The sequence below is a fragment of the Actinoplanes sp. NPDC051470 genome (assembly GCF_040682035.1).
Classification (GTDB): Bacteria; Actinomycetota; Actinomycetes; order Mycobacteriales; family Micromonosporaceae; genus Actinoplanes.
In genome coordinates this window covers 112,310-167,821 of record NZ_JBFBAA010000021.1, presented here as the reverse complement: position 1 = coordinate 167,821, position 55,512 = coordinate 112,310, and the positions used below count along the sequence as shown (strand labels likewise).

The window sequence follows — 55,512 nt, the reverse complement described above, 5'->3', positions numbered from 1 at the left end:
TCGCTCAGGCTCGGCCGATCGCTCAGGCTCGGCCGATCGCTCAGGCTCGGCCGATCGCTCAGGCTCGGCCGATCGCTCAGGCTCGGCCGATCGCTCAGGCTCGGCCGATCGCTCACGCCCAGCCGATCGCTCAGGCCCGCCTCATCGCTCACGCCCAGCCGATCGTTCAGCCCGGCTTATCGTTCAGGCCCGGCTCATCGCTCAGGCCCGGCTGATTGTCCCGGCCCGGCCGTCGCCTAGGGCCAGCCCATCGCCTAGGGCCGCCCGGCCCGTCGCAGCTATCGGTATGTGACCAGACGAGCGGCTGCTCGACCACGGTTCCTGCGGAGAAGTCGCGGGGTGTTCTGGTTGGCTCTTCGATCACGCCGCCGGGGCTCTTCGACGTTGGCCGAGATCAGCGCTTCTCGGCATCGGTCTTGCCAGACGTGGCCAGCTGATCTTGGTTGGGCTGGCGGGTCGGAGCCGGTGGCCTGCGGCGTGGCTTGAGGCCCGATCGAGCTAGAGACATGTATCGAAATAGTCGTGGTCGTGGTGGTGGATGCCAGGTGACAAGGGCTTGAACGAGGGATTGAAAGAGGTTGCCTGATGCATCGGAGAAGGACGTTATCCACAGGCTGTGAGTTGGGTTGTTGAGGAGCGTGGTTAGGGGGCCGTTTCACGTGAAACGGGGGCGTGGGTAGGGGTTGTCCACGTGGGTATCCACAGGGTGCGCAAGCGTTCTACGTCGCGTTTCACGTGAAACGGCGTGGCCTGTGGATAACTTCTGTGGATAACTTTGGGCGTGGTTTGGTGCCCACGGATAGTGATCGACTTGCACGTGTCGGCGGGCTTCACGGGGTCAAGGCGGTGAGCGCGGGGGTTGCTGAGAAATTGACCCGGGACAGTGCCCCGTGGCCTGCACTAAGGTCAGGCTCGTGCCCGAGAATGCCGCCCCCCTGCCGGACTTCACCCGCTGGCCGTCGTTCCCCTTCGAGGGCGACATGCGCATCAAGCCGCTCGCCACGCCCGTGGCGGTGGAGCCTCCGCGGAGCGGTGAGGACGCCGCCGAGTGCGTGGCCTGCAATACGCCTGACGATGCGTACATCTGGTTCAGCGAACGCTGGCGTGTCCGGGCGATGGACCGGCCCACCGGGCTGCCGATGGTTCTGATTCTGGAATGCCGCTCGCATCTTGACCTCGGCGATCTACCGAACCTGCTGGCCGCCGAGCTTGGCGTCATGACCGTCCGGCTCGAGCGCGCGGTTCGCTCGCTCGACGGGGTGGCGCGGGTTCACGTGAATCGGTGGGGCGACGGCTCGGCGCACCTGCACATGTGGTTCCTGGCGCGGCCGTACGGCCAGCTGCAGCTCCGCGGCACCTTCCTCTCGCTGTGGGACGACATCCTGCCGACGATCCCCGAGCACCAGTGGCGCGAAAACCTGGCCATGGTGGCGGCCTGGCTCGCCGAGTTCGGGGGCGAGGCCAACGCCGAACCGCCGCACATCCAGTGGGAATCGCCGGGAACTTTCAGCACCTCCCCGACGGCCGAGTCGCAGACCACGGCGGCCGCGAGCGCGTCGGTGGGTGGCCCGACCGCGGGCACCACGTCGGTGGCTGGTGAAGGTGTGCCGGCTCCGGCCGGCCCCTGGGGTACGCAGACAGAGGAATCAAACGCGGACAGCTCGGCGGGCATGTTTCCCGTGAAACCAGCAGCCGGCTCACCCGAGGCCGAGCCGGCCGACGGCGACGACCACTCGCCCTCAGCAGACGACAGTCACGACGCGTCGAACACGCCGAACGGACCCAAGGTCCCGCGCCAGGCCGCAGGGGAAACGTCCAGCCGGGTGTAGCCGCGCGGAGCGGAAGCGCCGTGGGCAACCATCGCGCGGGCGCGGAAGCGTCGGCCTAGCGTCGTCGGCAACCACCGCCGAGTACACACGCGACCTGACTACCGGGCCGCTCTGGACGCGGCTCGCACGACCAATGACTTCAGGATGACGCCGAAGTTCAGGGAGGCGGCCTGCACGGCCAGGGGAAGCAGGGACGTCTCCGTCATGCCAGGGGAGACGTTGACGCCCAGGACCTGTGGGTTGTTGTCCGAGTCGACCACGAGGTCTACGCGGGAGAGGTCTCGCAGGCTCAGGGCCCGGTAGGTCGACAGCGCGGTTTCCGCTACCAGGGCGGCCACCTCTTCATCCAGGCGGGCGGGGGCGTGCCATGTTGTCAGGCCGGCGGTATAGCGGGCGGCGTAGTCGTAGACGCCGTTGCGCGGGACGATTTCTACCGCGGGTAGGGCCTGCGGGCCGTCGCCCAGGTCGACGATCGAGACGGCGACGGCGGTGCCCGGGATGAAGCGTTCGACGAGTGCCGTCGAGTCGTACCCGAAACAGCCCACCATCGCGGCGGGCAGCGCCGACGCCTCACGGACCACCGTCGCGCCGAGCCCTGAGCCGCCCTGGGCCGGCTTGATCATCAGCGGCAAGCCCAGGCGCGAGGCAAGGCGGTCGAGGACGGCAGCGGCGCCCAACTCCGAGAAGCGGTCCTGCGGCAGCGCCACCCAGTCCGGGGTCGGGATGCCCGCTTCGCGCAGCAGCGACTTCGCCGAGGGCTTGTCCCAGGCCAGGCGGGCGGCGTGGGCGTCACAGCCGACGTACGGCACGCCGCACAGGTCGAGCACCCCGCGCAGCGAGCCGTCCTCCCCGGTGGCCCCGTGCAGCGCGATGACGACGGCGTGCGGTGGGTCCGCCTCGAGGTAAGGCAGCAGCGCGGCGTCGGCGTCGCGGATCTCGGCGGACACACCGGCGCCGCGAAGAGCGTCGAGCACCCGCCGGCCGGACCGCAGGGAGACGTCGCGCTCATAGGACAGGCCACCGGCCAGTACGAGCACCTGGAGGTCGGCGGGGTCGAAATGGCCGGCGCGGTCCGCGGTGGGCAACCTGCGCGCGTCGGTGATGCCGGTGGTCGCTGACTGACCGGTCGGTGCGGCGGCGCTCGGGGCGGACGGATCAGGGGCGCTGGTCATCGAGAATCCTTCGGCGCGCTGCTGGCGATGAGGTGAGTAGAGCCTCTGACGTGAGAGGTGCGCCGCGTCTGGTTACAGCAGCGTTGGCAGGGCGGTAGCCGCACGCCACTGGGGGATCGTCGGTGACCAGCCGCACGACACGCGGGTCGTGCGGCCGGTCCGGGGTCGGCCCCCTCCACCAGATCGGTCCGAGTCGGTAGGTGACGCACGGAGGGCCGCCCGGACGTATAGAGGGGACGACGGCCGGAGGACGCCCAAGGCCGCTGGTTGCCTGCAGTGCCGGATGTGTGTCGAGAGATGGCGCCGCCATGATGCGGCTTGACGTCGCTCTCGTCGGCAGGGGGATCAGGGCGGAACCTGGACTGGCAGGCGACGTGCGTCCTCGGTTGCGTAGTTGCCCTGGCTCGGTGGCAAGCTCTCGACGACCCGTTGCAGGAGTTGCCTGTGGGAAACGAGACGACGTTCGGGCGTCTCGCCGACCAGGCCGGCACCGTCGTAGCCAGAGGGGCCGGGCATCAACGGTCGATTCCGACTTGGAGGGACGCCTCCCTAAGGGCAAAGGCGCCAAATCAATTCGTCCTATTTGTCCAAACGGTACTTGCTCGTACGACAAGAGATCGGCGCCCGCGAGGAAGATCCACCATGGACGCGGAGGCCCGAAACAGCCCAGGCGCGAACCGTGCAGCGCCCCTTCTGTCGGCGAAAGGGGCTGTCCCGCTATCAGCTGCCTGGCGCATGAGGGCCCATGCCGAGACTGCTTGCGGTCAGCGCGCAGATGGACCCGAGACCGCTGCTCGTGACGGCGGCGACGCGCCACCCGCCCAACAAACATGAGCGGGAGCGCATCGCCACGCAACACCGGTCGCGCCCAAACCAACCCGGCGCCTGTTTCACGTGAAACCGAATCACATGAAGGCCAGGGCATGCCCATGATCATGCCAAGTCAGGGCCAGGAGTATCCGCTGCCGCAGCGCCTCGGCGGCCGCGCCGGGCATGGGACTCGTCCAGCGTGCCGAACATCGACCGCATCGCGAGATCCTGTTCCATCACGCCGGCCAGCCGGCGGACACCCTCGCGGAGGCGGCCCGGCGACGAGAACGAGAAGTTCAAGCGCATGTTCTGCCTGCCCGTGCCGTCCGCGTAGAAGCCGGTGCCAGGAACGTAGGCCACCCGCGCGGCGATGGCCCGGGGCATCATCGCCTTCGAGTCCAGGCCCTCGGGCAGGGTTGCCCAGACGAACAGGCCGCCGGCCGGGTTCGTCCAGGAGGTGCCCGCCGGCATCAGGTCGGACAGCGCCATCAGCAGGGCGTCGCGGCGCTCGCGGTACACCTCGCGGTAGACCTTGATCTGCTGCCGCCACGGCATGGTCGCCAGGTATTGCGTCACGGCGCCCTGGGCGAACGCGCTGGGACACAGGATCGACGCCTCGGAGATCATCACCAGCTTCTCGCGTACCGCATGGGGTGCCAACAACCACCCCACCCGCAGCCCGGGCGCGAAGGTCTTGGAGAACGTGCTCAGGTAGATGACCCCGTCGCGCCGGCGCGCGCGTAGTGGGAGCGGCGCGTCCTCCTCGAACGAGAGCATCCCGTAGGGATCGTCCTCGACCACGAGCAGGTTGTGCTCCGCGCAGATGTTCAGGATCTCCTCGCGGCGGGCCTCGGAGAGGGTCACGCCGGCCGGGTTCTGGTACGTCGGGATCGTGTAGAGGAACTTCGCGCGGCCGCCCGAGGCAGCGAGCGCCTCGACCAGTGCGGCGGGGATCAGGCCGTCTGCGTCCATTGCCACGTGCCGCACCTGTGCCTGGGCGGCCTGGAACGCGCCGAGTGCGCCGACGTAGGTCGGCCCCTCGGCGAGCACCACGTCGCCCGGGTCGAGGAACAGCCGCGAGATCAGGTCGAGCGCCTGCTGTCCGCCGACCGTCACCACCACGTCGTCCGGCGACGCGTCGTTGATGCCCGACAGGGCCATCACCTCGCAGATGTGTTCGCGAAGCTCGACCGTGCCCTGGCCGATGCCGTACTGGAGCGCTGTCGTCCCGTGCTCGGTCGCGAGCCGGCCGAGCATCTCGCCCACCGCGTCGAGCGGGAGCGCGGCGATGTACGGCGACCCGCCGGCCAGCGACACCACCTCGGGCCGGCTGGCCACGGCGAACAACGCGCGGATCTCGGAAGTGGACATCCCCCGGACCCGCCGCGCATAGCGGTCGGTGTAATCGTCCTGTGTGGTGCCGGTCATGCGTGTCACCCCTCAGCAAAGAAACGGAGCAGGAATCGAGCCACAAAGGCCCCATGCTAACCACGGATATCACTCGCAAGCCTGGTCATTCTCGGGCCGATCAAGGAGTGAGAAGCGTAGGATCCCGTTCCGGGGGCGCGGAGGGCGTCCGCATGTCCGCCGATGATGAGGGGTCTCGCCCATGTCGCGACGCCTGGTCAGCCTGACTCTCGACACGCTCGAGGATCTGCCACGACCATGCAGACAGTGCGTCTACTGGGAGCTCGACCCGGTGTCGGCCGAGCGGGCGTGCGCGTCCGGCGACCCGGGGCTGGAGAAGGAAGCCTGGGTCTCCCAGACGCTGCTCGAGTGGGGCTCCTGCGGCAAGCTGGCCTACGTCGACGGCATGCCGGCCGGATTCGTGATGTACGCGCCGCCGGCCTACGTGCCGCGAGCGATGGCGTTCCCGACCAGCCCGGTCAGCGCCGATGCCGTCCTGCTGATGACCTCACACGTGGTGGCCGCGTTCGCCGGCGGCGGGCTCGGCCGGATGCTCGTCCAGGGCGTCGCGCGCGACCTCACCAAGCGCGGGGTCAAGGCGATCGAAGCGTTCGGCGACGCCAAGTTCGGCGAGGCGGGCGAGGGCGAAGAGGGCTGCGTCGCGCCGGTCGATTTCTTCCTCTCGGTGGGATTCAAGACGGTACGCCCGCATCCGCGCTATCCGCGTCTACGCCTCGAGCTGCGCACCGCTCTGTCCTGGAAGTCGGACGTCGAGTACGCGTTGGAGAAGCTGCTCGGCTCGATGAGCCCGGAGACGCTGCTGCGCCCCGTGCGCCCGGCCACCGCCACGCGCAGCGGCCAGAGCTGACACGCGCAGCGGTAGAGCTGACACGCGCAGCGGCCAGAGCTGAACGGGCCGCGACGCCGAAATGTGAAATCGCGCCCGCCACCCGCCCCCCACCCGATCACAGGGTGGGGTGTCACCGTAGCCGCCGGATTTTACGAAGTTGTTAGCTGTCCACAGGGCTACGAGCGGCGGGACGCGATTGCCATCCGCAGCTGGCGGACGTCGATCGAGCCGGTCGGCACGTCGTTCTCGACCGGGTAGTACATCCGCTGCACCGCCGCCAGGATCGCCTCGACGACCTGCTCGCGGAACAGCGGGTTCACCAGCCGGTCGCGGTCCTTCGGCGACGTCAGATAACCCAGATCCACGCGTACGGCGGGCATCCGCGTCAGCCGCAGCAACTCCCACGTCTTCGCGTGCACCCGGCAGCTCTCCAGGCCGGTCCGGACCACGATCTCCCGTTGCACCAGGTTGGCGAGCCGCTCCCCCACGGTCGACGTGAGCCCGTTGCCCGTACCGAAGTGGTAGGTGGCAACGCCTTCCGCGTCGGCGTTGGTGTTCTCGTCCAGGTGCAGCGAGATCAGCAGGTCGGCGCCCAGCCCGTTGGCCAGTTCGGCGCGCTGTGCCCCGCTCATCGGCTGGGCCGGCTTCGGACCACGGGTCAGGTGGACCCGCATCCCGGCCGCGGCCAGCCGGCCCTCGAGGCGCGACGCCACGTCGTACACCAGGTCGGCCTCGGTCCAGCGCAGCGGACCGTCGGGCACCACCACGCCGGAATCGTCCCCGCCGCCGTGACCGGGGTCGATCACGATCGTCTTGCCGACCAGGTTGGGGCCGGACTGCCGGAACGCCTCGGCCTCGCGCAGCCACTGCGGGCGGCCGCCGACCACCTTGCGGCCGAGCCGGCGCAGCGCCTTCATGGTCTGCGGGCCGCACGAGCCGTCGCCGGTGAGACCGACCTCACGCTGGAACTGGGCCACCGCCCGGGCCGTCCGCGCGCCGTAGATGCCGTCCGCCCGGCCGGTGTCGAAGCCCATCTCCAGCAGCCGCTCCTGCAACGCGCTGACGTCTTCACCGACGAGAGCGTTGGGTACGGAGTGGAAGAGCGTCCGCGATCCGAGCTTCCACCGGGCGCCGTCGAGGGCGGCCCAGGTCTCTACCCCGACGAGGCCGTCCGCCCCGATGCCCCGGCTCTGCTGAAAGGCCCGGACCGCGGTCTCGGTTTCGGCGTCGAAGTCATCCAGAGCCGAGGAAGCCGCCGAAGCGGGAGCCGACGAAGCCCCGGAAGCAGGAGCCCCGGAAGCGGGAGCCGCGGAAGCAGGAGCCGACGAAGACCCGGAATCAGGAGCCGAGGAGGACGCGGAAGCAGAAGAAGCGGCGCCCGGCAGGAAATCGAGCTGAACCAGGATCGAACGGATCTCCGCGACCGCCGGTCCGGTGTCTCCACGTCGGATCGCACGCACGAGGGCGACTCCTCTAGCTCGAAGGGGGCAACCGTCCGGAGCGTACTACCCAATCGCAGCCGCCCCGATCACCCCACAGGGCACCAAAACAACACCCCGCGCTCGATCAGAGCGCGGGGTGCGTAGAACAACAATCAGAGAGCCGACTCGATCAGGTTGATCAGCGCGCCCTTGGGCTTGGCGCCGGCCACGGAGTTGACCGCTTCGCCGCCCTTGAACATGGTCAGCGTGGGCACCGACATCACCCGGTAGGCGCGAGCCGTCTCGGGGTTCTCATCGATGTTGACCTTGACGATCTCGACCTTGTCGCCCATCTCCGTGGCGATCTCCGCCAGCAGTGGCTCGACCTTGCGGCACGGCGCGCACCACTCGGCCCAGAAGTCGACAAGCACCGGCTTGTCGGACTGAAGTACGTCACTGGCGAACGTAGCGTCGGTGACCGCCTTGGTTGCTCCCACGGGATGGACCTCCTGATTTACAGCTCGACGAATGAAGCGATGAAGCGCTCGGCGTCCAGCGCGGCGGCACAGCCCGTGCCGGACGCGGTGATGGCCTGCCGGTACGTGTGGTCGACCAGGTCACCCGCGGCGAACACGCCGGGGATGTTGGTTCGGGTGCTCGGGGCGTCGACCTTGACGTACCCCTCGTCATCCAGCTCGATCTGGCCCTTGAACAGCTCGCTGCGCGGGTCGTGGCCGATCGCGACGAACACGCCGGTCACGTCGAGGACCTTGGTCTCGTCGGTCGACGTGTTGCGGACCCGGGCGCCGACGACCTTGCCGTCGTCACCGAGGATCTCTTCGACGACCGAGTTCCACTCGACCTTGATCTTCGGGTTGTTCAGCGCGCGGGCGGCCATCACCTTGCTGGCCCGGAACGAGTCGCGGCGGTGCACGATCGTCACGGTCTCGGCGAAGCGGGTGAGGAAGGTCGCCTCTTCCATCGCGGAGTCGCCGCCGCCCACCACGACGATGTACTGGTTGCGGAAGAAGAAGCCGTCACAGGTCGCACACGACGACACGCCGTGGCCGAGCAGCTCCTGCTCGCCGGGGATGCCCAGCGGCCGCCACGCGGAACCGGTGGCCAGGATCACCGCCCGGGCGAAATATTCGGTCTCGCCCACATACACGGTCTTGAGGCCCTCGGCCCCCGGCTCGGTGACCTTCTCGCCGAGCTCGACCCGGGTCGCGTCGTCGGTGAGGAACTCCGCACCGAAGCGCTCGGCCTGCTTGCGCATGTTGTCCATGAGCTCGGGGCCCATGACACCGTCGGGGTGCCCGGGGAAGTTCTCCACCTCGGTGGTGGTCATCAGCGCGCCACCGGACTGGACGCCCTCGATGACCAGCGGCTTGAGGTTGGCACGAGCCGCGTACAACGCCGCGGTGTAGCCGGACGGCCCCGATCCGATGATGATCAGGTTCCGGATCTCGTCCACAGCCGACTCCTAAAGTCTGTCGCCGCCGGGGCACTCGCTCCGGCGATTCCGCACCCTAGAACGTCAGAGTAGAGACGCGCCATTCCCGTACGGAACACGCCCGTGTCGGGCGTCACGAACTGGGAAATCCAGGGTCTCTCAGCCTACCTGCACGGCCTTGCGCACCTGCGCGCCGCGACCGGACGCGCCGCAGTCGGGGCCGGTCGCCCACGACTGCGTGACCCCCTCGGCGGTGAACCGCACGATGAGGGCGGGAGCGGCGTTGAATCGGGCGTAGTCGATCGACTGCACGGTGATGCGGCCGGCGCCGTTCTGGTTGGCGATCGCCTCGAGACAGGCCCTCAGCGCGTCACTCGAGCCGAGCCGGCTCAGCCCGGGATCGGCCGGCAGCACGGGCATCGCCCCGCCGGTCCGGGCCTGTTCCTGCGCCGGGGGCGCCGACAGCGGACCGTCGTCGGCGGTCTTCGGGGCCGCGTTGTTGAACGGGACGGTGTTGCGCAGCGACCGCTCCGAGTAGTTGGTTCCGGTGGCGTTGACCTGGCCGGCGAACGGCCCGTCGACCAGCCCGGACGCGCCGCCGGCGGAGGCGATCTCGGGGGCGTTCTGCGGCATGTCGGCCGCACCGGCCGCACTCGACGTGGCGTTGTCCTGGGAGCTCTTGCTGTTGCTCAGGTAGGCGGCGCCGAAACCGGCGAAGGCGACGACCCCCGCGGCCGCGGCGATGGGTGCGGCCCAGCGAAGGCGGCGCCGGCGCGACGTGTTCTTGCGCTCAGACCGTTCGGTGGGTACGGAAACTTCGGTGGGTACGGAAGCTCCGGTGGGCGCGGAAACTTCGGTGGGTACGGAAACCAGGTGGCGGTCGGCGCGAACCGGCTCGAGATGGGGCTCGGCGGGCGTGGCGAGGTCGGCCGGAATCGTCGAGGGGTCGGCGATGGGCGATCGGAACGCGTCGTCCAGGCGTACCCAAAGATCGTCGGGCATTTGCTCGGGAGCGGAACCCATCGCACTCAGCTCGGCCGAGACCGAGTCCATTCCCGGGGACAGCAGGGCGTAAGCCGAACGCCACTCGGGGTCGTCGGCGACCAGGCGCGCGACACGCTCGTGATCGGGCCCGTCGAGGGCGTCACCGATGTAGTCGGCCAGCAGGTCGACATCGACCGTGCCGAACTCGTCCGCGGTCATCGGCTTTTCCTCCCCTCGGACCTCGCCTGCACCGACCCGGATGGGACGCTGCCGGTCGGCTGGTGGTTCCCGTGACCATCGTCTCCCTTGCGGAGATGGCCGAGCCGCAGAGCCATCCGTGCCCGGCCGCGCGCGCATCTGCTCTTGATCGTGCCCTCGGCCACCCCGAGGATCTCGGCGGCCTCGGCCACCGGGTAGCCCTGGACGTCGACCAGCACCAGCGCGGCCCGCTGCTCGGCCGGCAGCTCGGCCAGCGCCTGCCGGACCACCAGCGCGGTCTCGTGGTCGCGGACCGGTGCGGCCGGCTCGGGACCGGTCGCGGCGGCGCCGTCGTCGGTGTGCCGGCCGTCCGGCAGCGGCACGGTCGGGTGGGCCTGGCGCTTGCGGACGCGGTCGAGGCAGGCGTTCACCACGATGCGGTGCAGCCAGGTCGTGACCTGGGCGTCGCCCCGGAACCGGGCGGCCGCGCGGTGGGCCGACAGCAGCGCGTCCTGCACCGCGTCGGCGGCCTCTTCCCGGTCGCCGACCGTTCGCAGGGCCACCGCCCACAGCCGGTCGCGGTGGCGCCGGACCAGCTCGGCGAACGCCTCGGGGTCACCCTCGACATGGGCGTGCAACAGCTCGGCGTCGGTCACGCCCTCGGTTGCACCGCCGGTGGTCACGCTGAGAATCTAGTCGACACCGGCGAGTCGCCGGGACCCGGTCAGTAGCCCCACAGCTCGAGGTTGTTCATCGTCAGCTTGTACTTGCCGCTGCCGTCGTCGGCCTTCGGCAGGTCGGTGATGAACACCAGGATGTACTGGTATTTCTGGTCGGGGTCGAAGACCGGGAAGATCTCCTTGGTCCCGTCGGTCTTGCTGGTGTCGGCCTCGCCGAGCTTCTTGTAGCTCTCGACGATCTTCTTGTCGCCCTGCGAGCTGTCGCCCGGGTCGCTCGTGCCGACCCGGATGTCCATGGCCACACCGGCCGTGGTGGTCTCGACCCGGACATCGGCGATCGATCGCGGCGACGGGAGGTGGATCAGCACGCCCATGCCCGGCTTGTTGTTGCCGAAGTTGGACTGGTTGTAGCGCTGGGTCTCCCAGCCGGATTCCTTGTCGTCGTCGACCGTGAACTCGGACTCGCCCTTGTCGCTCCGGCTGCCCTTGGGCGGGTCGACGATGCGGACCATGTCGGCGGTCAGCGGGATCTTCGCCGGCGGCGGCGCTTCGGCCTGGCCGCCCGGGGTCTGCTCGCCGCCGTCCTGCCCGGCCGGCGCGGTGCCGGCCTGGTTGGTCTGCGTCGGGTCGGGCTTGCCCGAGTTGCTGATCGCCCGGATGCCGAAGATCAGGCCGACCAGCGCGATCACGACCAGCGCGCCGACCCCGAAGACGATCTTGCGGGTGCTGCGGACCGGTTCGGTCGCCGTGCTGTTCTGGGCGAACCGCAGCGGGCCGACATCTTCGTAGTCGTCGTCGGCCGCGTCGAGCCGGTCGAGTTCGGCCGCCAGGGCGTCGGCATCGGGCGCCGCGACCCGCTTGTCGAGCAGGTCCATGGTCAGGTCGTCGAGGTAGGCCGGCACGCCCGCGCGGATGGTCCGCGGCGAGGGCAGCACACCGCTCGCGTCACGGTCGGCGTCGGGCAGCGCGGACTGGCCGAGCTCGGCATGGGGCCACGTGCCGGTGAGCGCGTAGTAGAGAAGGCCACCGACCGCCCGCACGTCGCCCTCGGTGGAATCGGCCGAGTCGGCGCGCGCGTCGGCCAGCACGACCCGGCCGTCGTCGCCGATCAGGGTCGTTCCCGGGTGCACGTTGCCGTGCACCATGCCGGTGGCATGCACCGCGGCCAGGGCGTCGGCGATCGAATGAGCGATCGCGGTGGCCCGGGCCGGCTCGAGCGGGCCGTTGGCGGCGATCAGGTCACGCAATGCCTCGCCGTCGACCCACTCGCGCACCACATAGGCCCGCGCACTCTCGTCGATCGCGTCGTACACGCCGCAGAGGTTGGGATGAATCACCCGGCTCGCGGCGACCGCGGCCTGAAGCATCTCGGTGGCCGAGTCGCCACCCGGATAGCGCAGCACAACCGCAACTGGGCGGCGGAGGATCACATCAATACCGCGCCAGACCTGACGGCCGGCGCTGTCGTTGTTGACGTGTTCCTCTAGCTGGTAGCGCTCCGCCAGGATCTCACCGACGGTGGGTGCACCGAAGGTCATGACCGGACCGGACTCATCGGCCGTGGTCTCCTGGCCTTCGCCGACCTGGGTCACCCGTCCTCCCTCGGTGGTGCACACGTGTCCAGAGCGACCTTACCCGCCCGCCGCCACCGGCCCACAGGTCATCCCCCTGGCGCGGCAGCGCCAAACAAAGCCCTGGCTGGGGTGGTTCGTCCGAATGGCGGAGCCGAACTGTCTGATCAGAAAGTTATCCACAGCTTGTGCATAGTCGTCAACGTCCAAGTTTGCGGCGGACCGTCCCGACGACCTGGCTGATCTCGGACACCCGCAGCAGAGCGGCCACCCCGAGGTAGGCCACGAGGATCACCGCACCACCCGCCACCAGCTGCAGCAGCGCGTCGAGGCGGTCCGGTTGGCCACCACCGGGCAGCAGCCGCACCACCAGCCAACCCAGCACACCGGCCACCGCCGCGGCCACGAAGACCTTGAGCACTGCGGCGACCAGGGAGCCGAGGTTGAGCCGGCCGATCCGACGCCGCAGCACCGACAGCGAGATCACCGCGGAGAGAGCGTACGAGATGGCGTTGGCCGCCGTCATCCCGGCCGCGGCCATCGACTCGGACAGCACCCGGGCGAGCACCAGGTACCCGGTGACGCGCAGCGCGACCACCGGGATGTTGATCAGCGCGACCGTCTTGTTGCCCTGCAGCGAGTAGAACGCGTACGTGCACAGGTAGCTGATCGACAGCGGGATGACGACCAGCGAACCGGTGACCAAAACCGTGCCGGTGGCGTGCGCGGCATCGAGGCTGAAGTTGCCACCCTGGAAGAGCGTGACCGCGATCGGCACACCGAGCACCGCGTAGACCGCCGCGATCGGGGCCAGGGCCGTCGTGACCAGCCGGATGCCGCGGCGCAGATCTTCGCTGACGTCGGCGAACCGGCCCGCGGCCGCGGCCGCGCTCATCTTCGGCAGCAGGGCGGTCATCACCGACACCCCGATGATCCCGTGCGCCATCATGGTCAGCAGGTAGACGTAGTTGTAGGCCAGCGTGCTCGCGTTGTCGTTGCCGGAGACGCCGCTCAGCTGCCGGACCACGATGAAGACCCCGACCTGGTTGGCCACCACGTAGCAGAGCATCCAGCCGGCCAGCCGCCCGATCTCGCCGAGCCCGAGGCCGCGCGGGTCCCACCGCCAGCTCCACCGGAAACCGACCTTGTGCAGGGCCGGCAGCAACCCGAGCGCCTGGACGATCATGCCGAGCAGGGTGCCGCCGCCGATCACCGCGACCCGGGCCGGCGTCATGTCGGCGATCGTCAGGCCGTCGGGGCTGTTGAGGAACAGCAGGAAGACGCCGCAGGCCGCGATCACCACGACGCTGTTCAGGATCGGCGCCCACATCGGTGCGGTGAAGTGCCCGCGGACGTTGAGCACGGCGCCGATCAGCGCGGACAGAGCGGTGAAGAAGATGATCGGCAACATCAGGTACGCGGACATCGTGACCAGGTCGCGATACTCGGGCGTGGTGCTGCCGCCGGACTGGATCCAGGTGATGACCGGCGCGGCCAGGACCACCAGGACCGTCGCGATGCCCAGGCTGACCATGGCAAAGGTCAGGAGCTTCTGGGTGTACGCCTGACCGCCGTCCGGATCGGCCTTCCGGCGGCGCACCAGCAACGGGATCAGGACGCTGGTCAGGATGCCGCCGAGCAGCAGCTCGTAGATCTGGTTCGGCAGGAACTGGGCGCTGGTGTACGCGTCGCCGACCGCCGAACCCAGCGTCATGCCGACCAGGGCGTTGCGGACGAAGCCGATGACCCGGCTGACGAAGCTCCAGACGGCCATGATGGCGCTCTGCCGCGTGGTGCCGGGCACGGGCTGCTCGGGCGGGAGCGCCTCCTCGGCCGCCACCACACCGGGCGTCGGCCCCTCGGACGGGATGACGCCGCTGTCCTCGGGACGTGGCTGGTGGTCGTCGTCCGGCCCGCCATCCTCCGGATGGACGGTCTCGGGCGCCTCCGGCTCGTCGAGGTCGCTCGGGCTGACGTCGGTGGCCCCGGGCGCGCCGCCCTGGTGTTCGGCGTGCGAACTGCGGTACAGGCCGCCGGTCACGCTGTTCTCCCCTGCTCGTCTTTCGCAGCGAAGCCTAAAGCCGTGGCGTGTGAGCGCGCCCACCGCACCGCCCCCGATGCAACTTTCCAGCCGTCTTGTGCGTCTCGTGCGCGCGTGCGCGCGCGCACGCGCGCACGCGCGCAAGGACCGCCACCGCCCCCGCCCTCTGGGTGGGCGGGAACGTAGCGCGGGCGGCGGGATGGGCCTGGGCGTCATCCACAGGACGGGAGTGTTCCGGCGTCATCCACAGGCCGGGGCGGTGTGCGAGGAGACGTGCTAGACGCAGCGGCGCAGCAGGGTGCCGGGTGCGGCGCCGGCCAGGGTCTCGACCATCCAGCAGGCCTCGGCCGGCACCAGGGGCTCGCTGAGGGCGTCCAGCACGGTCGGGTGGTCGCAGCCGGCCTCGGTCAGCACGTGCACCAGCTCGGACACGTGGGAGAGGTCGCCGCTCTCGGTGATTTGGCGGGCGGACGGGCGTACCCGCGCGAAAAGGGGGTTGTCGGCGAGCTCGGCCAGCCGCCGGTCGGCCAGCCGGAGCATGCGGTCGAGGTCGGCCCGGGGGAAACGGTGACCGGAGCGGACCTCGGCGTGGGGCTGGTCGGCGGTCAGGTACCGGGTGATCGTGGCGTCGTCGAGCACCCGGGGGGACGGCCACCAGGCGGCGTCGGTGAACAGGGGCAACGGTGGCTCGCGGCGCGGGTCGGGCGGTTCGTCGCCGGGCGGCGGGCGCAGCAGGGAGCGGTAGGCGGCCGTGCGGACCTGGGTGATCTCGTGCCCGTTGTCCTCGGGCAGCGCCGGCGCGAACGGTGAGAGCAGGGCCACCACCAGGCCGGGGTGCGGGAGGGTCGGATCTTCCAGGGCGATCACCCGGGCGCAGAGATCGAGTTCCCACCAGCGCAACGCGGCCGGCAGCGGCAGACCGGGCGCGGTCCAGCCGAGCTGGATCGGCTCCAGGCTGGCCGGGCTGCGCAGGCCGAGGGCGCGCTCGCCGCCGTCGAGATCGGCCTCGAGGACCAGGGCGTAGCCGCCGACGACCGGGAAGGAGACGTGCAGCGTCGGCCGGCTCTCGGTGAAGCGGTCACCGGTCAGGACGCTGGCCCAGAACGCGGGATCTTGGCTGAGGCGGCTCAGCGCCTCAGAAACGGGCACGACGCCCATCCTGCCCGCTTCCGCCGGTCGCCGCCACGACCGATACGCTGGTCGTCCCATGTCTGTACTGAACTCGGCGCAGCGCAACGCCGTTGCGGAGCTGCTGCGCGTCTCTCCGATCTCCGACGAGCTGGGTCGCCGCTTCGCCGACGCCGGCCACGAACTCCATCTCGTGGGCGGGTCGGTTCGCGACGCGTTGCTCGGGCGGCTCGGCGACGACCTCGACTACTGCACCGACGCGCGGCCGGAACAGACGCTCGCGGTGGTCAAGGGCTGGGCCGACGCGATCTGGGAGACGGGGCGCGAGTTCGGCACGATCGGCGTGCAGAAGGACGGCCTGCGGATCGAGATCACGACGTTCCGGGCCGAGGCGTACGACGGCGTCACCCGGAACCCGATCGTCACGTACGGCGATAATCTGCTCGACGACCTGCAGCGGCGCGACTTCACGATCAACGCCATGGCCGTCTCGGTGCCGGGGCACCAGTTCACTGATCCGTACGGTGGCCTGCAAGATCTCGCGGCCGGCCTGATCCGTACCCCGGCCGCTCCTTCCCTCTCCTTCGGTGATGATCCACTTCGGATGCTGCGGGCCGCCCGGTTCGCCTCGAAGCTCCGGTTCAAGGTTGACGAATCGGTCCTCTCGGTCATGCGGGACATGGCCGCCGACCTCGACCGGATCACCGCCGAGCGGATCCGGGACGAGTTCACCAAGCTGCTCAGTGGCGCCGACCCGGTCACCGGCCTGCGGCTGCTCGTCGACACCGGGCTGGCTGACCGCTTCCTGCCCGAGCTGTCCGGCCTCAAGCTCGAGATCGACGAGCACGCCCAGCACAAGGACGTGTACGAGCACACGCTGATCGTGGTCGAGAACGCGATCCGCCTCGAGGGCGACACCGGGCCCGACTTCACCCTGCGGATGGCCGCGCTGATGCACGACGTCGGCAAGCCGGCCACCAAGGACGTCGGCCGCGACGGGCGGGTCAGCTTCCACCACCACGAGGTGGTCGGCGCGCGGATGACCAAGCAGCGCATGAAGGCGATGCGCTATCCCAAGGACGTGACCTCCGACGTGGTCGAGCTGGTCGCTCTTCACCTGCGCTTCTACGGGTACGGCCGGGGCGAGTGGACCGATTCGGCGGTACGCCGCTACGTCACCGACGCCGGACCGCTGCTGTCCCGGCTGCACAAGCTGACCCGGTCCGACGTGACGACCCGGAACCGGCGCAAGGCGGCGCAGCTGGCCGCCGACTACGACGCGCTGGAAGAACGGATCAGCCGGCTGGCGGCCGAGGAAGACCTGGCCCGGGTACGCCCCGATCTCGACGGCAACGCGATCATGGAGCTGCTCGGCGTCCCGCCCGGCCCGATCGTCGGCAAGGCCTGGAAGCACCTCCGGGAACTGCGCCTGGACCGTGGCCCGCTCGACCGTGACGAGGCCGAGGCCGAACTGCTGAAGTGGGCCCGGGACCAGAACTTGTCGTAGGGCCCGAGCAGAATCGTCGCCATGCATGTGGTGGTGGAGTCGCCGATCGGTCCGCTGGGAGTCTCGCTCGACGGTGCGACCGTCGTCGGGGTGCGGTTCGCCGCGTCCGGGCCGGTCGAGGGCGCCGGGCCGGTGGCCGATCAGCTGCGTTCCTATTTCGCCGGGCGGCTGACCGAGTTCACGCTGCCGGTGGAGATGCGCGGCGGGTCCGAGTTCGAGCGGTCGGTGTGGGCCGAGATCGCCAAGATTCCGTACGGCGAGATGGTCACCTATGGCGAGATCGCCACCGCGCTGGGTGATGTCGGGTTGTCCCGGGCCGTCGGCACGGCGTGCAACCACAACCCGGTGCCGGTCATCGTGCCGTGCCATCGGGTGGTCGGGGCCGGGGGCAAGATGGTCGGTTTCGGTGGTGGGCTGGAGCGCAAACGGAAGCTGCTCGAGCTGGAGGCGCGGGTCGCGCTGGAGCGCTCCTGGGGCGCATAACTAGATGATAGATGTCATGTTGACTCATGACTATAGGCAAGAGTAAAAATGCGGCATGGACTCAGGAGGAGCTGCTCACGAAGAGGCAATCGCGCATCTTGGGAAGCTGTTCGAAAGGCTGAGGTCGATCAAGGCGATCGCCAACGAAACGGAGGCGCAGGTCTACGACCAGTGGTGCGCACTCAGCAGCGCCTTCGCCACCGAGATGATGATCAAGTTCCGAAAGGAGACCACCCACTGCCCCACGACAGTTGCGCCGGCAGTGACGTCGTTCTTGGCCGAGGCGACCGACATAGATCGCTTTGCTGAGGAGGCGCGCGACCGCGGGGATGTCGATGAGGAGGTGAGATGGCGCGCGCTCGCCGATAAGACGCGAGACCGCGTCGCGCGGCTTGAGAAATTGATCGCCTGACGATCGGCTCAGCGACGACACGGTGAGGGGGCCACCGGGCCGCTGGGGCCGACCGGGATCTCGCCGTCGGGGAGGCGGGCGAGCATCGAGTTCGGCAGGCACGGGCGCGCGCTCGGCGAGACCTGCTCGATGAAGGCGGAGACCTGCATCGTGGCCTGGCCGGTGGCGGCGCCGCTGATGGTGACCTGGACCGTGGTGTTGCCGGGGACCGGGGCCTGCGGCGGGGTGTTGCCGGGGCGGGCGCACGCGGCCACCAACGACACCAGTAATACAGCGCTGCCGAGCGTACCCATCAGAAGGTTGGTGGGGTGACGGGTCGGGTTGGCCGGCGTGGGTGGAACGGCCGACCGGATGACACGAGGGGCCGAGCCATCGGCTCGACCCCCCGGGGACGTCACGCGACGAGTTTAGCGCTCGATCTCGCCCTTGATGAAGGCCTCGACCGCCGCCTTGGCGTCGTGGTCGTTGTACTGCTCCGGCGGCGACTTCATGAAGTACGAGCTGGCGCTCAGGATCGGGCCGCCGATGCCGCGGTCCTTGGCGATCTTGGCCGCGCGGACGGCGTCGATGATCACGCCGGCCGAGTTGGGCGAGTCCCACACCTCGAGCTTGAGCTCGGCCATCAGCGGGGTGTCGCCGAAGCTGCGGCCCTCGAGCCGGATGTAGGCCCACTTGCGGTCGTCGAGCCACGGCACGTGGTCGGACGGGCCGATGTGCACGTCGCTCTTCACCATCTCGTGCGGGATCTGGCTGGTCACCGACTGGGTCTTGGAGATCTTCTTGGACACCAGGCGGGTGCGCTCCAGCATGTTCATGAAGTCCATGTTCCCGCCGAAGTTCAGCTGGTACGTACGCAGCAGCTCGACGCCGCGGTCCTCGAACAGCTTGGCCAGCGCGCGGTGCACGATGGTGGCGCCGACCTGGCTCTTGATGTCGTCGCCGACGATCGGGAGGCCGGCGTCGGTGAACTTCTGGGCCCACACGGGGTCGGAGGCGATGAACACCGGCAGGGCGTTGACGAACGCGCAGCCGGCGTCGATGGCGGCCTGGGCGTAGAACTTGTCGGCCTGCTCCGAGCCCACCGGCAGGTACGACACCACGACGTCGACCTGGGCGTCACGCAGCGCCTGGACGACGTCCACCGGCTCGGCCGACGACTCGTCGATGATCTCCCGGTAGTACTGCCCCAGGCCGTCGAAGGTCGGTCCACGCTGGACGGTCACCCCGGTCGGGGGCACGTCACACAGCTTGATGGTGTTGTTCTCGCTGGCGACGATCGCCTCGGCCAGGTCCATGCCGACCTTCTTGGCGTCCACATCGAACGCTGCGACGAAGGTCACATCGCCGACGTGGTAGTCGCCGAAGGTCACGTGCATGAGACCGGGGACGCGGTCGGTCGGGTCGGCGTTGCGGTAGTACTCGACGCCCTGGATCAGGGACGAGGCGCAGTTACCCACACCGACGATGGCGACGCGGACGGAGCCCATCGCGTTTGCCTCCTTGGTCATGATGACCGGTCCTCAGGCGGGCCCGGATCTGCGGGGGATGTCTCCCCTTCCGTCGTACGCGCGGAAGGGGAACGGCCGGAGCGCTCATTCGTGATCAGCTCCTCCAGCCAGCGGACCTCGCGCTCGCAGGCGTCCAGTCCGTGTCGTTGCAGCTCGAGGGTGTAGGCGTCGAGCCGGTCCGAGGCCCGCGCGAGCACGTCGCGCAGCCCCTCCCGACGCTCCTCGACCCGGCGGCGGCGACCCTCGAGGATCCGCAGCCGGGTGGCCCGGTCGGTCCGGGCGAAGAACGCGAAGTGCACGCCGAAGCCGGCGTCGTCGTACGTCTCGGGACCCGCCTGGGCGAGCATCGCGGCGAACCGCTCCTTGCCCTCGGCGGTGATCTTGTAGACGACCCGGCCGCGCTTGCTGGTCAGCGGAGGGGCCTCGGCCACGTCGGCATTGCCCGCCGTGGTGATCCAGCCGCCGGTCTGCAGGCGCTTGAGCGTGGGGTAGAGCGTTCCGTAGCTGATCGCGGCGCGCAGCGTGCCGAGTTTGGTGGCGAGTTCCTTGCGGAGCTCGTACCCATGCATCGGGGCTTCTTGCAGGAGGCCGAGGATGGCCAACTCGATCATCCCGATCCCCCCTCTCCGATGTATCGCCCCGATACATCGCAACCGTAGAGCGGGTCGGAACAAACGGCAACCAGATCATGCGTACGCGACCACGGCGCCACCCTGCGTGATGACTGTCGCCGGGACCGGGGTGACCGCGTACTCTCTACGCCGTGCGGACGCAGCGGCAGGTGGTGGACTACTCGCTTCAGAAGCGAGCGCTGCTGCGTGACCTGCACAAGGGGCTTGTCGGGACCCTCGAGGTCTGCGATGCGTCGCCGTACCTGAAGAACGCGGCCAGATTTCACGGTGAACCCACCGAGGACCGCTGCCCGGTCTGCCGTCTCGACAACTTGACCCTGGTGCACTACATCTACGGCGACGAGCTCAAGCAGTCCGCCGGACAGGCCCGCAAACTCGCGGAACTTCCGGTCCTGGCGATGACACTGCGTGAGTTCCAGGTGTTCGTCGTCGAGGTGTGCCAGTCCTGTTCCTGGAACCACCTGACCGAGCAGTTCCTGCTCGGGCGGGATGCGTTGGACGCCGACGAGCCGGGCCGGGACGCGGCGGCAGCGGGGTCGACGTCACACCGATGGGAGGGTCGTCGATGAACCGATCCGCCCTCGCTAACGTGGACACGTTTGAGACCGGTACGGGCATCCAGCCCCGCAATCGGTCATTCTGGACATCCGACAGGACGGCTGTGACCGAGCAGCCCATGACGTCAGTCTGTGACGCCGCCTGTGGCAGCCCCTCCAGGGCTACCCGGGCGCGGCACCTCGACCGGTAGGTGTGACCGATGAACTCGTACGGCGATCCGCAGTCTGCGCGCGCCCGGGCCAACGTGCCCGGGTCCGGGCCTGCTCCTACGCCTGACGCCTATCGGCGTGGCTCCGCCCCTGGCGGCCGTGCCGGCGTGAGTGGCTCGGCCTCCGTGGGCGGAACCAGCGGCCGTGTGCCCGTGGGCGGACGTGCCTCGGTCGGCGGCCCCCCGATGGGCAACGCCCCCGTGGGCTCGGCCCGGGTCGGTGGTCGCGCGTCGGTCGGCTCCGCGTCGGTCGGCTCCGCCTCCGTGGCCCGTGCCGCGGTGCGTCCCGGCCCGTCCTACGACCAGCTCGAGGGCCCCGGCGGCGGACCGGGCGGACCCAAGGGCAAGGACCTGACCAAGTCGGCCAAGAAGCGCCGCCGGGCGAACATCCTCACCGCGGCCGCGGCGATCGTGGTGATCCTGCTCGGCGGCGGCGTGGTGGCCGGCACGTGGTTCTTCGACGACGTGCAGCTCACCGAGCCCAAGGCCGAGGACCAGGTCACCCAGCTGTTCGCGTCGAACGACAAGACGCTGCTGGCCACGGTCGGCGACACGAACCGGTCGCTGGTGCCGTACCAGACCATCAACCCCGTCATCAGCGAGGCGGTGATGGCGGCGGAGGACAAGAACTTCAAGGACCATCACGGCATCGACATGCTCGGCATCATGCGGGCCGCGTGGAACAACTTCACCGGCGGCGACACGCAGGGCGCCTCGACGATCACCCAGCAGTACGCCCGGCACGCGGCGGAGCTGAAGGAGATCAGCTACAACCGCAAGCTGCGTGAGGCGGTCATCGCCCGCAAGATGGAGGACCACTACTCCAAGGAAGAGATCCTCGGCCGCTACCTCAACTCGGTGTACTTCGGCCGGGGCGCGTACGGCATCGAGGCCGCCGTGAAGGCGTACTTCGGCAACAACCGCTCGTCGATCACCCAGCCCGGCGCCAAGGGCGCGATCACGCCGGCCGAGGCCGCGGTCATCGCGTCGGTGATCAAGCAGCCCGAGCCGTCCGCCACGCACCAGGGCTACGACCCGCAGAACAGCCTCCAGAACGCCAAGGAGCGCTGGCAGTACACGCTGAACAACATGGTCGAGAAGGGCTGGCTCAAGCCCGCCGACATGCCGGCCAAGTTCCCCACGGTGCAGAAGTTCGACCCGAACAAGTGCCGCACCGACTGCGGCAGCCAGCAGGCCACGGGCAAGATCGTCAAGTACGTCAAGAACGAGCTGCGGGCGATGGGCATCTCCTCCGAGGAGCAGTCGAAGGGTGGTCTGCGGATCACCACGACGATCGACCCGGCGGTGCAGAAGGCGGCCGAGACCGCGGCCAACCGGGCCAACGAAGAATCGCCGCTGCACGACTTCGAGGCGACGTACAAGACGGCGCTGACGGCGGTCGACCCAGGCACCGGGCGGGTGCTCGCCTACTACGGCGGCCCGAAGGGCACCGGCTGGGACTACGCCGGGCCGAACTACAACGACTCGGGCGACTTCATCGGCGGCGGCCGGCCCCCGGGCTCGTCGTTCAAGATCTACACGTTGCTCGCGGCGCTGAGCGACGGCTACGGCTTCGACACCACCTGGGACGCCGAGGTGAAGAAGATCGGCGGCGACGCGATCAACAACGCCAGCCGGGAGAACCTCCAGTGTGACAAGCGGCGCTGCTCGCTCGAGACGTGCACGATCCAGTCGTACAACTTCTGCTTCTACCACCTGGCCGCCAAGCTCGGATCGGACAAGGTGGCCGAGGCCGCCCGCAAGGCCGGCGTCAACTTCATCACCGGGCAGCAAGGCCGCATCGACCTGAACAAGGTCACCGATGAGGCCAAGCTCAAGGCCCAGCTCGGCAACGAGATCGGGTACGGGCAGTACCCGATCACCCCGCTCGACCACGCGAGCGGGGTGGCCACCCTGGCCAACGACGGCGTCTACAACAAGGCCCACTTCGTGAAGACGGTCATGAAGCGGGACGCCGCGGGCAAGTTCCAGGCGTACAAGAAGGAGAAGAAGACCGACAAGCAGGTCTTCGAGAAGAACGTCGTGGCGGCGATCGACCACGTGCTGCAGAAGATCCCGGGCAAGAACGACAAGACGCTGAAGGACGGCTACAAGGCCATCGGCAAGTCCGGCACCTGGGAGTTCAAGGACGGCAGCACCAGCCAGAACGGTGACGCCTGGTTCGTCGGCGGGACGAGACACATCGCGGCCACGGTCTGGATTGGCCGTGAGAAGGAAGTCAAGAAGAAGATGGTGCCGCAGCCGATCTTCAAGACTCCGAACGGCAAGAGCGGCATGAGCGGTGGTTCGGTGCCGGGCGAGGTCTGGAAGACCTTCCTCGACCTCGCCAACAAGGCGATGGACTACCCGAAGGACGACTTCCTGCCGGACGAGAAGGTCGGCGACCCGAACAAGAAGGGCAACGGCCTCCCCCCCGAGAAGCCCGAGAACCCGGCGTGTGACCTGCTCGCCCAGTTGTGCCAGGACGGTCAGAACCCGCAGAACCCGCCGAACCCGGGTGGCATCAACATCCCGGGTCTGCCCGGCAACAACAACGGCGGCCAGAACAACGGCGGCCAGAACAACGGTGGGCAGAACAACGGTGGCGAGAACAACGGTGGCGAGAACGGCGGCGAGAACGGCGGCGGCCAGAACGACGGTGACCCCACCCAACCGGGCGATAACACCGATCAGGGCGGCGGTCAGAACGCCGAGCCGAATTAGCGGCGCTCACCGGTTAGCTGATGGCGCTCGTCCCCGCACCGCCGGGGGCGAGCGCCGTTTTCGTGTGGTTCATGAGGCATGATGCCAAGTCATGAGCACCGAGCCTGATCACCTCGAGAAGCCCGCAGCGTCGGACGCCTTCGTCCGCGGTCTGTCCGAGGCGATCGGTGGCCCGCTCGGCACACACGCGGTCAACCCGAGCTCGCGGCCCGGCCGGTTCTGGACCGCCGCCCGCATCGTGCTGGCGCTCTGCTGCCTGACGCTCGCCCTGCACTGGGTGCAGAAGTCGCCCTGCCGGGACGGCGACTGGCAGAACAACATGCAGTACACCCGGTTCTGCTACACCGACGTGCTGGCGCTCTACTACGCCGAGGGCCTCAACGAGGGCAAGGTGCCCTACCGCGACCACGCGGTGGAGTACCCGGTGGTCACCGGCCTCTTCATGGGCGCCGTCGGCCTGCCGGTGCACGCGATCGGCAAGAACAACCCGGCCATCAACCAGGGAACCTGGTTCTACGACGGCACCGCGCTGCTGCTCGGCGTCCTGGCGGTGGCCACGGCCGGCGTGATGCTCGCCCTGCGCCGGCGACGACCATGGGACGTCGCGCTCTTCGCCCTGTCCCCGATCCTGCTGCTCGTCACGACCGTGAACTGGGACTTCCTCGCGATCGGCCTGTACGCGTTCGGCCTCTACGCCTGGACCAGGCGACATCCGGCGCTGGCCGGCATCCTGATCGGGCTCGGCGGCGCGGCCAAGCTGTGGCCGTTGTTCATCCTCGGCCCGCTGCTGATCCTGAGCCTGCGCTCCAAACGGGTGCTGGAGTGGGGCTACGCGTTCGCGGCGGCCCTCGGTGTCTGGGTGGTGGTGAACGCGCCGGTGCTGCTGCTCTGGCGCGACTCCTGGATGCGGTTCTTCGACCTGAACACGACCAGGCCGATCGACTGGGGCACGATCTGGTACATCGGCCGCTTCCTGGACACCAAGTGGAACACCGGGGTGGTCGGCGACCAGGGCCCGTTCCAGTGGCTGAGTGACCACATCCCGGTGCTGAACTGGGTCAGCTACGGCCTGTTCTTCCTCGCCTGCGGCGGGATCGCGCTGCTCACCCTGCTCGCCCCGCGCCGCCCCCGGCTCGGCCAGGTCGCCTTCCTGGTGGTCGCCGCGTTCTTGATCTTCAGCAAGGTGTGGTCGCAGCAGTACGTGCTCTGGCTGTTGCCGCTGATCGTGCTGGCCCGGCCGAAGTGGGGCGCCATCCTGGCCTGGACGGTCGCCGAGATCGGGTACTTCGCGGCGTTCTACGCGGAGCTGCTCGGCGCGGGCGGAAAACCGGTGATTCCCGAGGGTACGTTCGTGCTGGCGTCGGGTCTGCGCCTGGTCACCGTCCTGATCCTGTGCGGGCTGGTGATCCGCGAGATCTGGCGACCCGAGCTCGACGCGGTCCGCGAGTCGTACGCCGACGACCCGGACGGCGGCATCCTGGACGCCGCTCCGGACGCCCCGTGGATACCCCGGTTCCAGCAACGCTTCCGGCGTACCAAGGTCGAGGCCGTTTCCAGCTAGTTCAGTTTCCAGCTAGCTCAGGCTCCAGCTAGCTCAGGCTCCAGCTAGCTCAGGCTCCAGCTAGCTCAGGCTCCAGCTAGTTCAGGCGGAAGACCACGGTGTCCTCGTCGACGTCCTCGCGGCGGATGCCGAAGGTGTCGACCGGGACGTCGCCGGCCTCCTCCCACGCGGTGCCGGCCACCCGCGACCGGACCAGGATCACCGTCTGGACGCCGGCCCGGCGCAGGTAGTCGATGCTGGCCTGGTCGGGGAACGAGGCCACCGACTGGCGCAACTCGGCCTGCCCAGCCGCGGCGAAGCCACCGGACCCGTTGGCCAACGGCTGGAACCGGGTCGTCGACCACAGCATCGCGATCTGGTCGCCCTGTGCGGCGGTCGGCAGGACCAGCGTCGCCGAGCTGTCGCCGCGCATGGTCGACGGCTGGTCGGGCTGCACCGGATGGGGCGTCGCGTTGATCGTCTCGGCCAGCACGAGCAGCAGCGGCACGAACGTGGCCAGCCGCAGCCACGGGCCGGGGAACGGGGGAATGCGGTGGGACGCCCACTGCTCGGCCCGGCGAACGATCTCGGCCGCCGCCCCGGCGGCCAGGATCGCCAGCAGCAGCGTCACCCAGAGCATCAGCCGGCCCGGGATGCGCGTGCCGAACGACGCCGGGTAGTGCCCGAACAGCGGCAGGTAGGTCCACTTGCCGCCGAGGAACGAGGTGCCCATCGTCAGGATCACGCTGACCGCGAGCCCGGCGACCAGGATCAGCCGCTGCCACCAGCGCCACACCGAGAAGACCAGTCCGGCCAGCGCCAGGGCGTAGAGCGCGAAGCCGGGCAGCAGGGTCATCTCGGCCGGCCAGCCCAGCGCCGCCCGTGGCACCTCGTGCGCGCCGCCCCAGACGCGTGACTCGGCCGGGGCGATCAGCAGGCTGCGCCACGGCGCCGAGAAGAAGCCGATCTCGTCGCCGGCCGGCCCGCCCGCCGGCACCCGGATGTACGGAATCGCGATCAGCGCGCCGATGCACGCCACGATCATCACGCCGAGCAGGTCGGCGATCCACACCCGCCAGCCGAGCACCGGCCGCTTCAGCTTCCGCCGGCGCTGCCGCCACCACCGCAGCGGGACGCCGAGCACGATCAGCAGGACCACCCCGACCAGGACGTACGCGAACGGGATGCCCAGCGAGAACCCGAGGCTGACCTGCCACGCCGCCACCAGCCAGCCGGCCGCGACCCAGCCCGAGTGGCGTCGGGCCGGCCGGAATCCCCACCGGATCGTCCAGCCGTGCCCGCGGGCCAGCATCGCCAGGGCCAGCGGGATCCCGCCGGCTGACACGATGTCCAGGTGGCCCTCCTGGGCGAGGCGCCAGGGCGCGAACGCGAAGGCGACCGCCGCCACCGTGGCCCCGGTTTTGCCGGCGCCGAGCTGCCGGACCAGCGCGTACCCGCCGATGAACAGCAGCGCGTGGGCCAGGACGAAGAGAATGTTGTAACGCAGCAGCGCCGCGGCCGGGCCGTCGCCGAGCAGGCCCGCGGGCGCGTAGCCGAGCAGGCTGTCTCCGAAGGCGAAGCTGTTGTGTTCCGGGTAGAAGGCGTTGGACTGCCACAGCTGCGCCGGGTCGGTGAGCAGCGCGTGTCCGGTCCAGGCGATCTGCCAGGCCTGCCGGGCCGGGTCGAAGAGCTCGTGCGGGGTGGTGTGCAGCGGATATTGCAGGGCGGGCCAGGTCAGGGCCACGGCGAGCAGCAGGCCGGCGTAGATGACCAGGGCGTACTCGCTGCGGAAGGCCCGGCCGACGCGGCGCAGGGCGCGGCGGAGCCGGCCGGGGGCGCGCTCGGTGGTGGCGGCGAAGGCCGACCACGGGTCGGGCGGCGCATCCGCGGGGCGCTCGTCGGGCAGCGCCTTCTTCTGCCTCTTACGCTTCTTCTCCCCCGCGACCTTCTTGCCGGCGTCGTCCGCCTTCTTCGCCTGGTCGGCGGAGTCCCTATCGGTCTGCTTGTCCGGCTCGACGTCGAGGCCGGCCGCCGCGCGCTCGACCTCGCTCACCGCCGGCCCGGTGGGTGGCGCCCCGATCCGGGAGGATCCGGCCGGACCGGCGGGGGTGACCCCAGCGCCCTTGATCTTCCCGGTGAAGGCCGTCGGTCCTTCGCTCCCTTGAGGACCGGCGGGCGCCTGCCCGGCTCCCCGGATCAACCGCCGGGCGAGCCCGCCGAGCCGCCGCCGGCCGGAACCCGCCGGAACCGGCTCGAGGTCTGTTTTCGTCTCACCGACCGATTTCTGACCGGCCTCGGCCGGCTTGGTGGTCGCCGCCGCCGGCGGCTCGACGCCCGGCGGTGGGGACTGCTCAGGGATGGCCGCCTCGCTGGGCGAGGGCTGGTCCGTCGTCATCCGTCTCCCCCGGAAGGCCGCCTGCTCAGCTGCCCGCACGCTCGCGCAGCAGGGCGATGTCGGCCGACTGGCCCTCGACGCCGCCCGGAGTCTCCACGATGACCGGTGCGCCGGCGGCACGGACCACGGCCACCACCAATTCCGGGTCGATCTTGCCACTGCCGAGGTTGTCGTGGCGGTCGCGCCCGCTGTCGAACGCGTCCTTCGAGTCGTTGGCGTGGATCAGGTCGATGCGGCCGGTGATGGCCTTGACCCGGTCGACGATGCCGAGCAGTTCTTCCCCGCCGGCGTGGGCATGGCAGGTGTCCAGGCAGAAGCCCGCCCCGAAGCCGCCGACCGCGTCCCACAGCCGGGCCAGGTTGTCGAACGTGCGGGCGATCGCGTTGTCGCCGCCCGCGGTGTTCTCGATCAGCACCGGCAGCGGCAGGCCACCATCCTTCTCGGCGTACTCGAAAGCCTTGCGCCAATTGTCGAAACCGGCGGTCAGGTCGTTGTCGGCGCCGACGTGGCCACCATGCACGATCAGGCCTTTCGCGCCGAGTTCGGCGGCCGCCTTGGCATGCGCCATCATCAGCTTGCGGCTGGGGATGCGGATGCGGTTGTTGAGGGTCGCGACATTCACGATGTACGGCGCGTGGATGTAGACGTCCACCTCGGACGCTCGGAGCGCCTCGGCGTCGGACCGCGGCTGGGGCGTCTTGTAACCCTGCGGATCGGTCAGGAAGAACTGAACCGCGTCCGCCTTGCGGTCGGCGGCCGCGGCGAGGGGATCGGCCGGGTCGACGTGAGCTCCGATGCGCATGGGACGAGCCTACGACGCCGGTACGACAACGCGACCCGGCGTCACCGCGCTACGCAACGTCTCGTTAACGGATTGATCACGAAAAACGGCCGTAGCTGGGAGAGACGCATGTCCAAGGTCCGACACCGGGTGACCGCGCTGACCCTCGGAGGGCTCCTTCTCGGTGTGCCGTTGCTGACCAACGGCACCGCGAGCGCGGAGCAGGTCGAGGCGGGCGGCCGCCAGGTCGTCTTCGACGGCGGCAGCATGCTCGGGCTCTCCTGCCGCTCGACGCCGGATGTGAGCTCGCTGACGATTCCGGCCGAGTCGACGGTGCGGGTGGTGAACCGGACCGGTCATCCGGCCCGGCTCCGGCTGGGCGACACGGTCAGGGGCACGGTGCCGGACGACGGCTCGGCCGCGGTGGTCTTCCGGCGCGGCACGACCGCGGTGCAGCTCACGCCGTCCTGCGCGCTGGGTGCGGAGTCGACGCCGCTGCTGGTTACCGCGACCCCTGAGCCGACCGGTCTGCCCGGCGAGGAGCTCGAGCCGACCCCTGACGACACCACGGACGACGTGGAGAGCCCGACCGCGGCGCCGTCCGACTCGGGGACGCCGGCCGCGCCGGGTTCCGCGCTGCCCGACACGCCCGCGACGACCGGCCGCCCGACGCGCACCGCGACGTCGACCACGCGTCCGGCCAAGACGCAGCCGGTCGGCGAGCGCACGGTGACGCCGGCCGCGGCGGTGGCGATCCCGACCATGCCTCAGGGCGGCGCGGCGACGACCAAGGTCAGGACCAAGGTTCTGCGGGGTACGGCGGGGAGCACGCCGACGTTCGCCGGGATGCCACCGGGTGAGCAGAAGACGATCGTGTCCGACGTACCCACGCTTGATCTTCCGACCATGTCCGAAGCCGCGGCCATGACGCCCGCCGCGCCCCCCTCGGAGATCGCGGCGGCGGAGCCGGTCGCGGAGATGCGGCCGATGCCGGAGAAGCAACCGGTCGGTCTGCTCGCGGTGGTCGCGGGGGTGTGCGCGCTCGGCGTTGCGTTTGCCGCTATTCGGTCATTTGTGTCGCAACGTGCATCTCGGTCAAACATCGCGTAAGCTACCGCTAGCAAGCTCCGCGGGGCGGCTGTGTCCAACCTCATCGGTGTGGTCGTTCCTCCCCAGGTCCCACCCAACGAATGCGGACCGGACGCCCCGCGGCTCCCTCGGACGGGCCCTGTCGCATCGGCGACGGGGCCCGATTCCGTTTCCGGGGGCCGACCTGGCTACACTTGACCGTCCGCCAGGTGCTCCATGCGCCTCGCGTGGCTGACCAAGACCTCCTGCCACGGAAAGACCGTGGCCGCCAAGCCCACAGGAGGTGAGATTGTCTTGCGTCATTACGAACTGATGGTGATCCTCGACGCGAGTCTCGAGGAGCGCACCGTCGCCCCGTCGCTCGACCAGTACCTGAACGTCATCCGGACCGCGGGCGGCTCGATCGAGAAGCTCGATGTCTGGGGCCGGCGCCGGCTCTCGTACGAGATCAACAAAAAGGCCGAAGGCATCTATGCCGTCGTTGACCTGCAGGCGACCCCCGAGGCCGTCGCTGAGCTGGACCGTCAGCTCCGGCTGAACGAGAGCATCCTGCGCACCAAGGTCATCCGGCCCGAGACCCGCTGACGCTCGTTTTTGTCGGGGGGCTCTGAGAGCCTTCTGCGAGAACGACGGAAAGCGGCGAGGAGAAAGATCATGGCAGGAGAAACCACCATCACGGTCGTCGGCAATCTGACCGACGACCCCGAGCTCCGCTTCACCCCTTCGGGTGCGGCGGTCGCCAAGTTCCGCATCGCTTCGACGCCGCGGACCTTGGACCGGCAGTCCGGGGAGTGGAAGGACGGCGAGCCACTCTTCCTCGCGTGCAACATCTGGCGTGACGCCGCCGAGCACGTCGCCGAGTCGCTGACCCGCGGCTCACGGGTGATCGTGCAAGGGCGTCTGCGCCAGCGGTCTTACGAGACCCGCGAGGGCGAGAAGCGCACCGTCTACGAGCTCGAGGTCGACGAGATCGGCCCGTCGCTCCGCTACGCCACGGCGAAGGTGCAGAAGATGAGCCGCTCCAGCGGGAGTGGCGGAGGCTTCGGTGGCGGTGGTGGCAACCGGCCGGCGGCCGGCGGTGGCAGCAACACCAGCGGTGGCGGCGGAGGTAACAACTTCGACGACCCGTGGGCCACGGCGGCGCCTGCCCCCGCCAGTGGAGGAGGCGGCGGTGGTCGCAGCTCCTCGTCCTTCGATGAAGAGCCACCTTTCTAAGGTCTGACACGTTCAGGAGTAAGAGCAATGCCTAAGGCTGCTGCGCTTCGCAAGCCGAAGAAGAAGGTGAACCCGCTCGACAAGGACGGGATCACCTACATCGACTACAAAGACACCGCGCTGCTGCGGAAGTTCATCTCCGACCGCGGCAAGATCCGCGCTCGGCGGGTCACCGGCGTGACCTCCCAGCAGCAGCGGCAGATCGCCCGCGCGGTCAAGAACGCCCGTGAGATGGCGCTCCTGCCGTACACGGCGACGGCGCGCTGAGGGGAGGCCAGGACATGAAGATCATCCTCACCCAGGAGGTCAGTGGCCTCGGCGGCCCCGGCGACGTCGTCGAGGTCAAGGACGGCTACGGCCGCAACTACCTGCTCCCGCAGGGTTTCGCCATGCGCTGGACCAAGGGCGCGGAAAAGCAGGTCACGGTCATCAAGCGGGCCCGCGAGGCCCGTGAGATCCGCGACCTGGGCCACGCCAACGAGGTCAAGGACCAGCTGTCTGGTCTCAAGATCTCGCTGTCGGCGCGCTCCGGCAACGGTGGCCGGCTGTTCGGCTCGATCACCCCGGCCGAGATCGTCGACGCGGTCAAGGCCGCCGGTGGTCCGGCTCTCGACCGTCGCCGCCTCGAGCTGCCCGGTCAGATCAAGACGACCGGCCAGCACAACGTCAAGATCCGGCTGCACCCCGAGGTGACCGCCACGTTCCCCGTGACCGTGAGCGGCGCCAAGTAGTTGGTTCCAGATTCGAGACGGCGTCCCAGGCTTCGGCCGGGGCGCTGTTTTCGTTGCGGCCCCAGGCGTCCGGGCGTTTCTAGCTCAGGCTGTTGCCGGTGATGGCCGAGGTCAGGACGGTGGCGAGGCCGCCACCCATGACCGCCGCGGCCAGGCCGACGCTGACCGCCTTCCAGGAGCCGCTGGCCCACCGCAGGCCGACCGCGACACCCATGCTGAGCACCAGCGACAGGCCGAACTGCGGCGCGGCGCCGGCGAGCGTGTCCAGGGCGTGCGCCTTCTCGTCGCCGTTCAGCACGACCAGGTAGTAGAGCAGGAACAGCACCACGGGCACGCCGTACCAGACGGCCGTGTAACCGACCGCGGCGAGCGGGCCGCCGGTGTCCTCCTCGATCTCGTCCTCGTCCGGTTCGAGGAGGTTGTTCGGGCGGACCGCGGTGGCCAGACCACCGGTGACCGGCCGGCGCTCGTACGAGCCGGTGGTCGACGGGCTCGGCACGCTCTCGGCGCGACGCGGCGGCCATTCCTCACCGGCCGGCCGGCGCTGGGCCGGCGGCGGCATCGCCTCGACGTTCGGTGACACCGGGGCGGCCGACACCGATCCGGCGCCGCCCGGCTTGAACGGCACGAAGTCCTGCGTGTTGTACCGCCGCGACTCCCCGTCGGCCAGGCCGCTCTCCGGGTCGAGTTCCCGGCGCCAGTCCGTGCCGGTGGCGCCCTCGCGGTAGATGGCCGTGGTCCGCCCCGAGCCCTCCCGCTCGGCCTGCAGCCAGTCCGGCTCGACCCGGCGGATCTCGGTGACCGCGTCACCGACGAACGCCTCCGACTCCGCGCGCAGCTCATCCCGCCAGTCGGCGTCGCGCGGCTCGTCCGGCCAGTTGCCGTTCCCGTTCGTCCGGCCGCCCGGCTCGCGCCCCCACAGCTCCGGCCCGACCGGTGCGTCGCCCCGGCTCATCCGGGTTCCGGTGACGTCCGGCCCGTCGCCGTCCATCCGCCGGCGGTTCGGGTTCAACGGCCGAGCACGACCAACGGCTTGGGGGGTACGCCCACCGCCCGCGCCGCCGCGCGTCGAGGTGTCGCCCGGTCCCGGCGTCCACGAATCGTCCGGCGGGTCGCGGTCCTCGCCCCGCCAGCCGATCGCCCGAGCCCCGCCGGATGGCTCGTCATCGTCGCGGCCACGTCGTCGCGGCGCGTCGACATCGTCCCGGCGCCACGTCTGGGTGACATCGTCATCGTCCCGGCGCCCGCGCATCTCGGAACGCCAGTCCGGCCGGCCGTCAGCGGCCCGTCCCGGCGCGTCCGGTCCTTCGATCGCGGAGCGGGCCTCGATCGCGGCGCGACTCTCGATGGCACGCGTCTCTATGGCACGGGGCGGCTCGCCGCTACGCCAATCCTCTGGCTCGATCCGGCGGCGGCCGCCCTCAGAAGGGGGGCCGTCGCGCCAATCCCCCGGCCGGCCCCGCCGACCGTCGTCCCGCCTGCCGTCGGGGTCGGCCGCCGGTCCCGCTCGTTGAGCGTCACGCCAGCTGCCGGTGTCACCCGGGTTCCCGCTTCGCGGGTCGCGGAAGCTGCCAGTCTCGCTTGGGCTGCCGCTTCGCGGGTCGCGGAAGCTCCCCGTCTCGCTCGGGCTCGTGCGGCGCATGATGCTCTCGGCGACGGCCTCGTTGCGGTACCACTGGCCGCTGTCCGGGTCGCGCCTCCAGCCGCCGGTGACCGGGTCGCCGCCGCTCGCGCCGTTGGCCGTCGGGTCGGTCGGGACCAGGTCCTGCCGCCACGAGTCGTCGCCGCGCCGGGTGGGCGGGCCGCTGCGGGGAGCGGGCGCGCCCTCGATGGCCCGCCGCTGCGGTGGGCCGGGCTCGTCGCCGCGGCGCCAGCTGCCGGTGTCGCTCGGGCTGGTGCGCTGGCCGTTGTCGCGCCAGTTCTCTGTCGGCGGCTCGTCGCGGCGCCAGCTCCCCGTGTCGGAGGGGCTGGTCCGCTGGCCGTTGTCACGCCGGCCGCCGGGCTCGCCGCGCTGCGGGTCCTGCCAGCTGGCAGGGCTGCCGGGAGGTGCGCCGCCGGGTTTTCCGCGCTGCGGGTCCTGCCAGCTGGCAGGGCTGCCGGGGGCCGGGCCGGCGTGGGCGGCTCGCTGAGGATCGCGCCAGCTGCCCGTGTCGCCCGGGTTACCGCGCTGCGGGTCGCGGAAGGTGCCGGCGTCGGCCGGGTTGCCGCGTTGGCCGTTGTCGCGCCAGCTGCCGGTGTCGCCGGGGCTGCCGCCTCGCGGATCGCGGAAGCTACCCGTGTCGCTCGGGCTGGTGCGTTGGCCGTCGCGCCAGCTTCCGGTGTCGCTAGGGGCGCCGCGTTGGGGGTCGCGCCAGCTCGGGACCTCGCCCGGGCTCGCGTCGGGCGGGGCGGGGGTGGCTCGCTGGGCGTCGCGCCAGCTTCCGGTGTCGGCCGGGTTGGCGCGCTGGGGGTCGCGCCAGCTTCCCGTGTCGCTGGGGTTGGCGCGTTGGGGGTCGCGCCAGCTGCCGGTGTCGGTGGGGCTCGCGCGTTGGGGGTCGCGCCAGCTCTCGGTGGGAGGTTCCTCGGGCCGCGAGCCGATCGCGCGGGGGCCGCCACCCGGAGGCTGGTCGCGAAGGCGGTCGTCGTCGCGCTGTCGGCCTGATGCGCCGTTGGACCTGGGCGAGTCGGCCGGGTCGCGGCGCCAGCTCGGACCCTCATCGTCGGCGGCGCGGCGACGAGCCGCGTCAGCGTTCCACGAGGCGGGGCTGCCGCTCGGGGCGCCGCTCCAGGAGGCCGGTGCGCCCGGGGATCCGGCAGGGCCGCCCGGGGTGCCGTTCCAGGACGCCGGGGCGCCTGACGAGCCTGCGGGGCCACCCTGGGCGCCGTTCCAGGAACCGGGGCCACCCGGCGAACCGATCGGACCACCCGGCGAACCGATGGGGCCGCCGGGCGAACCGATGGGGCCGTCCTGCGCGCCGTCCCACGATGTCCGACCGCTCCGTGCGCCGTTCGGGCTGCTGTCCCAGCCGGGCCGGCCGCTCTGCGGATCGGTGGTGCCTCGGTCTCCGTTCCACGATGTCGAACTGCCGTCGGGGCCGCTCGGCGAGGTGTTCCAGCTCGGCCGGCCCCTCTGGGGGTCGGTGGGGTCCTGGGCGCCGTTCCACGATGTCCGGCCGCCGGGCGCGCCGTCCGAGCCGCTTCGCGCTCCGTTCCAGGACGTCGGGCCGCTGGGCGAGTCGGTGGTGCCGCTTCGCGCTCCGTTCCAGGTCGGGCTGCCGGGTGTGCCGTCCGTGCCGTTCCAGGACGTGGGGCTGCCCGGCGTGCCGTCCGGGCCGCTTCGCGTGCCGTTCCAGGTTGCCGCGCTGCCGGGTGTGCCGTCCGTGCCGTTCCAGGTCGTCGGGCTGCCGGGCGGGTCGGTGGGGCCGCTCTGCGACCTGTTCCAGGATGTGGGGCTGCCAGGGGCGCCGCTCCATGCGGTCGGGGCGCTGCCCGCGCCACTCCATGGGGCCGAGCCGTTGTCGGCGCCGCCACGCGGGGCTGCGCCGTACTCCGAGCCGTTGCGCGCGGGGGAGCCAAAGTCGGAGCCGCCGCGGGGGTCAGCGCCGTTCTCCGAGCTGCCTCGCCGGCCCGCGCCGTACGGGGAGTCGCGGTCGCCGGTCGGACCGGTCGGGTCGGGGCGGTCGTCGGGCTCGGTGGTCCAGGCCGGCGCGGCGGAGACGTGTCGCGGGGCGCCGGGATCGGTGCGCCAGGACGGTGGTGACGTGGAGTTGCGGGCGCCGTCCGGATCGTCACGCCAGGAGCCGCGGGACGGGTCGCCGTCGGGGCGGGTGCGCCAGTCCTGGTCGGGTGAGCGCCAGCTCGGGGCGTCGCTGGGGGCGCTCAGAGCGGCCGCGTCGAACATCTGCATGCTGCCGGTGTCGGCGTGACCGGCCCAGTTGTCGGCGTCGGAACGAGTGCTCCACCCCGTACCCGAGCCTGTTCTTGAACCTGGGTCGGCGGCGCGGCGACGACCGCCGGAGCGGGACTCGTCGGCCCCGTACTCGCGGCGCCAGCGATCGCGGTCGTCCTCGCGGACCAGGTGGCGGCCCTCGTCGAAGGGTGCTGAGCGGGCGCCGTGGTCGGGGACGGTGGTGCCGTTGATGGTGGGCACCGGGCCGGTGGTGTTCCAGGACGGACGACCCTCATCGGGCTGGTCGACGAGGCTCTGCCAGGACGGTGACGGGGTCGCGCTGGGGCGGTCGGTGGACTGCCAGGACGGCGCGCTCTGCTGCCACGGGGTGGCCGGGCCGCTCGACTGCCAGGGCGCCGCGGGGCCGCTCGGCTGCCAGGGGGCGGCGGACGACGGCGGCTCGGTGAACTGCTGCCAGGCCGGTCGGGCCTCGGTGCCCGGCTCGGGCGGCGGCGTGCCGGTCACCCGGTGCCACGACGTGTTGCCGGCGCCGTCGGAGTCTTGCCACGAGCGGGTGCCGTCGGCGTCCGGCCGGCTCGGGTACGCGGTGTCGGAGATGGCCAGCGGCTGCCGGGAGCCGGCCGGCGGCTCGACCGGGGGCGTGAAGCCCTCCGCGCCGGCGCCGGTCTGCCACGCTTCGGTAGTCGTGCGGTAGCCGTGCGTACCCGTGGTCGAACGCCACTCGGTGGTCTGCCGCCAGCGCGCGCTCTGGTCGGTCGCGCGCCACTCCGCGGTCTCGGTACGCCAGCCCACACCGTCGGCCGGGAACGCCGGGCGTCCCTCGGCCGCGGAGTCGGACCAACGACTTAATTCTTGCCCGCGACCGCCATTTTCATCCGGACGAGTCGCCCAGGCGTCGGCGCGTTCGGCCCAGGCAACCGCCTCCGGAATGGGCTGCATACTCCCCGTATCGGCGGGGGAGCCGTAAGTATTGGCGATATCGGGACTTTCCGGACCATTTTGGGGTGAGCGAGGCTCCGGCGCGCGGCCTTCGCGCGGCAGGCGGGCGCCGTAGTCCCAATCCCGTTGGTCCACCCGAAAAGCGTGACCGGTGAAAACGCGAACCGCAACGCCCAGAAGCGATGGTTTGGTCACGCGGGGCAGTTTTTGCTCGTCCACACGCTGAGGACAGCGAAATGCCAGTTCAAGAAGGCATACCGAAATTCGTCCCCAGCGGTTATCCCCAGGCTGTGCACAGGGGTGTGCACAGCCACGGGGGAGATGTCCACAGGTTGTCCCAAGGCTCATCCACCGGCCAACTTGGGCAGCTCAGCGCAGCTTCGTATGGTTACCCCGCCGCGAACGCACGCATCCCACCGGCGTGGTGGGTGGTCCTGGCCACAGGATCAGCCGAAAGTGTCGTACCCGGGTTGTTTGATCTCAGGGTGGCCGGGTGCGAGACCGGCTACCGCGTGAGCGGTCGTGGCGGAGGGGGAACACCGAGTGTCGATCACCGACGACGCCCGACCACAGTCCGCACCGCGCCCATCCGGGGGCAGCGGTGGCGGCGGTTTCGACAAGTCGCCGCCACAGGACATCGCGGCCGAACAGAGCGTGCTCGGCGGCATGCTGCTGTCCAAGGACGCGATCGCCGATGTCGTGGAGATCCTCAAGACAACCGACTTCTACCGTCCCGTCCACGCCACGGTCTTCGACACCATCCTTGACCTGTACGGGCGGGGCGAGCCGGCCGACGGCGTGACGGTCGCGGCCGCCCTCTCCGACTCGGGTGATCTCCAGCGCATCGGCGGCGTGCCCTACCTCCACACGCTGATCGAGAGCGTGCCGACCGCCGCCAACGCGTCCTACTACGCCCGCATCGTGTCCGAGCGCGCCGTGCTGCGCCGCCTGGTCGAGGCCGGCACGAAGATCGTTCAGCTGGGGTACGGCACCGGCGGCATGGGCGGCCGTGACGTCGACGACGTCGTCGACCTGGCCCAGCAGGCCGTGTACGACGTGACCGAGAAACGGGTCAGCGAAGACTTCGCGATACTCGCCGACATGCTCCAGCCGACCCTCGACGAGATCGAGGCGGTCGGGGCCACCAACGGCATGATGACCGGCGTACCGACCGGTTTCTCCGACCTCGACCGCCTGCTCAGCGGGCTGCACCCCGGCCAGCTGATCATCGTGGCCGGCCGCCCCGGTCTCGGTAAGTCGACCGCGAGCATGGACTTCGCCCGCAACGCCGCGATCCGCGCCAACTGCGCCAGCGCCATCTTCAGCCTGGAAATGAGCAAGATCGAGATTGTCATGCGCCTGCTGTCGGCCGAGGCCCGCGTGCCCCTGCACGTGCTGCGTTCCGGTCAGCTCTCCGACGACGACTGGACCAAACTGGCCCGCCGCATGGGCGAGATCAGCGAGGCCCCGATCTTCGTCGACGACACCCCGAGCATGAACCTGATGGAGATCCGGGCCAAGGCAAGACGCCTCAAGCAGCGCCACGACCTCAAGCTCATCGTCGTCGACTACCTCCAGCTGATGACCAGCCCGAAACGCACCGAGAGCCGCCAGCAAGAGGTCGCCGACCTGTCCCGAGGCCTGAAGCTCCTGGCCAAAGAGGTCGAGTGCCCCGTGATCGCGGTGAGCCAGCTGAACCGTGGCCCCGAACAACGCACCGACAAGCGTCCCCAGCTCTCCGACCTGCGAGAGTCAGGCTCCATCGAGCAGGACGCCGACGTCGTGATCCTGCTTCACCGAGACGACTACTACGACAAGGAGTCCCCGCGGGCCGGCGAGGCCGACTTCATCGTCGCCAAACACCGAAACGGCCCCACCGACACCGTCACGGTGGCCGCCCAGCTCCACCTTTCCCGCTTCGTCGACATGGCCGTCGTCTAGCTCTGGCCCGGCGGCTCGTCGTCCTCGGGTTTCCAAACACCATCAGGAAAGTCGTCGTCCTCGAACGAGCCGCTGAGATCTTCTTTTTGCGTCCACAAGGCGAGCCCGGCAGCGCAGATCTGCCGAAGCTGGTCCTCGGTGGGCAGCTTAGTGTCCAGATGCTCCCGAGCGATCTGTTCCGCTTCCACTCGATCGACCCGTTCGCGCTGGCTGATGCGGTCTTCCTCGAAGAGGAACGCGGTCGCAACACCCGGGTCGAATTCCCAAGATTTGTTTGGGACGTTCCACATGACGGCCTGCATCGGGCCCTCGGCGTTGAGATAAGCAACGAGGCTGGATGGGGGTGCCGCCGCCCCGTTCACCTTCAGCGCGAGGTACCTGAATCCCAGGTCAATCATCTCGGCCCGCCTTGCGTCGATAGATCAGACCTGTCCAGGCCGTAGCGTCTGAGGACGGAGTCAAAGGACTTACCTCTGGTTGCGAGTTTCGCATTGTACAGTTCCCATTGGTCGGGGAGCTCATTGATCCACTTTGTGAACGAGCTGTCGACGGTCTTGCTGAACTGCAAAGTATCCAAACCCGCAGGCTGATGGCTGCTCATTCCAGCCCGCTTATTGATCGCCAGCATCTTCAGAAAAGCATGGATCTTCTTGGCGATGTCGAAGTCATCTTGACGGATGATCTCGTAGTATTTGTGAGTTTTGATGTTGATCTTTCGTGACAACTCGGTGGGGAATTGAATCTCGATCAGGGTTCCTGTCTGATCCTTCACGGAGATATTGAGACCGTTGTGTCGCCCGCCGTGCCCCCAAAAATTTACCTTCCTCACGACCGAGTACCCACTCTCGGTGAGCATATCCAACACCGTTGTCACGGAATCGACATAATTTTCTTCTCCCACTTGGATCGTAAATCGAACTCGGTCCTTCATTTCTGCCAAGGTGCGCGGAAGGTTTATGTTTCCGGCCTTCACCTCGGTCGCTATCGTGCGAGCAATCGATTCTGGCGTCTTGACGCGATTCGCGGTGCCATACAGCAGTGGTCCGTATCGGCTGCCATCAGGATTCAGTCGCGCGACGATGCTTTCCAGGTCGGACAGGGTCCGATCAGCAATGTCTCGGCAAGTTGCGTTGTCGGCGATGAGCGCGTTGCGCACAGTCTCGGGTAGCGATTCGAAGGCGCGGCGCTCAGCTGCTCGCGCCCAGTTGAAGGGCAGCCCCGTCGGGTCGGGGAGATTGACGGTAGTGGGTGAGAGGTGGGCTGGGATGGTTGAGTACTCGCCGCTCGGGTTGGTCAGCAAGGCGCTCACCGCGACCACATTGGACGGGTTTGGGTGGCCGGTGTGGGTGTAGAGCGGCTTGTCTTCGGCGATTTTGCCTGTTTGAGGGTCTAGGAAGAGGACGGTTCCGCCGTGGTTTATTGCTGCCCAGGCGTGGGCGTCGCCGGCCTCGGACTGGGTGACGATGAAGGCGAAGGCGCCGTGCTCCAAGGACAGGAGTTGGCGGGACAGGTTGGTCAGAGCCTGGTCCACCGCGCGCTTCGGGTTGGGGTCCGGTGGGGTCAGGTTGACGAAACCGCCGCGGGCTGTGGCCTCTATGCGGGACAAGCCACCGGATTCGGGGTTCAGGGGTCTTGTCGGTTCGCCCTGGGCGTACGAGTCGAATGTTCTTGGGGCTGACACCCTCGGGCGGCCGTGGACGTAGGTGTCGAACAGCGTCAGGACGCCGTCGACGCAGTTGATTCCCCGGGTGGCGTCGGCCCGGGGGCCGCCGTCGTTGGCCAGGCCGAACCAATGGCCCTCGCGCGGGTCGGGGTTGCGGAGAGGGCGGCCGCGGTGGTCCTTCGGGACGGCTCGCTCCAGGTCTTTCTGATGTACGGCCAGAGGACGCCGCAGGCCGCCCGGCTCGTCGTAGTTCCGGCTTTTCTCCACCGGCGCCGGGATGTCGTCGTCGGTGACCCTTGACCGGTCGTCCGTGTCTACGCCTCCGGGGGCGAGGATGCCCACGTCGTTGTTGAGGCGGTCCCATGCGTCGAATTCGACGTCGGTGCGCGGTGGGCGGACCAGGTTCGCCGCGACCAGGTCCGCTTCGGCGGACAGCACCACGGACCGGCGCTCGGCCGCCCGTGCGGCGGCGCTCAGCTCGCCGGCCCGCAACGTGAACCCCCGCGCCCGCGCGTCGGCGGCCTCGTTGGCCAGCCGGCCGGCCGAACCGGCCCAGCTTTCCGACTCGTTGTTCAGCGCCCGGGCGTCACGTTCCCGCCGGTCCGTCTCGAAGGCTTGGCGGGAGTCCCGCAGATACCCGAGGTAGGCGTCGATCTGCTGCTGATCGTCCGGCGCCCGAACGGGTGCCCGATCCCGCATTGGCGCAGCCGGCGCGCCCGGCCCCAACGCGGCGGCGATCAGATCCAGATCCGACCGCGGCCGATCCGCCGGCGTCCCGTCCTGCGGGTCCTGGTCATCGGGTCGGCCCGGCCGATCCCGTGGCGGCCCAGTATCCGGAGAAGGCCGAACCGGCGACATCGTGTCCGAGGGCGGCGGCCCGGCGTGAGGCGGTGCGACGCCGGTGCGGGCGTCCGGTGAGCTGAGTCGGTTCGGGGCGTCATCGACCGATGGGCCGACGATGCCTGGCGTCAGGTTGTCGCGCGGGGGTGCGGTGTCTGCGGCGGGTGGCCCGGCCGCTGTGGGTGGGTGAGTCGGCGATGGTCTGGTCTGCGGAGATGCGGTGTCGACAGCGGCGGGTGCGGCGGCGGCCGCTCGGGGGCCGGCGGGGTCGACGTGGCCGGGCGGGGTGTCCCACGGGCCGGTGCGTGGCAGCTTGCCGGGATCGGGGACAGGGCGGTGCGAGGGATGGGTGATCCCTGAGTCCATCGTGGACCGGCTCAGATCGGGCGCACCAGTTGGCTCCGGCGAAGGCCGATTCAGTGGCGCGGTCGTGGAGGGGACGGTCGGTATCGGTGTGCGGCCGCCTGTCTGAGATGTCGCAGATGGCGGGGCGGAGTCGGTGTTCGACGTCGGAGGAGTGCCGAGAATGCCGGTCGGAGAAGGCTCCAGGCCGACGGCCGGAGTTGGCGTGGGGCTGGGAGACGGAATGGTCGGCGTTGGTGAGTTCGGGCTGGTTGCCGAGGCCGGGTCAGTGCTTGTCGGAGCAGCCGTCGGCGCCTGCGCGGTGACGACGTCCGCGGTGACCGGCCCGGGGGCGACACCCACGCTGGGTGTAGCAGTAGGTCTGGTGGGATTGTCGGTCGAATCGCTACTCGGGCCAGGAATGTCGCTGGTGGGGGCTCGGCCACCATCTCGCGTAGCTGACGATTCACCGGGGCCTCCGGCGACGTGGTCGACCCGGTCGTCGGCGAGATCTGATGCCGCAGCCGTGATGTCAGGGCGGATGACGTCGGTCACAGAGCTGTCGGACTTCGAGTGGCTGGTCTCTAAAGGTGCATGCGGCGGAGCAGTGACGTCGGGCGCCGGCGCGGAAAGCGGAGAGGTAGGAGATGCCGACGAGGCGGATGACGGGGTGGGGGTGTCGCCCGCCAGTGCCGACAGGGTGCCCGGGCCCGCGGTGTCCAGGGAGGAGATGTCCAGGCCGCCGGTCTTGAGACCGTGACCGCCGGACATTGCCGAGCCGACGGCGCCCGAGGATGCCGACTTGGCCATGCCCTCGAGGTCGGGCAGGTCGCCGGTGACCGCGGCGCCGCCGAACTCGCCGAGGACCTCGCCGGCCGCGCCCCGGACCACCCCGTGCTGGCCGTGGCCGGCGCCGACGTGGGCCCCGCCCGCGGCGAAACCCCCGCCGAACCCGGCCGCCGCCGACAGGCCCAGGTCGGCGGCGTCCACACCGTCACGACGGCCGGTGGTGTTCTGGTAGCCCTGGATCAGCGCGTTGGTCGCGAATTCCTCCCGCGCCTCGTCCAAGCCCTCGCGCAGCGCCCCGCGGGCCAGCGCCATCCGCCCGGCCCGGGTCGACAACTGCTTGACCGCCCGCGATCCGGCCTGCCGTAGCGCCTTGCGGCTCAGCTGTTCGACCAGGCGGCGGAAGATCTGCTGGATGATGAGCCGGGTCGCGGCGATCAGCCCGCCCGCCGCGGGGGATGCCGCGCCCAGGGTGGCCGCGACCGCCACCGCCATGCCGATCAGCTCGATGACGAAGAGGCCGAGCTCGATCCACGCCTCGATCTTGGCGCCTTCGATGTCGCAGCCGCATTCCTCGACCATCTGGCCGAGTTCCTGGGCCACCTCGATCAAGGCTTCGAGGGGTACGCCCTGCCAGGCCTCCTCGAACGCGTCCGCGCCCGCCCCGGAATAGCCGGCCAGGATGTCACCGGCCGCCGCCGCGGCGTCGTCCCGTGGATCGGTCAGCGCGCCGGCCAGCGCATACCACCGGTCGGCGACATCCCAGGTGGCGACCTCGTTGCCGGACGGCCAGTCGAAGCCCACCACCCATTCGAGTGCTTCGTACACCCACCCGGGCATCTCCCACGGGCTGAACTCGAGCGGATGGGGGATCGGGCTCGGCAGCACGCTCACGTGGGCTCCTGATAGGAGCGCTCCACCCGTACCCCAGCGGTCTGATCGGTGGCTTGAAGCTCGGCCACGACGGCCTGGACCTGCTCGCCCAGCGCCCGCACCTGCCTTGCCATCGCCTCGAAGGCGGCGAGAACCTCCTGCTCGGCGGGCCGGTAGCCGTCGTCGAAGGCGTGCCCGATCTCGTCGGTGCCCCACGGATGGGCCGCGGTCGCGGGGATCAGCGTCGTACGCGTGTCGGCCAGCAGCTCGCCCAACGCCTGGCCGGCGGCGAACAACGCGGCGCCACCAGCGGCGACGGCGACCGGGTCGAGCGAGACGTGGTCACTCATCGGGGTTCCGCCACAGGGACCGCAGGTCGCCGTCCGCCATGTATCGCATCGCGCCGGAGGACGGGGGCAGGAGTGAACCCATCATGTCGCGGACCTGACGCTGAGCCGACGCCTCGGCCGCCTGGACCGTGGAGACAATGATCGACGCCGATGGGTTCTTGCGCAGGGCGAGGTCGACCAGGTGTCCGCGCGCATCGACGGTTGCCGTTACGTTGCCGTCGCGCGAGGTTGCGCTCACTCGCAGCGCCGCGATCTGTTCCTGCAGGTCACCAAGGCCGGAGCGGAGTCGGCGCACCTGGACCGCGACCTCGTCGAAGCGCGCCCGCAACGCGTGGTTGACGTCGCGGTCAGCCTGATCCGCCACCCGGCCCTCCCCTGCCGTTCCAGCGAGCACAGTACCGCTCCCCGCAACCTTGCGTGGTCCGGTAATTTCACACCGCGAAGGTCACCCGGGGAGGAGCTCCATGATCACGTTGGCCCAGGCGGAGGAGATCGCTGCCGGGTGGGCGCGGCTCGAGACCGCGAGGCGGGGGTACGAGTGCAGCGCCGTCGTGGTCGAGTTCGATCTCGGGTACGCGGTGTGGACGCGCCGTGCCGACGCCGCGACCGCCGAGCCGGGTGACGGCGGGCGTACGGTCATCGACCGTGACCTGGGCCTGGTGACCACCTGGCCGGCCGTGCCGGTGGAGACGCTGGCCGAGCTCTACCGTGCGCAGCACCCCGCCCTGTCGGCCCAGCGCCGCACGGTGCAGCCGTCGGTCGAGCTGCTGCGCGGCGTGCGGCGCAAGCACAGTCCGACCACGGCCGCACACCTGACTGTGGACGGACACGTGTTCCGGGCCCGCGGCGCCAAGGGCGACCAGGAGATCGACCACCACCCGCTGATCGCCGGCATGTTCCGGGCCGCGGCGCCGCATGGTGAGCTGGTCCGCGGCTGCGAGCGCCACGCCGAGCTGATCGTGCTCTCCGACGCGCTGCACGAGGTGGAACGCGCGCGCTCCGAGCCGCTCACCCTGGAGACCGCGCGCGAGGCGATGCGTGACTCGATCTTCGAGGCGTTCTATGTACGCGAACCGGGCGACCCGCTGGCCGGCGCCCCCGCGGCACCCTGCGACACCTGCGCGACGGGGCTGGCCGGCTTCGGCGTGAAGTCCTGGGAGGAGGTGCCGGTGTGGGGCCCGCCCTGGTACGACGACCAGCCCGCCGAGCCGGACCGCTTCCCCGACGAGGTCGCCCGGCGGCTGGCCGGTTGCGGGTGGAAGCCGCTGATCGGGCTGATCGGCCGTGAGGCGCTGGCCGACCAGAAGATCACGATGGCGCAGCAGCACGGCCATCAGACGTTCCCGGCGGCGCGGCGCCTGCTGGTCGACTTCCCGGTGATGGTCGCGAAGAGACGGATGCCCGGGGTACGCCACCGGGTGCGCCTGTTCCAGTTCGACATGCGCGTCGCCCTGCACACGGCGGGCGTTCTGGCCGACTTCGCCGAGGTGATCGGGGTGCCGCTGTTCCCGTTCGGCACCGAGGAGGACGGCGACTCGATCCTGGCCGTGGACGAACGCGGCCGAGTCTTCGCCCTGGACCAGGGCGGCGAGTGGCTCATCGGCGAAACCACCGACGAGGCGATGACTGACCTCGTGATGGGCGACGGCCCCGCGGCCCGGGTCCAGGACGACGGCACGTGGTGATGCGGTTGTCGGGCCGGTCTCAGTCGAACAGTTCGCCGAGGAAGCCCTTGCGGCGCTTGTAGTGACCGTGGTGACCGCGCTGGCGGTAGTGGCCGTGGTAGCCGCCGCCGTGTGCCGCCTGTCCGTAGGCGGGCTGGCCGTAACCCGGGGCCGGCGCCGGCGGGTAGCCGTGAACCGGTGGGGGCGGCGGCGCCGCGTAACCGCCACCGTGGGCGGGCGGCGGGGGCGGTGGACTGTACGCGCCACCCGGGGCCGGCGCCTGCTGCGGCCGGGGCGGGCCACCGGCGCTCTGACGCTGTTGCCAGTTCGCCTCGGCCTCGAAGAGTTTTTCCAGCTCACCGCGATCAAGGAAGATGCCGCGACACTCCGTGCACTGATCGATGGTCACGCCGCTGCGCTCGTAGTTCCGCATCTCGCCGTGACACTTGGGGCAGGTCATCTGCATTCACTGACGGTACAAGGCCGTGTCTCTTCGCGGGGCCGATGTTGCTGTGGGTCTGCTGAGTGCCGTCGCCCAGACGAGGAACGCGATCGGGTACAGCAGGTAGCCGAACCGCGTCGTCGGCATCAGCAGGATCGCGGTCAGCAGGCCGTACCCGCAGAAGAGGGCGGCCGAGGCGGCGGTACGCGGCGGGCGGCGCAGGAGCAGCGCGGCGATCGTGAGTCCGGCCAGAACCAGCAGGCCGAGCGCCACGTACCGCCCGCCCGGCACGGACGACGCGATCAGATAGCCGGGGAACGGTGACTGCGCGGGGCTGCTCACCAGGCCGTGCCCGAGCGGGAACCGGACCACGTTCTCGACGTACGCGTCCGCGTTCACCAGCAACGCCGGCACCAGGGCCAGCACCGGCAGGCCGACCGCACCGGGCAGGAAGCGCCGCCACGGGCGGCCGGCGTCCGGGCTGTTCCTGGGCGGGCGGGTCGCGAAGGCCAGCACCGCCAGCACGATCACCACCGGGAAGGCGAAGGGCTTGAGCGCCGCCGCCGCGCCGACCGCGAGCCCGGCCGCGCCGAAGCGATGTCGGGCGCAGAACGCGATCGCCAGCAGGCAGAGCGCCAGCACCGGCATGTCGTCGCCGCCGGTGGCGAGGGTGAGCGCGCAGACCGGAAAGATCGTCGCCGCCTGGAGGGCCCGCACCTCCAAGCCGGTTGTCAGGAGAAGTCGTGTCGCCCAGGCCACCGCGCCGACCATGACGACGGCGAACCACACGCGCGAGTCGGTCCACCAGAAGTCCCCGAACCACGCCCGCGGTAGCCCGAAGACCGCCATTCCGGGCTGATAGGGGTGATAAGCGTCGAGTTGATCCTGAGCGGGAAGAGCGGCGATGTCCGCGCGCGAGAGATAGGGCGACCCGGTCGACGCCAGCCCGTGACCCATCTCCTCGACGACCGAGACCTCTTCCTGGGCCCGGTCGAGACGCCCACCGGCCCGCTGCACGGCCTGGATGACCAGCGGCAGCAGCGACACCGCGGCGAACGTCGCCCAGGTGAGGAGCAGGCGATGGACCAACGGCGTTAGCAGCAGCGCCGCCAGGTAACCCCAGGCCGCCACCGAACCCCACGCCCGATGGGGTAACAGGGTCGACGACAGCGCCGTGACCAGCGCGAACAACCCGGAGAGGGCGTAGAGCGCCGCGTCCAGGATCCGCCCGCCCGCGGCCTGGTCGGCGCGGGTGAGCAGTCGGGCGATCACGCGGGCAAGTGTGGCAGAGACGATCGGTGGGGGCCGGGAGGCCGGCGGCGTGGCAGCCGCACCACGGAGCCGACGTCGTGCAGGGCGCCGGCCAGCACGCCCGGCCGGCCGCCGGTGCCACGCTGCAACGCCGCCAGCAGCCGGCCGCCGCGCATCGGGCGGGCGAAGAGGTGGCCCTGGCCGGCCACGCAGCCGAGTTCCCACAGCGCCGCGCGCTGGGGTTCGCTCTCCACCCCGTCGGCGATGACCGTGAGGTGCATGCTGCGGGCCAGGTCCACGGTGGACCGGATGACCGCCGCCGCCTCGGTGGAGGTCTCCACCGCGGCCACGAACTCGCGCCCGATCTTCAACTGGTGCACGGGGATCCGGCTGAGCACGGACAGCGGCGACACACCGGCGCCGAAATCGTCGAGCACCAGGCGTACCCCAGCGTCGCGCAACTCGACGAGCGCGCGCTCGACCACCTCGAGCTGACTGATGGTCAGCGTCTCGGCCAGTTCGAGCACGAGCCGGTCGGACGGGACACCGTGGTTGCTGAGCCGGGACCGGACCGCCTCGGGGAAGTCGGGGTCGAGCAGGCTGCGGGGCGACACGTTGACCGCGACCGGGATGTCGAAGCCGGCCTCGCGCCACGCGTCGGCGGCGGCCAGCGACTGTTCGAGGACGGCGTCGGCGAAGGCGGGCAACTGCCCGGACCGCTCGATGGTCTCGAGGAACTGCATCGGGGTCAGGTCGCCGTGTTCGGGGTGGTGCCAGCGGGCCAGCGCCTCGGCCGCGACCACCTCGCCGCTGCCCAGGTCGACGATGGGCTGGAAGTCGACGGAGAATTCCAGCTCGGCGACCGCCCGGCGGACCTCGCCGCCGAGCATGAGCCGGCCGACGTCGGCGGTGTCCCGCGAGTGCGCGTAGTCGGCGGTTCGGGTGCCGGAGCGTTTCGCCTGGTACATGGCCACGTCGGCGCGGCGCAGCAGCTCGGTGACGCCGCCCGAGCCGGGGGCCAGGGCGATGCCGCCGCACGCCTCCACGGTCAGGCGCATGCCGTCCACGTCGATCGTGTGGTCGAGGGCGGCGAGCAGGGTCTCGGCCCGGTGCCGGGCCATCGCCGGGGACGGCAGTCCGGTGAGCAGCACCGCGAACTCGTCGCCGCCGAGCCGGGCCACCAGGTCGGCCGGCCGGGCGGCGCTCTGCAGCCGGACCGCCACCTCGCGCAGCACCTCGTCGCCGGCCGCGTGCCCGAGCGTGTCGTTGACCTCCTTGAAGTGGTTGAGGTCGATCAGCAGCAGCGCCAGCATGCCCTCGTCGGGGCGTTCGGTGAACATCCGGCCGGCCTGGTCGAGCAGCTCGCGGCGGTTGGCCAGGCCGGTCAGCGGGTCGTGCGCGGCGTCGTACGCGTGCTCGGCCGAGATGCGTTCCAGTTCGGCGTACGCCGCGGCGTTGCGGATGGCCGTGTAGAGCGCCGAGGCGAACGTCTGAAGCTTGTAGTTCTCCGACCCGGAGAGTTTGACCGAGCGGCTCAGCCGCAGCCGCAGCTCGCCCATCGGGTTGCTGCCGTCGTGCCCGGCGAGCCGCCGGACGATCTCGGCGCCGTCGCGGGCCGGCGCGGCGGCGGTCGGCCCGTCGTACCGGAGGCCGTCGGAGCTGCCGCGGACCAGCCGTTTCGTGTCGCCCAGGAGCAGCTCGATGTCGACCTCGTCGACCGAGAAGAGCTGGGCCGTGCGGGTCACCCCGGCGGCCAGCACGGCGGTCAGGTCGGTGACGTTGAGCTCGTCGGTCGCCTCGGCCAGCCGCTGCCAGGAGCGCCGCTCCTCACGGTTGCGGATCTGTGCGGTCTGCCAGAGGTGCATGCACATGACCAGGGGCACGACCAGCAGCAGGAGGCGGGCGTCGCCGCCGAGCGACAGAATGCCGATGACCAGGGCGGCGACCACGTAGCGGGCGACCGTGCCGATCAGCCGCATGTCCCAGTTGGCCCGTAGCGACTGCCGCAGGCTGACCCGGGTGGCCAGCGCGATGACCGGCACCACCAGTGATTCGTCGACCAGCCACATGGCCAGCGTGGCCAGGGCCAGCGCGCCGGCCCGCAGCTGGGGGTCATCGACGTTGTGCGGCACCTCGAGAGCCGCGAAGACCAACGCGGCCGCCGTCGCGCCGAGAACGTCGTGCCCGACCCCGAAGAACGCCTTCTGAAGGGTGAGGCCGGCGGTGAACTTCGCGATCGCGATGGCCGCGCAGGTGCAGATGATCACCCAGACCGGCGGCATGACCGCGAGCCCGACCAGGACGCCGACCTCGGGCCAGGAGATGCCCCGGCCGTGCGACAGGATGCGGATCCGCCACTGAGTGCGGCTGCCGACCGCGATGGCGGCGATGATGCCGGCCGAGACCAGGAACGTCGGGCGGCCCTCGGGGGCCAGCCAGGCGGTGCCCAGTGACGTCACCACGGCGATTCCACCCGCAACGACGACGAGACTGACCAGCAGCGCGAGCCGCTTGTCAGTCACGTCGTCGTTGGAGCTTGTCTCGTGAGTCACAGGCCCTCCGCGGCGAGCGGCCGGACGAGCTGCCGGCCAAGGCTCAGCGTATTGCGACGGACGGGCCCGGCGCATCTAGCTCAGGTCCACTCAGATCCACGCATGGCGCTCTCCTTAACCCCCTGGGTCCTCGGTGGGCCTTCGCGAGCCCTTCCGAAGTCCTTGTCGATGTAGACCGTGTCGCGACATGAGGAACGTTATGTGATCCGTTGCCACATTGGTAGGCATTCATGTCGGTATGCGCAGAAAGCGAGAATCCGACGCACCGGCGTCACAGAATGTTTCGAATCAAGAACTCACGGCAATGTAGACGGTGGGTTTGGCCGGAGTATCCGAATAGCGGACAGTGTTTTTCTGCTAACCCAAAGGATTGACAATCAATATCCACTGATGTGTAGTTATCAACGGACCGGCATGCCGCTGACCAGCGGAGAGGTGCCGTAATTTGTCGTAGTGGAATTGTGCGTCCTCTGGCCCGGATATGCGAATCCGATTTTTTGTCGAGGTCGTTAAACTCCCGTTATGCCCGACGAATCCCAGCTGACTCACGTCGACGAGACGGGCGCGGCCCGCATGGTTGACGTGTCGGCCAAGTCTGTGAGTGCCCGCCGCGCGGTCGCGGCCGGCCGTCTCGTCACCACGCCCGAGGTCGTCGCCCTGCTCCGGGGCGACGGTCTGCCCAAGGGAGATGCGCTGGCCGTGGCCCGGATCGCCGGGATCATGGGCGCCAAGCGCACCCCCGACCTGGTCCCGCTCTGCCACCCGATCGCGCTGACCGGCGTGACCGTCGATCTCGAGCTCACCGACGGCGGCGTCGAGATCATCGCGGCCACGAAGACCGCCGACCGCACCGGCGTCGAGATGGAGGCGCTGACCGCGGTCGCCGTCGCCGGTCTGACGCTGATCGACATGGTCAAGGCGGTCGACCCCGCGGCCAGCGTCGAGGCGGTGCGGGTGCTGCGCAAAGAGGGCGGCAAGACCGGCGATTGGGTACGCCCGGAGCACCGCGGATGAGGGCCCGGGTGATCGTCGCGTCCAACCGCGCCTCGGCCGGCGTCTACGCCGACACCAGCGGCCCCCTGCTCGTGGCCGGCCTGCGCGACCTGGGCTGTGAGGTGCCCGGCGAGCCGGTCGTGGTGCCCGACGGCGACCCGGTCGCCGAGGCGCTGCGCGCGGCCGTGGCCGAGGACTTCGACGTGGTGCTGACCAGCGGCGGCACCGGCGTCACGCCGACCGACCGCACCCCCGAGGCGACCCGCGGCGTGCTCGACTTCGAGATCCCGGGCATCGCCGAGGCGATCCGGGCGCACAGCCGCGACAAGGTGCCGACCGCCGCCCTGTCCCGCGGCCTGGCCGGGGTGGCCGGGCGCACGCTGATCGTCAACCTGCCCGGCTCCACCGGCGGCGCGAAGGACGGCCTGGCGGTCCTCGGCCCCCTCCTGAAACACACGACCGACCAGATCCGAGGCGGCGACCACTGAGGGAACGGGAGGGCGGACGCGAGGGCAGCCAGACCCGGGCGCGGTCACCGACGCAGTAGGGTCGAGGCGTGAGCGCTGTGGATTGGGTGACCGCCCGGCGGCTGGCCTACGAGGCGGGTCGCGCGGCGGCGGGCCCGGCCGAGGTCGTCCGGCTCGACGCGGCCGACGGGCGTACCCTCGCCGAGCCCCTGCTCGCCCTCACCGACCTGCCCGCCTTCCCCACCTCCAGCATCGACGGCTGGGCCGTGCGGGGCCCGGCGCCGTGGCGACCGACCGGCCGCGTGCTGGCCGGCCACACCCCCGAGGCGCTGACCGAGCCGGGCACCTGCGTCGAGATCGCCACCGGCGCGATGGTCCCGGCCGGCGCCGAGGCGCTGATCCGCGTCGAGGAGTCCACCCAGGACGCCGAGGGCCGGGTCAGCGGAACGCCCCGCCCGGCGCCCGAGTGGCGCCTGCCCGGCGAGGAGGCGACCAAGGGCGAAGAGCTGATCCCGGCCGGCACCGCGATCGACCCGGCGGTGATCGGCGTCGCCGCCACCTGCGGTTACGAATCGCTCACGGTCAGCGCCCGGGCCCGGGCCGCGCTCCGGATCTTCGGCGACGAGCTGCTGACCAGCGGCCCGCCCGGCGACGGCCGGGTTCGCGACTCGCTCGGCCCGCAGATGCCCGCCTGGCTGCGGCGCTGTGGCGCCGAGATCACCTCGGCCCAGGTGGCCGGCCCGGTCGAGGACACCCTCGAGGCCCATCTGGCCGCCATCCGTGCGGCGTTCGAGACCGCCGACCTGGTCTGCACGACCGGCGGCACCATGCACGGCCCGGTCGACCACCTGCACCCGGCGCTGGCCGAGCTGAACGCCGAATACGTGGTCAACACGGTCGGGGTGCGTCCCGGCTTCCCGATGCTGCTGGCCCGGGCCCAGGGCGCCGACGGCCGTGACCGCTTCCTGGCCGGGCTGCCCGGCAACCCCCAGTCCGCGGTGATCGCCCTGGTCACGCTGGTGCAGCCGCTGCTCGACGGGCTGGCCGGGCGCCCCGAGCCGACGCTGCCGGTGGTGGTCACGACCGCCCCGGTGAAGGGTCGCGGCAACGACACCCACCTGGCGCTGGCCCGGCTCGACGCCTGCGGCCGGTCGGCCACCCCGGTCGGTCACGTCGGCTCGGCCATGCTGCGCGGGCTGGCCAACGCGCACGGTTTCCTGCTGGTCGACCCCGGCACCGAGGCGGCCGCCGGCGACCTGCTCCCGTTCCTGCCCCTGCCCCTCCAAGCCGGAGAACGCCGATGACCGTGGTGATCGTGCAGGTCGGCGACGTGCCGCTCGATCTCGCCGCGCACGAGGCGGCGGTCAACGATCCGCGGGCCGGCGCGGTCGTCTCGTTCCAGGGCGTCGTGCGTGACCACGACGGCGGTCGCGGGGTCACCCTGCTCGACTACGAGGGTCACCCGACCGCCGAGGCCGTGCTCCGCGAGGTGGCCGACGAGATCGCCGCCGACCCGGACGTCTTCGCGGTGGCCGTCTCCCATCGCGTCGGTTCCCTCAAGATCGGCGATGTCGCCCTGGTCGCGGCGGTGAGCACGGCCCATCGCGCGGCCGCCTTCGCCGCCTGCGCCCGGCTGGTCGACGAGGCCAAGGCCCGGCTGCCGATCTGGAAGCGTCAGCTCTTCACCGACGGCACCGAGGAATGGGTCAACTGTCCCTGAGCCTCGACCGCTGCGTCACCCAGCGGTCGATCGGGAAGGCCGGCGCCGTGCCCGAGTTCCAGGGCAGCGCGTTGACGATCACGATCAGGGCGATGGCGTACGCGTTGCGGACCAGCACGTCGTCGACGGTCCAGATCGGCGCGGCCACGAACAGCAGGTAGCCGCCCCCGGCGGCGGCGAACCAGCCCAGCCCCGGGAACCGCCCGAGCACGCCGGGCCGCGGCCGGACCGCCTCCCACCGCGCCCGCGCCCCGGCCGCGGCCAGCAGCAGCACGGCCGGCAGCACCCAGATCAGCTCGCCGGTGAGCGTCACCGGCCCGATGATCGCCCCGGTCAGCCCGACCAGGGTGAACGCGGTGACCTCGTCGCCCTCCAGGTGGGCCGACCGGGCCCGGATGAAACCCACGGCGACCAGCAGCAGCGCGAACGACGCCCAGAGCAGGATCGGCGTGGTGGCCGAGTCGTACAGCCGGGCCAGCACGCCGGCCAGCGACTGGTTGCCGGTCTGGTCGACGCCGCCGGTGCGGTCGAGTCGCCACAGCACCTCGCCGAACCACGCCGACTTCGTGCCCGGCGCCGCCAGCAGGGTGGCCGCGGCCAGGGTCGCCGCGGTGCCCAGCGCGATCAGGGCGGCCCGCCACTGCCGGGTGATCGCCAGGTAGAGGATGAACAGCGCCGGGCCGACGGCGATCGCGGTGGCCAGCCCGATCCCGGCGCCCGCCCACGCCCCGGTGGCCCAGAACCGCCCCAGCGGCCCGCGTGGCGCCGTCGAGCGGCGGCCCGGCCACCAGATCGCCCGGCTGCGGGCCCACGCGCTCCGGCGCAGCCCGATCAGGTCGGCCACGATCAGGCCGAACAGCACGAGGTCCCAGCGACCCAGCCCGAGCACGGCCCGCACCGGCTCGGTGGCCAGCGCGAGCAGAAGAGCGACGAGCACGATGGGGTACGCCGGACGGCGGTGCCGTCGCGCGATCGGGCCGGCCAGCGCGACCAGCGCCAGCGTCAGCGCGGCCAGGCCGGCCAGGGCCAGCAGCCACCCGCCCAGGTTCAGCGGGAGCAGCGCGAGCGGCACCATCGCGAAGGCGCCCGGGGGCGAGATCGCGGTGCCGAGCATCGTCGCCGGATCATGGTAGGAATACAACCCGTCACCGGCCAGCCAGCCCCGGATCGCCGCCCGATCGACGGCCAGCGTGCTCAGGGCGTACCGCTGCATCATGATCGTGACCGCAACGAGCGCGGCGGCCGCACCCACAGTGACCACGATGGACCGTCGCGGGGGCCTCAGCCCGCGCACTCGCCCAGCCATCGTCCGCACGGCACCCCCGCTTCGCACGCCGGGGCCAGCTTAGAACGCTCGGACCAATTTCACGGCCCCCTGAGCGTTCAACGCCGATGGTGCTCCGGAGGTCACCCGAGCTTGCGACCCGCGGCGGCGGACATCGTGGCGATCTTCGCCTCGCGGCGTGCCGTGCGCACGGCCCGCTTCAATCCGCGCTGGGAGCGATCCACCGCGTGCGTCGTGCGGTACGCCAGCCCGGGCCGCCCCTCGGTGTCGGCCGCGGCGAGCAGCAGACCGCCGAGCAGACCGAGGTTCTTCAGGAATTGGGTACGCTGCGCCGCCCGCTGTTCGGCCGGAACCGCCCAGAACGCGTGGCCGGCGACCGTGGTCGGCACCAGACCGGCGGCCAGCACCCCGGCGGCCGGGCGGGTCAGGTGTCCCGAGGCGAGCAGGGCCCCGGCCACGACGTCGGCGACCCCCTTGATGCGGATCAGCGTGCGGGTGTCAGTGGGCAGGCGCGGGTCGACCTTCTCCAGCCACGGCCCCATTCGGCCGGTGACCCGGCCGGCGGACTCGGCCCGGCTGTCCGGGTCGAGCAGCACCTTGATGCCGCTGGACACGAAGATCGCCGAGAGCATGACGCGAGCAACAGTGCGTACGGGCTTCATGAACCCCTGTATACCCGCGGATCAGGGTTGCGTACGCAGGTAGCGGCCGAAATGTGGAACCGTGAAGGCGACCGTGCCGCGCTCGCCCGAGTAGATCAGCCCCTTCTTGATCAGGGCGTCCCGGGCCGGAGACAGACTGGCCGGTTTGCGGCCGAGCGCGTTGGCGATGTCCGAGGTCGGCACCGAGTGGTCCATGTCGTCCGCGGCCTCCCCGCCGAGCTGGGCCATCGCCCGCATGTACTCCCGCTCGGCCGGCGTGGCCCGCTCGAACCGCGACCCGAAGAAGCCGACCGCCAGCTCGGCCTCGGCCTCGGGCGCGGCCACCCGGACGTCCGCGTCGGAGACCGGCGACTGCGGGGCGTGGTCCCAGGTCGCCTTCCCGTACGCCTGCACGAAGTAGGGGTAGCCGCCGGACTTCTCGTACAGCAGATCGAGGGCCTTGGGTTCGTAGGCCACGTCCTCCCGGGCGGCCGGCGCGCCCAGGGCCAGGTCGGCGGCGATCCGGTCGAGCCGGTCGATGCGCTGGTAGCGGAACAGGCGTTCGGAGTACGACTTGGCCGCCGAGAGCACGGCCGGCAGGTGGGGCAGCCCGGCGCCGACCACGATCAGCGGCGCCCCGAGCTGGGAGAGCTCATGGCAGGCGGCGCACAGCGCGGAGACGTCGGCCGGGCCCAGGTCCTGCATCTCGTCGATGAACAGGGCGATGCCGGTGCCCACGTCGGTGGCCAGCGAGGCGGCGTCGGTGAACAGCTCGACCAGGTCGATCTCGATGTCGCCGGAGTCGGCCCGGCCCCGCGCCGGTGGCACGTCGATGCCCGGTGACCAGCGGTCCCGCAGCTTGGCGTCGGGGTGGTTGGCCCGCAGCGCGAACGCCTTGAGCACGCCCAGCACCTCGTCGACCCGGTCGGGATCGCGGTGATGCGGGGCGAGTTCGCGGATCGCCATGTGCAGCGCGGCGCTGACCGGGCGGCGCAGCGACTGGTCGGGTCGAGCCTCGATCTTGCCGGTGCCCCAGAGCCGGCCGATCGCCGCCGAGCGCAGGGTGTTGAGCAGAACGGTCTTGCCGACGCCGCGGAGGCCGGTGAGGACCAGGCTGCGCTCGGGGCGGCCGCGGGCCACCCGCTCGAGCACGACGTCGAAGGCGTCCAGTTCGCGATCGCGGCCGGCCAGCTCGGGAGGCCGCTGACCTGCGCCGGGAGCGTACGGGTTCCGCACCGGGTCCATGCCGTAGGACAGTATCGGGGCATCTAGCGTTTCCGCTAGAGCTGGCTATACCCGCTTATGCGGCTCTCTTAGCTCGTCTAGCGATATTGCTAGACGGACGTAGAGCGACCTAGCGCTCCTTGAGGCAGAGCACGAAGTCGAGGCTGTCCAGCTCGCTGTCATAGAAGTACCACTTGGTGTACCCCGGCACCTTGCTGCACTTCTGCTCGGCGTCGGACTCGCCGGTGGTCCGCCCGTCGACCCGCTTGAGCACCTCGAACGTGCCGCTCGCGCAGGCGACGATCTTCATCTCGGGGTTGTCG

General features: G+C 70.4%; 46 protein-coding genes (1 of these 46 running past the window's edge). 19 read left to right on the top strand and 27 right to left on the bottom strand.

What is annotated here, in order from left to right; all coding sequences use genetic code 11:
• The first annotated feature begins 980 nt into the window (after positions 1–980).
• A complete protein-coding gene (locus AB0M54_RS31600) occupies positions 981–1,829 on the top strand; it encodes a hypothetical protein (RefSeq protein WP_364475331.1) in 849 nt (282 codons plus the stop codon).
• A gap of 98 nt (positions 1,830–1,927) precedes the next feature.
• On the opposite strand, the gene AB0M54_RS31595 is transcribed toward AB0M54_RS31600, so the two are convergent.
• Positions 1,928–3,001: a D-alanine--D-alanine ligase gene (locus tag AB0M54_RS31595; protein WP_364475329.1), complete on the bottom strand. Its 1,074-nt coding sequence runs from the start codon at positions 2,999–3,001 to the stop codon at positions 1,928–1,930.
• Between the two features lie 933 nt (positions 3,002–3,934).
• Positions 3,935–5,239: a PLP-dependent aminotransferase family protein gene (locus tag AB0M54_RS31590; protein ID WP_364475327.1), complete on the bottom strand. Its 1,305-nt coding sequence runs from the start codon at positions 5,237–5,239 to the stop codon at positions 3,935–3,937.
• Between the two features lie 181 nt (positions 5,240–5,420).
• Here AB0M54_RS31590 and AB0M54_RS31585 point away from each other — a divergent pair, with 181 nt between their 5' ends.
• A complete protein-coding gene (locus tag AB0M54_RS31585) occupies positions 5,421–6,086 on the top strand; it encodes a GNAT family N-acetyltransferase (protein ID WP_364312288.1) in 666 nt (221 codons plus the stop codon).
• 158 nt (positions 6,087–6,244) lie between these two features.
• On the opposite strand, the gene AB0M54_RS31580 is transcribed toward AB0M54_RS31585, so the two are convergent.
• The 8 genes from AB0M54_RS31580 to AB0M54_RS31545 all read right to left on the bottom strand — a co-directional run bounded on the left by AB0M54_RS31580 (position 6,245) and on the right by AB0M54_RS31545 (position 15,574).
• Positions 6,245–7,528 carry an N-acetylmuramoyl-L-alanine amidase gene (locus tag AB0M54_RS31580; RefSeq protein ID WP_364312291.1) on the bottom strand — a complete coding sequence of 428 codons (1,284 nt, stop codon included), beginning with the start codon at positions 7,526–7,528 and terminating at the stop codon, positions 6,245–6,247.
• A gap of 134 nt (positions 7,529–7,662) precedes the next feature.
• On the bottom strand, positions 7,663–7,986 hold the full coding sequence (trxA, locus tag AB0M54_RS31575) for a thioredoxin (RefSeq protein ID WP_364312294.1): 324 nt from the start codon (positions 7,984–7,986) through the stop codon (positions 7,663–7,665).
• A 17-nt stretch (positions 7,987–8,003) separates the two neighbouring features.
• Complete coding sequence (gene trxB / locus AB0M54_RS31570) at positions 8,004–8,963, bottom strand: thioredoxin-disulfide reductase (protein WP_364475325.1); 960 nt, start codon at positions 8,961–8,963, stop codon at positions 8,004–8,006.
• 138 nt (positions 8,964–9,101) lie between these two features.
• Positions 9,102–10,145, bottom strand: coding sequence for a hypothetical protein (locus AB0M54_RS31565; RefSeq protein WP_364475323.1), 1,044 nt, complete (start codon positions 10,143–10,145; stop codon positions 9,102–9,104).
• Positions 10,142–10,807 (bottom strand): RNA polymerase sigma factor SigM, encoded by a 666-nt coding sequence (gene sigM / locus AB0M54_RS31560; protein ID WP_364475321.1) that lies wholly within the window; start codon positions 10,805–10,807, stop codon positions 10,142–10,144. The genes AB0M54_RS31565 and sigM overlap by 4 nt, the downstream gene beginning before the upstream one ends.
• Positions 10,808–10,848: 41 nt before the next feature.
• On the bottom strand, positions 10,849–12,396 hold the full coding sequence (locus tag AB0M54_RS31555) for a protein kinase family protein (protein ID WP_364312305.1): 1,548 nt from the start codon (positions 12,394–12,396) through the stop codon (positions 10,849–10,851).
• A 178-nt stretch (positions 12,397–12,574) separates the two neighbouring features.
• Entirely contained in the window at positions 12,575–14,416 is a 1,842-nt protein-coding gene (gene murJ / locus AB0M54_RS31550) for a murein biosynthesis integral membrane protein MurJ (protein WP_364475320.1), read from the bottom strand.
• Positions 14,417–14,692: 276 nt separating this feature from the next.
• Entirely contained in the window at positions 14,693–15,574 is an 882-nt protein-coding gene (locus tag AB0M54_RS31545) for a hypothetical protein (protein WP_364475318.1), read from the bottom strand.
• Between the two features lie 49 nt (positions 15,575–15,623).
• Between AB0M54_RS31545 and AB0M54_RS31540 the strand changes: the two genes are divergently transcribed.
• The 3 genes from AB0M54_RS31540 to AB0M54_RS31530 are packed head-to-tail and all read left to right on the top strand — an operon-like array spanning position 15,624 to position 17,946.
• Complete coding sequence (locus AB0M54_RS31540) at positions 15,624–17,051, top strand: CCA tRNA nucleotidyltransferase (protein WP_364312311.1); 1,428 nt, start codon at positions 15,624–15,626, stop codon at positions 17,049–17,051.
• Between the two features lie 21 nt (positions 17,052–17,072).
• Positions 17,073–17,534: a methylated-DNA--[protein]-cysteine S-methyltransferase gene (locus AB0M54_RS31535; protein ID WP_364312314.1), complete on the top strand. Its 462-nt coding sequence runs from the start codon at positions 17,073–17,075 to the stop codon at positions 17,532–17,534.
• 55 nt (positions 17,535–17,589) lie between these two features.
• The gene (locus AB0M54_RS31530) at positions 17,590–17,946 is read left to right on the top strand and encodes a hypothetical protein (protein WP_364312317.1); all 357 of its coding nucleotides are present in this window, start codon (positions 17,590–17,592) and stop codon (positions 17,944–17,946) included.
• An 8-nt stretch (positions 17,947–17,954) separates the two neighbouring features.
• Here the strand turns inward: AB0M54_RS31530 and AB0M54_RS31525 are convergent, their stop codons facing one another.
• From AB0M54_RS31525 to AB0M54_RS31515, 3 genes are all read right to left on the bottom strand, one after another.
• Entirely contained in the window at positions 17,955–18,239 is a 285-nt protein-coding gene (locus AB0M54_RS31525) for a hypothetical protein (RefSeq protein WP_364312320.1), read from the bottom strand.
• A gap of 114 nt (positions 18,240–18,353) precedes the next feature.
• On the bottom strand, positions 18,354–19,433 hold the full coding sequence (locus tag AB0M54_RS31520) for an inositol-3-phosphate synthase (protein WP_364316924.1): 1,080 nt from the start codon (positions 19,431–19,433) through the stop codon (positions 18,354–18,356).
• A 17-nt stretch (positions 19,434–19,450) separates the two neighbouring features.
• Entirely contained in the window at positions 19,451–20,065 is a 615-nt protein-coding gene (locus tag AB0M54_RS31515) for a PadR family transcriptional regulator (protein ID WP_364312323.1), read from the bottom strand.
• A 152-nt stretch (positions 20,066–20,217) separates the two neighbouring features.
• Between AB0M54_RS31515 and AB0M54_RS31510 the strand changes: the two genes are divergently transcribed.
• The 3 genes from AB0M54_RS31510 to AB0M54_RS31500 all read left to right on the top strand — a co-directional run bounded on the left by AB0M54_RS31510 (position 20,218) and on the right by AB0M54_RS31500 (position 25,137).
• Positions 20,218–20,655 carry a DUF5318 domain-containing protein gene (locus tag AB0M54_RS31510; RefSeq protein WP_364475317.1) on the top strand — a complete coding sequence of 146 codons (438 nt, stop codon included), beginning with the start codon at positions 20,218–20,220 and terminating at the stop codon, positions 20,653–20,655.
• A gap of 350 nt (positions 20,656–21,005) precedes the next feature.
• The gene (locus AB0M54_RS31505; RefSeq protein WP_364475315.1) at positions 21,006–23,576 is read left to right on the top strand and encodes a transglycosylase domain-containing protein; all 2,571 of its coding nucleotides are present in this window, start codon (positions 21,006–21,008) and stop codon (positions 23,574–23,576) included.
• 91 nt (positions 23,577–23,667) lie between these two features.
• Complete coding sequence (locus AB0M54_RS31500; RefSeq protein WP_364312330.1) at positions 23,668–25,137, top strand: glycosyltransferase 87 family protein; 1,470 nt, start codon at positions 23,668–23,670, stop codon at positions 25,135–25,137.
• 76 nt (positions 25,138–25,213) lie between these two features.
• Here AB0M54_RS31500 and AB0M54_RS31495 read toward each other — a convergent pair whose 3' ends face one another.
• Positions 25,214–27,511, bottom strand: coding sequence for a hypothetical protein (locus AB0M54_RS31495; RefSeq protein WP_364475313.1), 2,298 nt, complete (start codon positions 27,509–27,511; stop codon positions 25,214–25,216).
• 25 nt (positions 27,512–27,536) lie between these two features.
• Entirely contained in the window at positions 27,537–28,313 is a 777-nt protein-coding gene (locus tag AB0M54_RS31490; RefSeq protein ID WP_364312335.1) for a deoxyribonuclease IV, read from the bottom strand.
• A gap of 108 nt (positions 28,314–28,421) precedes the next feature.
• Between AB0M54_RS31490 and AB0M54_RS31485 the strand changes: the two genes are divergently transcribed.
• The 5 genes from AB0M54_RS31485 (at position 28,422) to rplI (ending at position 31,327) form a co-directional block, all read left to right on the top strand.
• The gene (locus tag AB0M54_RS31485) at positions 28,422–29,402 is read left to right on the top strand and encodes a hypothetical protein (protein ID WP_364475311.1); all 981 of its coding nucleotides are present in this window, start codon (positions 28,422–28,424) and stop codon (positions 29,400–29,402) included.
• Between the two features lie 273 nt (positions 29,403–29,675).
• Positions 29,676–29,966: a 30S ribosomal protein S6 gene (gene rpsF, locus AB0M54_RS31480; protein ID WP_364316926.1), complete on the top strand. Its 291-nt coding sequence runs from the start codon at positions 29,676–29,678 to the stop codon at positions 29,964–29,966.
• A gap of 69 nt (positions 29,967–30,035) precedes the next feature.
• The gene (locus tag AB0M54_RS31475; protein WP_364312340.1) at positions 30,036–30,596 is read left to right on the top strand and encodes a single-stranded DNA-binding protein; all 561 of its coding nucleotides are present in this window, start codon (positions 30,036–30,038) and stop codon (positions 30,594–30,596) included.
• A 27-nt stretch (positions 30,597–30,623) separates the two neighbouring features.
• Positions 30,624–30,863 (top strand): 30S ribosomal protein S18, encoded by a 240-nt coding sequence (gene rpsR / locus AB0M54_RS31470; RefSeq protein WP_285690819.1) that lies wholly within the window; start codon positions 30,624–30,626, stop codon positions 30,861–30,863.
• A gap of 14 nt (positions 30,864–30,877) precedes the next feature.
• Entirely contained in the window at positions 30,878–31,327 is a 450-nt protein-coding gene (gene rplI, locus AB0M54_RS31465) for a 50S ribosomal protein L9 (RefSeq protein WP_364312343.1), read from the top strand.
• A gap of 79 nt (positions 31,328–31,406) precedes the next feature.
• Here rplI and AB0M54_RS31460 read toward each other — a convergent pair whose 3' ends face one another.
• Positions 31,407–36,155, bottom strand: coding sequence for a hypothetical protein (locus AB0M54_RS31460; protein WP_364475309.1), 4,749 nt, complete (start codon positions 36,153–36,155; stop codon positions 31,407–31,409).
• Between the two features lie 543 nt (positions 36,156–36,698).
• Here AB0M54_RS31460 and dnaB point away from each other — a divergent pair.
• On the top strand, positions 36,699–38,096 hold the full coding sequence (gene dnaB / locus AB0M54_RS31455) for a replicative DNA helicase (protein ID WP_364475307.1): 1,398 nt from the start codon (positions 36,699–36,701) through the stop codon (positions 38,094–38,096).
• Here the strand turns inward: dnaB and AB0M54_RS31450 are convergent.
• The 4 genes from AB0M54_RS31450 to AB0M54_RS31435 are packed head-to-tail and all read right to left on the bottom strand — an operon-like array spanning position 38,093 to position 43,314.
• Positions 38,093–38,494 carry a hypothetical protein gene (locus AB0M54_RS31450; RefSeq protein WP_364475305.1) on the bottom strand — a complete coding sequence of 134 codons (402 nt, stop codon included), beginning with the start codon at positions 38,492–38,494 and terminating at the stop codon, positions 38,093–38,095. The two genes, dnaB and AB0M54_RS31450, sit on opposite strands and share 4 nt — an antisense overlap.
• Positions 38,491–42,621 (bottom strand): toxin glutamine deamidase domain-containing protein, encoded by a 4,131-nt coding sequence (locus tag AB0M54_RS31445; RefSeq protein ID WP_364475304.1) that lies wholly within the window; start codon positions 42,619–42,621, stop codon positions 38,491–38,493. Before AB0M54_RS31445 ends, AB0M54_RS31450 begins: the two co-directional genes overlap by 4 nt.
• Positions 42,618–42,950 carry a hypothetical protein gene (locus tag AB0M54_RS31440; RefSeq protein WP_364312354.1) on the bottom strand — a complete coding sequence of 111 codons (333 nt, stop codon included), beginning with the start codon at positions 42,948–42,950 and terminating at the stop codon, positions 42,618–42,620. The genes AB0M54_RS31445 and AB0M54_RS31440 overlap by 4 nt, the downstream gene beginning before the upstream one ends.
• Positions 42,943–43,314: a YbaB/EbfC family nucleoid-associated protein gene (locus AB0M54_RS31435; protein ID WP_364475302.1), complete on the bottom strand. Its 372-nt coding sequence runs from the start codon at positions 43,312–43,314 to the stop codon at positions 42,943–42,945. Before AB0M54_RS31435 ends, AB0M54_RS31440 begins: the two co-directional genes overlap by 8 nt.
• Before the next feature lie 100 nt (positions 43,315–43,414).
• Here AB0M54_RS31435 and AB0M54_RS31430 point away from each other — a divergent pair, with 100 nt between their 5' ends.
• Positions 43,415–44,635, top strand: a complete 1,221-nt coding sequence (locus AB0M54_RS31430; protein ID WP_364312359.1) for an SUKH-3 domain-containing protein — start codon at positions 43,415–43,417, stop codon at positions 44,633–44,635.
• A 19-nt stretch (positions 44,636–44,654) separates the two neighbouring features.
• On the opposite strand, the gene AB0M54_RS31425 is transcribed toward AB0M54_RS31430, so the two are convergent.
• From AB0M54_RS31425 to AB0M54_RS31415, 3 genes are read right to left on the bottom strand one after another with little or no spacing between them, the layout of a single operon-like run.
• Positions 44,655–45,080 (bottom strand): zf-TFIIB domain-containing protein, encoded by a 426-nt coding sequence (locus tag AB0M54_RS31425; protein ID WP_364312362.1) that lies wholly within the window; start codon positions 45,078–45,080, stop codon positions 44,655–44,657.
• Positions 45,081–46,325: a glycosyltransferase 87 family protein gene (locus AB0M54_RS31420; protein WP_364475335.1), complete on the bottom strand. Its 1,245-nt coding sequence runs from the start codon at positions 46,323–46,325 to the stop codon at positions 45,081–45,083.
• A complete protein-coding gene (locus AB0M54_RS31415; protein ID WP_364312364.1) occupies positions 46,325–48,859 on the bottom strand; it encodes a bifunctional diguanylate cyclase/phosphodiesterase in 2,535 nt (844 codons plus the stop codon). The genes AB0M54_RS31420 and AB0M54_RS31415 overlap by 1 nt, the downstream gene beginning before the upstream one ends.
• A gap of 522 nt (positions 48,860–49,381) precedes the next feature.
• Here AB0M54_RS31415 and moaC point away from each other — a divergent pair.
• The 4 genes from moaC (at position 49,382) to AB0M54_RS31395 (ending at position 52,039) form a co-directional block, all read left to right on the top strand.
• Positions 49,382–49,873 carry a cyclic pyranopterin monophosphate synthase MoaC gene (moaC, locus tag AB0M54_RS31410; protein WP_364312366.1) on the top strand — a complete coding sequence of 164 codons (492 nt, stop codon included), beginning with the start codon at positions 49,382–49,384 and terminating at the stop codon, positions 49,871–49,873.
• Entirely contained in the window at positions 49,870–50,340 is a 471-nt protein-coding gene (locus tag AB0M54_RS31405) for a MogA/MoaB family molybdenum cofactor biosynthesis protein (RefSeq protein ID WP_364475300.1), read from the top strand. Before moaC ends, AB0M54_RS31405 begins: the two co-directional genes overlap by 4 nt.
• Before the next feature lie 68 nt (positions 50,341–50,408).
• On the top strand, positions 50,409–51,623 hold the full coding sequence (locus AB0M54_RS31400) for a molybdopterin molybdotransferase MoeA (protein WP_364475298.1): 1,215 nt from the start codon (positions 50,409–50,411) through the stop codon (positions 51,621–51,623).
• Entirely contained in the window at positions 51,620–52,039 is a 420-nt protein-coding gene (locus AB0M54_RS31395; protein ID WP_364312375.1) for a molybdenum cofactor biosynthesis protein MoaE, read from the top strand. Before AB0M54_RS31400 ends, AB0M54_RS31395 begins: the two co-directional genes overlap by 4 nt.
• Here the strand turns inward: AB0M54_RS31395 and AB0M54_RS31390 are convergent.
• The 4 genes from AB0M54_RS31390 to AB0M54_RS31375 all read right to left on the bottom strand — a co-directional run.
• Positions 52,026–53,300: a glycosyltransferase 87 family protein gene (locus AB0M54_RS31390; protein WP_364312378.1), complete on the bottom strand. Its 1,275-nt coding sequence runs from the start codon at positions 53,298–53,300 to the stop codon at positions 52,026–52,028. The genes AB0M54_RS31395 and AB0M54_RS31390 overlap by 14 nt on opposite strands.
• A gap of 146 nt (positions 53,301–53,446) precedes the next feature.
• Entirely contained in the window at positions 53,447–53,986 is a 540-nt protein-coding gene (locus AB0M54_RS31385; RefSeq protein WP_364475296.1) for a DoxX family protein, read from the bottom strand.
• A gap of 21 nt (positions 53,987–54,007) precedes the next feature.
• The gene (locus AB0M54_RS31380; protein WP_364312384.1) at positions 54,008–55,210 is read right to left on the bottom strand and encodes an ATP-binding protein; all 1,203 of its coding nucleotides are present in this window, start codon (positions 55,208–55,210) and stop codon (positions 54,008–54,010) included.
• 109 nt (positions 55,211–55,319) lie between these two features.
• Positions 55,320–55,512, bottom strand: the 3' end of a protein-coding gene (locus AB0M54_RS31375; RefSeq protein ID WP_364312386.1) for a hypothetical protein. Its footprint extends 494 nt past the window's final position; only the last 193 of its 687 coding nucleotides appear in the window; its start codon lies off the right edge, out of view; the stop codon is at positions 55,320–55,322.

Bases quoted from the DNA above. Each gene is read 5' to 3' on its own strand.
- AB0M54_RS31600 (WP_364475331.1), top strand. From the start codon at position 981: ATGCGCATCAAGCCGCTCGCCACGCCCGTGGCGGTGGAGCCTCCGCGG.
- AB0M54_RS31595 (WP_364475329.1), bottom strand. From the start codon at position 3,001: ATGACCAGCGCCCCTGATCCGTCCGCCCCGAGCGCCGCCGCACCGACC.
- AB0M54_RS31590 (WP_364475327.1), bottom strand. From the start codon at position 5,239: ATGACCGGCACCACACAGGACGATTACACCGACCGCTATGCGCGGCGG.
- AB0M54_RS31585 (WP_364312288.1), top strand. From the start codon at position 5,421: ATGTCGCGACGCCTGGTCAGCCTGACTCTCGACACGCTCGAGGATCTG.
- AB0M54_RS31565 (WP_364475323.1), bottom strand. From the start codon at position 10,145: ATGACCGCGGACGAGTTCGGCACGGTCGATGTCGACCTGCTGGCCGAC.
- AB0M54_RS31545 (WP_364475318.1), bottom strand. From the start codon at position 15,574: ATGGGCGTCGTGCCCGTTTCTGAGGCGCTGAGCCGCCTCAGCCAAGAT.
- AB0M54_RS31540 (WP_364312311.1), top strand. From the start codon at position 15,624: ATGTCTGTACTGAACTCGGCGCAGCGCAACGCCGTTGCGGAGCTGCTG.
- AB0M54_RS31535 (WP_364312314.1), top strand. From the start codon at position 17,073: ATGCATGTGGTGGTGGAGTCGCCGATCGGTCCGCTGGGAGTCTCGCTC.
- AB0M54_RS31530 (WP_364312317.1), top strand. From the start codon at position 17,590: ATGGACTCAGGAGGAGCTGCTCACGAAGAGGCAATCGCGCATCTTGGG.
- AB0M54_RS31525 (WP_364312320.1), bottom strand. From the start codon at position 18,239: ATGGGTACGCTCGGCAGCGCTGTATTACTGGTGTCGTTGGTGGCCGCG.
- AB0M54_RS31520 (WP_364316924.1), bottom strand. From the start codon at position 19,433: ATGGGCTCCGTCCGCGTCGCCATCGTCGGTGTGGGTAACTGCGCCTCG.
- AB0M54_RS31515 (WP_364312323.1), bottom strand. From the start codon at position 20,065: ATGATCGAGTTGGCCATCCTCGGCCTCCTGCAAGAAGCCCCGATGCAT.
- AB0M54_RS31500 (WP_364312330.1), top strand. From the start codon at position 23,668: ATGAGCACCGAGCCTGATCACCTCGAGAAGCCCGCAGCGTCGGACGCC.
- AB0M54_RS31495 (WP_364475313.1), bottom strand. From the start codon at position 27,511: ATGACGACGGACCAGCCCTCGCCCAGCGAGGCGGCCATCCCTGAGCAG.
- AB0M54_RS31490 (WP_364312335.1), bottom strand. From the start codon at position 28,313: ATGCGCATCGGAGCTCACGTCGACCCGGCCGATCCCCTCGCCGCGGCC.
- AB0M54_RS31485 (WP_364475311.1), top strand. From the start codon at position 28,422: ATGTCCAAGGTCCGACACCGGGTGACCGCGCTGACCCTCGGAGGGCTC.
- AB0M54_RS31475 (WP_364312340.1), top strand. From the start codon at position 30,036: ATGGCAGGAGAAACCACCATCACGGTCGTCGGCAATCTGACCGACGAC.
- rpsR (WP_285690819.1), top strand. From the start codon at position 30,624: ATGCCTAAGGCTGCTGCGCTTCGCAAGCCGAAGAAGAAGGTGAACCCG.
- rplI (WP_364312343.1), top strand. From the start codon at position 30,878: ATGAAGATCATCCTCACCCAGGAGGTCAGTGGCCTCGGCGGCCCCGGC.
- AB0M54_RS31460 (WP_364475309.1), bottom strand. From the start codon at position 36,155: ATGCAGCCCATTCCGGAGGCGGTTGCCTGGGCCGAACGCGCCGACGCC.
- AB0M54_RS31450 (WP_364475305.1), bottom strand. From the start codon at position 38,494: ATGATTGACCTGGGATTCAGGTACCTCGCGCTGAAGGTGAACGGGGCG.
- AB0M54_RS31440 (WP_364312354.1), bottom strand. From the start codon at position 42,950: ATGAGTGACCACGTCTCGCTCGACCCGGTCGCCGTCGCCGCTGGTGGC.
- AB0M54_RS31430 (WP_364312359.1), top strand. From the start codon at position 43,415: ATGATCACGTTGGCCCAGGCGGAGGAGATCGCTGCCGGGTGGGCGCGG.
- AB0M54_RS31425 (WP_364312362.1), bottom strand. From the start codon at position 45,080: ATGCAGATGACCTGCCCCAAGTGTCACGGCGAGATGCGGAACTACGAG.
- moaC (WP_364312366.1), top strand. From the start codon at position 49,382: ATGCCCGACGAATCCCAGCTGACTCACGTCGACGAGACGGGCGCGGCC.
- AB0M54_RS31405 (WP_364475300.1), top strand. From the start codon at position 49,870: ATGAGGGCCCGGGTGATCGTCGCGTCCAACCGCGCCTCGGCCGGCGTC.
- AB0M54_RS31395 (WP_364312375.1), top strand. From the start codon at position 51,620: ATGACCGTGGTGATCGTGCAGGTCGGCGACGTGCCGCTCGATCTCGCC.
- AB0M54_RS31385 (WP_364475296.1), bottom strand. From the start codon at position 53,986: ATGAAGCCCGTACGCACTGTTGCTCGCGTCATGCTCTCGGCGATCTTC.
- AB0M54_RS31380 (WP_364312384.1), bottom strand. From the start codon at position 55,210: ATGGACCCGGTGCGGAACCCGTACGCTCCCGGCGCAGGTCAGCGGCCT.